Annotated in this window: 47 protein-coding genes and 6 pseudogenes (1 of these 53 running past the window's edge); 35 read left to right on the top strand and 18 right to left on the bottom strand. The window is 68.5% G+C overall.

Features of this window, described 5'->3' with window-relative positions; translation table 11 throughout:
• The 3 genes from ACGFNI_RS33360 to ACGFNI_RS33350 all read right to left on the bottom strand — a co-directional run.
• On the bottom strand, positions 1-2,306 hold the 5' portion of the coding sequence (locus tag ACGFNI_RS33360) for a hypothetical protein (RefSeq protein ID WP_393689117.1). It extends 199 nt beyond the left edge of the window; 2,306 of the gene's 2,505 nt are visible here — the first part of the coding sequence; the start codon lies at positions 2,304-2,306; its stop codon lies beyond the left edge, outside the window.
• A gap of 1,320 nt (positions 2,307-3,626) precedes the next feature.
• Complete coding sequence (locus ACGFNI_RS33355; RefSeq protein ID WP_393689115.1) at positions 3,627-4,469, bottom strand: hypothetical protein; 843 nt, start codon at positions 4,467-4,469, stop codon at positions 3,627-3,629.
• Between the two features lies 1 nt (position 4,470).
• Positions 4,471-5,379, bottom strand: coding sequence for a sigma-70 family RNA polymerase sigma factor (locus tag ACGFNI_RS33350; RefSeq protein ID WP_393689113.1), 909 nt, complete (start codon positions 5,377-5,379; stop codon positions 4,471-4,473).
• A gap of 820 nt (positions 5,380-6,199) precedes the next feature.
• Between ACGFNI_RS33350 and ACGFNI_RS33345 the strand changes: the two genes are divergently transcribed.
• The 18 genes and pseudogenes from ACGFNI_RS33345 (at position 6,200) to ACGFNI_RS33260 (ending at position 24,174) form a co-directional block, all read left to right on the top strand.
• Entirely contained in the window at positions 6,200-6,670 is a 471-nt protein-coding gene (locus ACGFNI_RS33345; RefSeq protein WP_393689111.1) for a hypothetical protein, read from the top strand.
• A 39-nt stretch (positions 6,671-6,709) separates the two neighbouring features.
• Positions 6,710-9,703, top strand: a complete 2,994-nt coding sequence (locus tag ACGFNI_RS33340; protein WP_393689109.1) for a hypothetical protein — start codon at positions 6,710-6,712, stop codon at positions 9,701-9,703.
• Between the two features lie 306 nt (positions 9,704-10,009).
• A complete protein-coding gene (locus tag ACGFNI_RS33335) occupies positions 10,010-10,210 on the top strand; it encodes a hypothetical protein (RefSeq protein WP_393689107.1) in 201 nt (66 codons plus the stop codon).
• 342 nt (positions 10,211-10,552) lie between these two features.
• Positions 10,553-10,798, top strand: coding sequence for a hypothetical protein (locus tag ACGFNI_RS33330; RefSeq protein ID WP_393689106.1), 246 nt, complete (start codon positions 10,553-10,555; stop codon positions 10,796-10,798).
• Entirely contained in the window at positions 10,791-11,822 is a 1,032-nt protein-coding gene (locus ACGFNI_RS33325) for a hypothetical protein (RefSeq protein WP_393689105.1), read from the top strand. The genes ACGFNI_RS33330 and ACGFNI_RS33325 overlap by 8 nt, the downstream gene beginning before the upstream one ends.
• An 86-nt stretch (positions 11,823-11,908) precedes the next feature.
• A complete protein-coding gene (locus tag ACGFNI_RS33320) occupies positions 11,909-12,355 on the top strand; it encodes a hypothetical protein (protein WP_393689103.1) in 447 nt (148 codons plus the stop codon).
• Positions 12,356-12,359: 4 nt separating this feature from the next.
• The gene (locus ACGFNI_RS33315) at positions 12,360-13,175 is read left to right on the top strand and encodes a hypothetical protein (protein ID WP_393689101.1); all 816 of its coding nucleotides are present in this window, start codon (positions 12,360-12,362) and stop codon (positions 13,173-13,175) included.
• A 615-nt stretch (positions 13,176-13,790) separates the two neighbouring features.
• Positions 13,791-13,898 (top strand): annotated as a pseudogene (locus ACGFNI_RS33310) (ATP/GTP-binding protein); the annotation flags it as partial.
• Between the two features lie 214 nt (positions 13,899-14,112).
• Entirely contained in the window at positions 14,113-14,793 is a 681-nt protein-coding gene (locus ACGFNI_RS33305) for a GGDEF domain-containing protein (protein ID WP_393689099.1), read from the top strand.
• Entirely contained in the window at positions 14,790-15,245 is a 456-nt protein-coding gene (locus ACGFNI_RS33300) for a hypothetical protein (protein WP_393689097.1), read from the top strand. Before ACGFNI_RS33305 ends, ACGFNI_RS33300 begins: the two co-directional genes overlap by 4 nt.
• Complete coding sequence (locus ACGFNI_RS33295; protein WP_393689095.1) at positions 15,242-15,472, top strand: WhiB family transcriptional regulator; 231 nt, start codon at positions 15,242-15,244, stop codon at positions 15,470-15,472. Before ACGFNI_RS33300 ends, ACGFNI_RS33295 begins: the two co-directional genes overlap by 4 nt.
• 189 nt (positions 15,473-15,661) lie before the next feature.
• A complete protein-coding gene (locus ACGFNI_RS33290; RefSeq protein WP_393689159.1) occupies positions 15,662-16,492 on the top strand; it encodes a helix-turn-helix domain-containing protein in 831 nt (276 codons plus the stop codon).
• 170 nt (positions 16,493-16,662) lie between these two features.
• Positions 16,663-17,526, top strand: coding sequence for an ABC transporter ATP-binding protein (locus tag ACGFNI_RS33285; protein WP_393689093.1), 864 nt, complete (start codon positions 16,663-16,665; stop codon positions 17,524-17,526).
• Between the two features lie 86 nt (positions 17,527-17,612).
• Positions 17,613-18,680 (top strand): iron-siderophore ABC transporter substrate-binding protein, encoded by a 1,068-nt coding sequence (locus tag ACGFNI_RS33280; protein ID WP_393689091.1) that lies wholly within the window; start codon positions 17,613-17,615, stop codon positions 18,678-18,680.
• The gene (locus ACGFNI_RS33275; RefSeq protein ID WP_393689158.1) at positions 18,680-20,779 is read left to right on the top strand and encodes an iron ABC transporter permease; all 2,100 of its coding nucleotides are present in this window, start codon (positions 18,680-18,682) and stop codon (positions 20,777-20,779) included. Before ACGFNI_RS33280 ends, ACGFNI_RS33275 begins: the two co-directional genes overlap by 1 nt.
• Positions 20,780-20,874: 95 nt before the next feature.
• On the top strand, positions 20,875-21,945 hold the full coding sequence (locus ACGFNI_RS33270) for a peptidase C39 family protein (RefSeq protein WP_393689089.1): 1,071 nt from the start codon (positions 20,875-20,877) through the stop codon (positions 21,943-21,945).
• Between the two features lie 274 nt (positions 21,946-22,219).
• Positions 22,220-23,452 (top strand): GNAT family N-acetyltransferase, encoded by a 1,233-nt coding sequence (locus tag ACGFNI_RS33265; RefSeq protein ID WP_393689087.1) that lies wholly within the window; start codon positions 22,220-22,222, stop codon positions 23,450-23,452.
• Positions 23,453-23,460: 8 nt separating this feature from the next.
• Positions 23,461-24,174 (top strand): hypothetical protein, encoded by a 714-nt coding sequence (locus ACGFNI_RS33260; RefSeq protein ID WP_393689085.1) that lies wholly within the window; start codon positions 23,461-23,463, stop codon positions 24,172-24,174.
• 52 nt (positions 24,175-24,226) lie between these two features.
• On the opposite strand, the gene ACGFNI_RS33255 is transcribed toward ACGFNI_RS33260, so the two are convergent.
• Together ACGFNI_RS33255 and ACGFNI_RS33250 are read right to left on the bottom strand one after the other, a co-directional pair.
• Positions 24,227-25,210: a phosphotransferase family protein gene (locus tag ACGFNI_RS33255; RefSeq protein ID WP_393689083.1), complete on the bottom strand. Its 984-nt coding sequence runs from the start codon at positions 25,208-25,210 to the stop codon at positions 24,227-24,229.
• A 124-nt stretch (positions 25,211-25,334) separates the two neighbouring features.
• On the bottom strand, positions 25,335-25,952 hold the full coding sequence (locus ACGFNI_RS33250) for a TetR-like C-terminal domain-containing protein (RefSeq protein WP_393689081.1): 618 nt from the start codon (positions 25,950-25,952) through the stop codon (positions 25,335-25,337).
• A gap of 68 nt (positions 25,953-26,020) precedes the next feature.
• On the opposite strand from ACGFNI_RS33250, the gene ACGFNI_RS33245 reads away from it, so the two are divergent.
• Positions 26,021-27,355 carry an alpha/beta hydrolase gene (locus tag ACGFNI_RS33245; protein ID WP_393689079.1) on the top strand — a complete coding sequence of 445 codons (1,335 nt, stop codon included), beginning with the start codon at positions 26,021-26,023 and terminating at the stop codon, positions 27,353-27,355.
• A gap of 717 nt (positions 27,356-28,072) precedes the next feature.
• On the opposite strand, the gene ACGFNI_RS33240 is transcribed toward ACGFNI_RS33245, so the two are convergent.
• The 4 genes and pseudogenes from ACGFNI_RS33240 to ACGFNI_RS33225 form a co-directional block, all read right to left on the bottom strand.
• Positions 28,073-28,711 (bottom strand): hypothetical protein, encoded by a 639-nt coding sequence (locus ACGFNI_RS33240; RefSeq protein ID WP_393689078.1) that lies wholly within the window; start codon positions 28,709-28,711, stop codon positions 28,073-28,075.
• Complete coding sequence (locus ACGFNI_RS33235; RefSeq protein ID WP_393689076.1) at positions 28,711-29,598, bottom strand: ParA family protein; 888 nt, start codon at positions 29,596-29,598, stop codon at positions 28,711-28,713. The genes ACGFNI_RS33240 and ACGFNI_RS33235 overlap by 1 nt, the downstream gene beginning before the upstream one ends.
• A 3,623-nt stretch (positions 29,599-33,221) precedes the next feature.
• Positions 33,222-33,450 (bottom strand): annotated as a pseudogene (locus ACGFNI_RS33230) (hypothetical protein).
• Between the two features lie 12 nt (positions 33,451-33,462).
• The gene (locus ACGFNI_RS33225) at positions 33,463-33,594 is read right to left on the bottom strand and encodes a LysM peptidoglycan-binding domain-containing protein (protein ID WP_393689074.1); all 132 of its coding nucleotides are present in this window, start codon (positions 33,592-33,594) and stop codon (positions 33,463-33,465) included.
• A 990-nt stretch (positions 33,595-34,584) separates the two neighbouring features.
• On the opposite strand from ACGFNI_RS33225, the pseudogene ACGFNI_RS33220 reads away from it, so the two are divergent.
• Both ACGFNI_RS33220 and ACGFNI_RS33215 read left to right on the top strand, forming a co-directional pair.
• A pseudogene (locus ACGFNI_RS33220) lies at positions 34,585-35,085 on the top strand (DUF4158 domain-containing protein); the annotation flags it as partial.
• Positions 35,086-35,224: 139 nt separating this feature from the next.
• Positions 35,225-35,838 (top strand): annotated as a pseudogene (locus ACGFNI_RS33215) (Tn3 family transposase); the annotation flags it as partial.
• 66 nt (positions 35,839-35,904) lie between these two features.
• Here ACGFNI_RS33215 and ACGFNI_RS33210 read toward each other — a convergent pair.
• On the bottom strand, positions 35,905-36,456 hold the full coding sequence (locus tag ACGFNI_RS33210; protein ID WP_393689072.1) for a TetR/AcrR family transcriptional regulator: 552 nt from the start codon (positions 36,454-36,456) through the stop codon (positions 35,905-35,907).
• A 177-nt stretch (positions 36,457-36,633) separates the two neighbouring features.
• Here ACGFNI_RS33210 and ACGFNI_RS33205 point away from each other — a divergent pair, with 177 nt between their 5' ends.
• Positions 36,634-37,815 (top strand): 4-hydroxybenzoate 3-monooxygenase, encoded by a 1,182-nt coding sequence (locus ACGFNI_RS33205; protein ID WP_393689070.1) that lies wholly within the window; start codon positions 36,634-36,636, stop codon positions 37,813-37,815.
• 161 nt (positions 37,816-37,976) lie between these two features.
• Here the strand turns inward: ACGFNI_RS33205 and ACGFNI_RS33200 are convergent, their stop codons facing one another.
• Together ACGFNI_RS33200 and ACGFNI_RS33195 are read right to left on the bottom strand one after the other, a co-directional pair.
• Positions 37,977-38,939 (bottom strand): tyrosine-type recombinase/integrase, encoded by a 963-nt coding sequence (locus ACGFNI_RS33200; RefSeq protein ID WP_393689068.1) that lies wholly within the window; start codon positions 38,937-38,939, stop codon positions 37,977-37,979.
• Positions 38,940-39,144: 205 nt separating this feature from the next.
• Positions 39,145-39,288 carry a hypothetical protein gene (locus ACGFNI_RS33195; protein WP_393689066.1) on the bottom strand — a complete coding sequence of 48 codons (144 nt, stop codon included), beginning with the start codon at positions 39,286-39,288 and terminating at the stop codon, positions 39,145-39,147.
• Positions 39,289-39,419: 131 nt separating this feature from the next.
• Between ACGFNI_RS33195 and ACGFNI_RS33190 the strand changes: the two genes are divergently transcribed.
• The 4 genes from ACGFNI_RS33190 (at position 39,420) to ACGFNI_RS33175 (ending at position 44,447) form a co-directional block, all read left to right on the top strand.
• A complete protein-coding gene (locus tag ACGFNI_RS33190) occupies positions 39,420-40,823 on the top strand; it encodes a VanZ family protein (protein ID WP_393689064.1) in 1,404 nt (467 codons plus the stop codon).
• Between the two features lie 46 nt (positions 40,824-40,869).
• On the top strand, positions 40,870-42,258 hold the full coding sequence (locus tag ACGFNI_RS33185; RefSeq protein WP_393689062.1) for an IS5 family transposase: 1,389 nt from the start codon (positions 40,870-40,872) through the stop codon (positions 42,256-42,258).
• A 609-nt stretch (positions 42,259-42,867) separates the two neighbouring features.
• Positions 42,868-43,650 (top strand): aminotransferase class IV family protein, encoded by a 783-nt coding sequence (locus ACGFNI_RS33180; RefSeq protein WP_393689061.1) that lies wholly within the window; start codon positions 42,868-42,870, stop codon positions 43,648-43,650.
• A 392-nt stretch (positions 43,651-44,042) separates the two neighbouring features.
• On the top strand, positions 44,043-44,447 hold the full coding sequence (locus ACGFNI_RS33175) for a formylglycine-generating enzyme family protein (RefSeq protein WP_393689156.1): 405 nt from the start codon (positions 44,043-44,045) through the stop codon (positions 44,445-44,447).
• A gap of 214 nt (positions 44,448-44,661) precedes the next feature.
• Here the strand turns inward: ACGFNI_RS33175 and ACGFNI_RS33170 are convergent.
• Positions 44,662-44,883, bottom strand: a pseudogene (locus tag ACGFNI_RS33170) (transposase); the annotation flags it as partial.
• Positions 44,884-45,201: 318 nt separating this feature from the next.
• Here ACGFNI_RS33170 and ACGFNI_RS33165 point away from each other — a divergent pair.
• Positions 45,202-46,230, top strand: coding sequence for an alpha-hydroxy acid oxidase (locus ACGFNI_RS33165; protein WP_393689059.1), 1,029 nt, complete (start codon positions 45,202-45,204; stop codon positions 46,228-46,230).
• A gap of 215 nt (positions 46,231-46,445) precedes the next feature.
• On the opposite strand, the gene ACGFNI_RS33160 is transcribed toward ACGFNI_RS33165, so the two are convergent.
• A complete protein-coding gene (locus ACGFNI_RS33160; RefSeq protein WP_393689057.1) occupies positions 46,446-46,979 on the bottom strand; it encodes a GNAT family N-acetyltransferase in 534 nt (177 codons plus the stop codon).
• Between the two features lie 205 nt (positions 46,980-47,184).
• On the opposite strand from ACGFNI_RS33160, the pseudogene ACGFNI_RS33155 reads away from it, so the two are divergent.
• Together ACGFNI_RS33155 and ACGFNI_RS33150 are read left to right on the top strand one after the other, a co-directional pair.
• Positions 47,185-47,561 (top strand): annotated as a pseudogene (locus ACGFNI_RS33155) (transposase); the annotation flags it as partial.
• 307 nt (positions 47,562-47,868) lie between these two features.
• Entirely contained in the window at positions 47,869-48,702 is an 834-nt protein-coding gene (locus ACGFNI_RS33150) for an NAD-dependent epimerase/dehydratase family protein (protein ID WP_393689056.1), read from the top strand.
• A 3-nt stretch (positions 48,703-48,705) separates the two neighbouring features.
• Here ACGFNI_RS33150 and ACGFNI_RS33145 read toward each other — a convergent pair whose 3' ends face one another.
• A complete protein-coding gene (locus ACGFNI_RS33145; RefSeq protein WP_393689054.1) occupies positions 48,706-49,908 on the bottom strand; it encodes a hypothetical protein in 1,203 nt (400 codons plus the stop codon).
• Between the two features lie 594 nt (positions 49,909-50,502).
• On the opposite strand from ACGFNI_RS33145, the gene ACGFNI_RS33140 reads away from it, so the two are divergent.
• Entirely contained in the window at positions 50,503-50,718 is a 216-nt protein-coding gene (locus ACGFNI_RS33140) for a hypothetical protein (RefSeq protein ID WP_393689052.1), read from the top strand.
• 156 nt (positions 50,719-50,874) lie between these two features.
• Here ACGFNI_RS33140 and ACGFNI_RS33135 read toward each other — a convergent pair whose 3' ends face one another.
• Positions 50,875-51,123, bottom strand: coding sequence for a hypothetical protein (locus ACGFNI_RS33135; RefSeq protein WP_393689050.1), 249 nt, complete (start codon positions 51,121-51,123; stop codon positions 50,875-50,877).
• Between the two features lie 443 nt (positions 51,124-51,566).
• On the opposite strand from ACGFNI_RS33135, the gene ACGFNI_RS33130 reads away from it, so the two are divergent.
• The 5 genes from ACGFNI_RS33130 to ACGFNI_RS33110 all read left to right on the top strand — a co-directional run bounded on the left by ACGFNI_RS33130 (position 51,567) and on the right by ACGFNI_RS33110 (position 56,128).
• Positions 51,567-52,616 (top strand): bifunctional DNA primase/polymerase, encoded by a 1,050-nt coding sequence (locus ACGFNI_RS33130; RefSeq protein WP_393689048.1) that lies wholly within the window; start codon positions 51,567-51,569, stop codon positions 52,614-52,616.
• Positions 52,613-54,127, top strand: coding sequence for a phage/plasmid primase, P4 family (locus ACGFNI_RS33125; protein WP_393689046.1), 1,515 nt, complete (start codon positions 52,613-52,615; stop codon positions 54,125-54,127). Before ACGFNI_RS33130 ends, ACGFNI_RS33125 begins: the two co-directional genes overlap by 4 nt.
• Positions 54,124-54,528 (top strand): DUF6009 family protein, encoded by a 405-nt coding sequence (locus tag ACGFNI_RS33120; protein WP_393689044.1) that lies wholly within the window; start codon positions 54,124-54,126, stop codon positions 54,526-54,528. The genes ACGFNI_RS33125 and ACGFNI_RS33120 overlap by 4 nt, the downstream gene beginning before the upstream one ends.
• 532 nt (positions 54,529-55,060) lie before the next feature.
• Complete coding sequence (locus tag ACGFNI_RS33115) at positions 55,061-55,471, top strand: hypothetical protein (RefSeq protein WP_393689042.1); 411 nt, start codon at positions 55,061-55,063, stop codon at positions 55,469-55,471.
• A 105-nt stretch (positions 55,472-55,576) separates the two neighbouring features.
• Positions 55,577-56,128 (top strand): hypothetical protein, encoded by a 552-nt coding sequence (locus ACGFNI_RS33110; RefSeq protein ID WP_393689040.1) that lies wholly within the window; start codon positions 55,577-55,579, stop codon positions 56,126-56,128.
• A 411-nt stretch (positions 56,129-56,539) separates the two neighbouring features.
• Here the strand turns inward: ACGFNI_RS33110 and ACGFNI_RS33105 are convergent, their stop codons facing one another.
• Both ACGFNI_RS33105 and ACGFNI_RS33100 read right to left on the bottom strand, forming a co-directional pair.
• Positions 56,540-56,935 (bottom strand): winged helix-turn-helix domain-containing protein, encoded by a 396-nt coding sequence (locus ACGFNI_RS33105; protein WP_393689038.1) that lies wholly within the window; start codon positions 56,933-56,935, stop codon positions 56,540-56,542.
• Between the two features lie 3 nt (positions 56,936-56,938).
• Positions 56,939-57,022 carry a hypothetical protein gene (locus tag ACGFNI_RS33100; RefSeq protein WP_393689154.1) on the bottom strand — a complete coding sequence of 28 codons (84 nt, stop codon included), beginning with the start codon at positions 57,020-57,022 and terminating at the stop codon, positions 56,939-56,941.
• Positions 57,023-57,671: the final 649 nt, after the last annotated feature.

Below are 57,671 nucleotides of genomic sequence, written 5' to 3'. Positions count from 1 at the left end.
ATCGGGCCGTCGGGGTTGCGGCGGTGCAGGCGTCGCCCCTTCTCGGTGGCGGAGGCATGCTTCGCCTCGGTCTCGGACTCCGGACTGCGGGCCAGCTTCGCCAGCGCGCTGCTGCGGTACTCAGCGGCGGCCTGCTCGGCGGCCTGGAGCCGGGCGAACGCCACCGCAGACGCGGTGGCCGCCGCATCGACGTGCAGCTCGTCCGGGTCCATCAGCTCCATGAACCGCTGGCAGGCCATGGCCATCTCGTCCTCCAGGTCGGCGCGGACGTGCGTGGTGACGGCGGCGATGTCGGCCCGGTCGGTGAGGTCGGCCGCCCACGAGGCCGCCACCAGCGCGGTCTGCGTAACGAGGTCCTCGGTACGACGCTGGTAGCCGCACGCCTCGCACAGGCCTCCCGACCGCTGCGCGCCGCAGTCCGCGCACGGCTGGGCCCGGCGAGCGGCTTCGGCCGCCTCGGCGGCAGCGCGCTCCCGCTCGGCCTGGGCGCCCGCCTCGGCGCGGGCAGCTGCCCGGCGGGCCTGCTCGGCCTCGGCCTGCTGGCGGCGGCACATCAGGTCTTCAGCCTCCCTCGCGGCTTGCCGGCGCAGCCGGTCCTCGAGGACTTCCCGCCGCTCGGTCTCACCGACGCCGGGCAGCTCCGCGTCGACCTCAGCCGCCAGCCGGGCCCGCTGTGCGCGCCGGATGTGGATCACGTTGCCGCAGGTCGGGCAGTCGCCGCCGGTGTCGACCTGGATCCCGTCATCGCACCGCTGATCGGAGCAGGCGCGTCGCTGGACCAGGGCGCGGCCTAGCAGCCAGCCCGCCGTGTCCCGTACGAGGGCCTCGCCGCCAACCTCCTTCAGGCGGGCCTTGAGACGGTCGGCGAGCAGCCGCGGTGCGGACTCCGGTCCGGCCAGGCCGCCCAGCAACGCCAGCTCTTTCCCGGCGGCGCGGCCGACGAGCTGCTGCTGACCGCCACTGAGCTGCGCCCACAGACCGGAGACCGGCGCCAGAGCGACCCGCAGTCGAAGATCTCGGGGCAAGGCCACCCCGCGCTGCTGCTGCGTCTTCTCACCCACTACGGCCTTCGGTCGGGCACCGGCAGCAACACCAGCTCCTCGCCCTTCGAACTCATCGGCCGGGGGTTCCATCGGCATTTCCCCGCGTAGCGGGCCGTCCTCGGGCATCTGCTTCGTCGAGCCGACAGCGGTGGCGTCTTCAGCGGCGGCCTGGTCCTCGCGTGTACATGCACGTACCGGCATCACACCGGTCCCGGTACGGCCTTGGCCGGAAAAGCAACCACTCCCCGCACCTTCATCAACCCCCGTGGCTACAGGTGAGTGGTAAGCGTGAAGTCCTGCACAGTCACCACCCGCATCCGACGCCGATCCACCCAAGCTGACCTGCGGCTTTACCGGAATTTCGGGATCTTGGTCCCGCCCTGCAGAGTTCCGACCCCGTCGCTGCCTCGGGACCAGCCCTCCCGGACGGCCCTCGGCACGCTGCACACGACGCATCTCCCGGTATGCCTCCACCACGGCCGGCACCAGCAACTGCTCACGACCGCCCGCCATCTGACGCACCTCCACCACCCCCGCCGTCTCCAGCCGGGACAGCACCGTCGCCGCGGCCACCGTGGTGCAACTCAGCAGCCGCGCCAACGTCGCCACCGCCCGCCCGTAGCGGTCCACCGCGCCACCGCACAGCCGCACTACACCCGTCGAACGCGCTTCCAACACGAGCAGGAGCAGCGCGAGCCGGTCCGTCGCCGCGCCCTGCCCGGTCCGCCGCCCCAGGAGCCCTGGAAGCGTCCGCGTACCGTCCGCGTGGCTCCAGCCCGGAGCGCACACCGCCTCCAACAACCGCAGCAACACTGCGAATTCGGGCTTCGCCAACCGGAGCGGGTGAGTACGAGGGTGGTGGTGTCGGGCTTCCCACAACGGCAGCAGCAGCCAGTCAATACCGACAACGACCTTGGTCCCCGGCACCACCGCATCCCGGGTACGAGCCACCGCCTCCCCGACCAAGTGCGGACGCACCACGCGGCTCACGATGGACGAGTTGACACCCAGCCAGCGGCCCAATTCCCGCGCTTTCAGGTGGGTGGTCAACTCGGAGGACCGCGCCTTCGCGGCAAGTACGACAGCCGCCATCCGCACCGGATCCGGAGCGCCGACCAGGCCCGGCTGCTCCAACAGCGCGCGAACCGAGTCCCGCAGCCGGACCCGCATCACGTCGGTGTGAGTGAACGGATCTCCGCCCTCCCACACCGGGACCAGCTCGGCCTCGGCAGGTCTCTTCGCGACCGCCGCGCGTCCGCTCACAGCTGCCCCCCGATGGAGGCGGCCAGTACGGGCTCGACGGGACGGCGGACAGCGGCATCAGGAGAGGGCACGTATAGAGAGGGGATGGCCGCGTGGGCAGATGTGACAGGCGCCGGAAAAATCTCCATGCGGCACCCTGACGCGGATGCCCTGTGGACAGATTCTGCGAAGGCGAGCGCTCCCGTGGGACGGGCAAGGATCTTGATGGAGGCGCCCGTCAGACGGGACGGGGCGTCGGCCAGAGACTGCTGCCCCATCGGCGCGGGGACCGCTTCCGGGGCCGGGACCGCATCGACGGAGTGGCAGGTGGCGGCGGCGAAAACCGACCGGCACGACGGCAAAAACCGCTCATTCCGCAGCATTGCGGCATGGGTGAGCTGACAGAGGGCAGCCTGGTGCTGCATGATGGGGACGCGTCCTTTCGCGGGTACGCAAAAGCCCCGCCTTGGTGGGGCGCTCGTGGAGAGCAATTCGCTCAAGTCGAGCCGGTCGCCAAACCGGATCGACTCGAGCCTTAGCCCGGTCGCCAAACCGGGCCGTTGCAGAAGGCCGCGCACGGTGCGCCAACACCAGCGGCCAGCGGCAGAGGAAGCCCCCGAAGGGGGCAGGACCTCCCGCAGGTAGGGCTACGTCATCTGATCCTCATCGTCCGCAGGGGCATGACCCGCGCCGGTAGCGTGCGGGTGGTCTGTGGGGGCACGGAGCCTCTGCTGCTCGGCCGGGAACTCGTACGGGCTCTTCAACGCCTCGCCATCGGCGGGCACGGCGAGATCCAGCTCCCGCGTCGCGTTGACATGCTGGCTGCGGTCGACGTGACCTCGGCGAGGGTGCCCTCACCGACGGTGGTCACTGGGTGCCGTGGGTAGTGGTGACAGGGTCTCCGCTCTGCGGCGCCGGTGTGATCTTCACGGCGCCGACTGGAGTCCCACTGTCTGTAAGCCCGGATGTCCGGGTACTCTGAGCCATGTCGCTGGCCTTTCCTTTGTTGTGGTTGGCGATGGCCGGGTTTGCCCCCGGCAACGGCCCCGCCTTGATCCCGGTTACCAGCCGGGGGAGCGGGGCCGCTCCATTTTGAGTTTGAGTGGCCGTCAGTACCTGATTGGTCATCTGGCGTACCGCGCAGCCTACCCGGTTCACTCCTGCCCCCTCCACCCTCTGCTGTGTCGTGTCGAAATCTGATGACCCGATTGCACGGCGGTCATCAGAGGCCGGATCGCTGCGGGGCCACTTCGAGGCGCCGCTCACTCTTGTGGCGCGGAGCGATCATGTCGGAGTAGTGCCGGTCGAACGTGTGGCGAATGTGCCGAGCCTGGCTCCTGCTTAGCTATCGGCCGGACGAACGAGCAGGTCGAGGCGCACATACGCGGCGGTCGCGTCATCGGACTGCTTAAACCGCGGCCACCGTTCGCCAACCGGGTCGGCGTGCTCAGCATCACGGGTACGGCTGATGAGAGCAGCTGGCCCTTCTGTGCGCAGGAGATCGAGTAGCTGTCTCCAGGTCAGAGCACCGAAGCTATCAACGAGTCGGCTCGCGCCGTCCGTCATCAACGCGGCCTGCCGGACCTCGGCAATGCCCACGGACCCCGTGATCGCCTCATCGGCGGCGGACGGATCGGTCGATGCAACCCAATAGCCACCAGGGCGATTACGCAGACGCCGTTGGACTGAAACGAGCGCGGAAACTCGAGCTGCATGGTCAGGAGTGCCTGTCGGGCCCTGGAGGGCGGCGTGCATTTCCTCGCCGGCGACCTCTTCAACTCGTTTGTCGGCGATGGTCTGGACACCTTCGTCGCCGAGGTCCAGCAGCAGCACGTTGTCGGACAGCACCAGGTAGTCGAGGGCATCTCCCCTCTCCCGAATCATCACGACCGTTGAGGCCGGGACGGCCTCCTGCTCCAAGGCACAGGTGTCCCGATGTAGGTCGTTGACCTGGGCGATGGCAGTGCGTAGTGCTTCGATCAGAGGGTTGGCGTTGTCGCCAATCAAGTTGATCAGATGCGTGCCGAGCTGCCGTACGAACCAAGGAGTGCCGTGGACGCAGCCCATCGGTAGATCCTTTGGGGCGGACAGCCCGTCGAGCACCACGACACCAGTAGGGCTGACGAAGACCGTGTCTTCGTTGGCAGCGCCCACCCCTTGAGCCGATGCTGTAGCTACCTGCATGTTAGGCCCCTCCCGGGCGGTAGAAGGGTGTGATGCGCTCGCTTTCGGTGATCTCAAGGGTCTCTGGGTCGAACCGACTGGAGATAAGGGTCGAGAACCGCTTGGCTTTGAGTTCGCGATGCACGTTTGCCAGTTCGCTGTTGAGCCAGTGGACGACGCCACCAGAGCCGCGTGCATGGATCCCTGCGACGTAAAGGAAGGTCCCCTGGCCATCTGGCCGCGGCAGCCGACCGAAATAAGCGATGTCCGCGTTCTCACCTCGGTCCATGGGCGAGCGATAGACATCCCCGGTGTTCCGGTCGACGAGGTGCCAGCCCTCGTCGTCCCTTCCGAACTGCAGATGGGGGTCGCCCTCAAGGATCTGCTCGATCAAAGGCGACAGCCGCGGGCCGCAGATCACGACCAGGTTGGTCCGGTTGAGGCGGACGTTGCCTCCAAGGGGGATCCGCTCGAAAGACACATCCAAGCCGACCTCTTCGGCTAGCTCACGCAGCCGCTCGTAGGTCTGGACATCCTCGGTCGCGATCACAGGCCCTTTGACGGGCTTGTCCCGGCCATCCTGCAGCTTGCCGTCTTCGAGCTTCTCCGCGAGGGCCACAACAACCTTGCCTGAGCCGAGAAACAGACGCTCGGGCGGCGCCCCCTTGGCGAGCTGGCTGACCCGCCCCTTGCTGATACCGAGCTCGCTCGCCAGTTGGGTGTTGCTGATCTGGCCCACGCGCAATGTCTCGTTCATCGCTTCGTTACGAACAACCTGGAACTCACTGCCGTAGTCCTGGGCCCGGCCGGCGAGGGCATGCGCAACCTTTGCCCGTTCCAGGGGATCGGGCAACTCCTTGAGACGAGACAAGGTGGCGTCGAAAGTCTCATTGAGTGGCTCCTCCAGCGGGAGCTGACCTTCTTGCTCCATGTCGTGCCTCCCTTCCGGGGTCCTGTTTACCTCATTAAACCTTACGCGTTCAAGGCGGTTTGACGCCGGGAGGGGTACGCCCTATGATTTCGATCAGCGGCGATTTAGCGCGCTAAATCTAGCCGTTGCGTCAGATATATCTTCACGTACATCCTCGACCACCGTCCCTGCCCCTCCCCGCCCACCTGCGCGGTGATCCGCATGGCGCTCGGCGTCGCGTCGACCGCTCGATTCGCGGACGCCGACGAAGCACCGGACGCCGGAGAGGCTTTGCCGTTCGCGGCCTGACCGCTGCCGGCCGGGTCCACCCCGGACCCGGCTCCCCCACCCGGAACTGCCCCCGTGGCGGCGCCGGATGAGGGAGCCGGACCCAATCCGCTCCCGCACGAAAGCACCACCGCAGTAGGTCGTCTGCCCTCACGGGTGGCCGGGGTCGATAGCTCCACCAAATCCTCCGGGTTCCTCGACAGATCTGCACGCAGCGCAGATGCGCTGTCCGTCCATCAGGACGCCGAATTCCGTGCGCCTGACGGGCGGAGAGAGCACCGCGACGCACTCCCTCTGCCGACTCCGTACACAAGGAGCGCCGTATGCCTGTCCCGACCCTTGAGCCCACCGCCCGGTACCGGAAAAGCCGGACCCGTACCAAGAAGGTCAGCGCCCGGGAGGCGCTCACCACGCCGGCACCGCCCGCGAGGATGAGGCGATCCGCTGCTCGGGCAGCAACCGCCGCGTCAGCGTCGACGTGAAGTACGAAGCCTGGCTGCGGCACTTGGCAGAGGGGGCAGCTGAAACCGGGGGCCGCCGCTCGAACCGCGTCGTGCGCAAACCAAAGGTCGCCGTAGCGCCGGCCGTCACCCAGATCCTGGCGCCGCTCCTGGACGCGCGGGCCGCGCGCAAGCTGTACGAGGCCCACACCAAGGGCTGCGTAGCCTGCGCCCCGTCCAGCCGCACCCGCCGCTGCTGCACCGACGGCGGCCGAATCGCACACCTCGTCGCGCACAAGCAGCGCACCGAGCCCGCCCGCCGCGCAGCCCTAACCGTCCGCGAAGACCTGGCGGAGCAGCGCGAGCGGGGCCTGTCGATCCTGCGCGAGGCGTTGATCCGGGCCCGGACCGGCGCACCCACCGCCTATTACGAGACCTGGGACCAGCATCCCGCCCGCACGGTCACCGACGTCCTGACGCTCCTCGCCGCCGCGGCCGCCTTCGCGCGTCACTACGGCCCCGCCGGCACGCCGCCCCCCTCGGAATTCACCGCCGCGACCGCGCGCCTCGAACTGCCCAGCTGACCACCACCGCCCGCCCGCAGCGGCCGAGAGGAGCCCGGCGTGGCCGCCCGTACCGTCACCCGCAAGAGCAGCCGGAAGCCGGCGAAGAAGCCGGCCGCGAAGAAGCCTGCGAAGAAGGCGGCGGCCACCGCCCCCAAATCCGCCGCCTCCGCCCGCCGTTCCCCGGCGAAGACGCCGGCCCCCGCCCCGGCCTCGACTCCTGCTGTGCCGCAGCCGCGGGACCAGGCCGACGTCCGGATCACGGATGCCCGCGACCGTGCCGCGGACGTCCTGGACGGTGCGCACGAGGCAGCCGCGGCGCTGCTGTCCGGGGGCATCGAGCACCGTGCGGATGCCCGCGACCGCGCAGCCGACCTCCTGGACCAGGCTCGGGATACCGCCGCCGGCACCAAGGCCGTGGCCGCCGGACACGCCGCCGACGCACGCGACCGGGCCGCCGACCGCGCCGACCTCGCCCTCGAAGACGCCCACCAGCACCTGGTCGGCGCCCAGGCACACGCCGCCGAGCTGACCGATCGCGCTGGCGAGGAAGCCCGGCAGGTCCTGGAGACCGCACGCCAGCAGGCCACCGAACTGACCGCGCAGGCCGTCGCCGAAGCCCAGCAGGTTCGGTCCGCCGGACGGGCGCAGGCGCGGCAGGTGATGGCGGAGGTCATTGCCGAGGCCGAGGAGCGGCTGAGCGCTGCGGGAGAGCAGGCGACCCGGGTCCGTGACGAGGCCGGCCAGGAGGCCAAGGACATCAAGGCCACCGGCCGGGCGGTGGCCGCACGTCACCGTGCACGGGCCCTGCGAGCCGCCGCGGCCATCGAGCGCCGCGCCCAGGAGCAGGCCCAGCAGATGATGGATCACGCCGGGCACCAGGCGGCGGAACTCCTTGCGCGCGCCGAACAGGAGGCCGCAAGCCTGAGGGCCGCAGCCGAGGAGGAGTTGGGCCCCGCCCGAGCCGAGGCGCAGCAGCACCTCGCGTCCGCAGTCGCGGACGCGGAGCAGACCCGCACTACAGCGCAGGAGAACGCCGGACGGCTGCGGGAGGAAGCCGAGAAGGAGTCGGCCGCACTGCGCGCGGCGGCCAGCCGGGAGCAGGAGAGCGTACGTGCCACGGCCGTATCCGAGACCGAGCGGCAGTTGCGCGAGGCGTGGGAAGAGGCGGAGCGGGTACGGGAGGACGCGGGCCGGGAGCAGGAGAGGGTCCGTCAGCTGGCGGCGCGGGCACGGCGCCTGGCCGAGGAGGACGTCGAGCGGCTGCGGACGACCGCGACTGAGGACGCCGAACGCCTCACCCGCAACGTCCGCAAAGAGGCCGACCGCATCCTCGCTGACGCCCGAGACAAGAAGGACGCGGACCTCGCGGAGGCCGAGGCGACGCTGGGCCGGGCCCGGATCCGGGAAGGGGACGCGGCCGTCACCCTGAAGGCTGCCGACGACGCCGTGGCGGAGGCCGCGGCGCTGATGAAGCGCGCGACCTCGCGCACCGAGCAGGCCCTGGAGCGCAAGCGCCTCAAGGACGAGGCGCGCGCGAACCGGCGGAGCGCGAAGGAGGCACGGAAGGAGGAAGCGCGCGGCCGGCGCGCCGAACGCCGCGAGGGGAAGCCCACTGCGGGCGCCCGGGTGAAGAAGTTCGTGAAGGTGAACGCGGAGCGCTTGATGGTGATCGGGCCGATCACGGCGCCGATGGCGGTCGCGTGGACCGGGCAGGCCGGGTTCGCTCACGACATCCTCGGCTGGGTCGTGCCGTTCACGATCCTGTTCGCCGCGGCCTGGGAGCTCAGCACCGCGTTCGTGGGATGGATGTATCACCAGGCCCGCCAAGGCGGCGACCGCGGAACCCTCTACCGGATCTCCACCTGGGCCTTCGCCATGGTCGCCGCGGTCATGAACTTCTGGCACGCCTCGGCCGAGCCGGTGGACGGCAGCAGGGTATGGGACGTGAAGGCCCATGAGTGGACGGAGCAGCTCACCTACTGGCACTTCATGCCGAAGGCTGTGGCCTTCGGCGCGATGAGCATCGTGGGGATGCTGTTGTGGGAGCTGTACGCGACGCTGATCCACCGCCGCAAGCTCCGTAAGGATGGCAAGGTCGCCAAGGCCCGGCCTTCGATCGGGCTGATCCGCTGGCTCCGGTATCCGCGGCATGCGTGGACCGCTTGGTCGCTGGCGATCACCAACCCGGAGCTGACGACGCTGGACCTGGCGTGGTCCGCGGCCGGTCCGGTCCTCGCGGACCGGGACGCGGTCCGGTCCGGACGGACCTTGCATCGTCTGGTCGTGCCGAGTCTTCGGACCGCGGACCGCGGTCCGGCCGCCATCCCGACGTTCTTCACGCTCACCCGCGTGGACCGTCCCGGACCGCACAAGGGGACGGCTCCGGTCCAGCAGGAGCTGCACGCGGTCCGGTCCGGACCGGCAACCGCGGCCCTTGCAGCCGGTCCGGGCCGCTGGGGTCCGGACCGGGACCGCGCGGACCGGAGCGGTCCGCACCCCGCTGATCCGGTCCGTGGGGCGGTCCGGCCCGCGCTGGGGCCGGACTGCGCTCGCGGTCCGGCCCGGGAGTTGGGGTCCGGTCCGGACCAGCAGGCGGGCGCTGACCTGGACAGGTCCGCCGGTCCGGACCGCACCGGACCGGCATGGCCCGCCCGTCAGACCTCTTCCACGGACCGGGGCGTGACGGTCCGGACCGCTCCCCCGGCGCACAGATCCCCCGCCCCGGACCGGGCCGCCGAACCGTCCTTCACCGCAGGGCACGGTCCGGACCGGACCGCCGGACCGGTCGGACCGGGCGGGCCGCTCACGCCGGACCGGACCGTGGACCGCGATCTGGACCGGCTTTCCGGGAGCGGACCGGATGACGGACCGGACCGGACCGTCATCACGCTCACGGACCGGGAGCGCGCGGCCCTGGACCGCCTCCGGTCCCAGGACCGACCGCTCAACCGCGCCAACATCGCCGGCGCGGTCCGGTCCGGCGGCGGGTCCATCGCTACGGACCGCGCCGGCCAGATCGCCGTCGCCCTCAAGCAGCACGCGGCCCGCTGACCGGTCGCTGCTCTTCCCGTTCTGACGCCGCGTCGTCGCCCCCGCTCCGCACACACAGACGGGGACGGCGAAGGCCGCCAGGCCGACAGTCCACCGGGCTGACCACCCCGCACCGCCGAAACGACCAGAGGTCCCGGCCCTGTCAGGCCGGGACCTCCTTCTGCCTCCGGGCGGCCGCTTGCTGCCAGGCGACCCGGCCGCCCGGACCCATCCCGAATCGAGACAGGAGCCCAGCATGGCACTGCACCGAGACATCCCCACCGTCCCCGAGCCCGGCAAGCCCCAGGTGAGCGGCGGTGCCCGCTGATGGCGTTCTTCGGTCTCATCGGCAACGACCGCGACATGGCAGAAACCACCTACAGCGGCCGCGAATCCGCCTCTGACAAGGCAGCCCGCAAACGCCGCGAGGGACACCGCCGCAACGCCACCGCCACCTACCGCGAGGGCCAGGCGTGGGAAGACGCCGAGCGCGCCCGCCAGGACCGCGGAGGGTGGTGGCGCTCATGACCACCCCGCAGACCCTGCTGGAGCGCCGCGCAGCACGCACCCTCAAGGCTGTCGCCACCGTCCCCTCGCCCGCCGAGGGTGTCGCCGCCTGCGCAGGTCTGTAGGACCTGTTCGACGCGGCGGGCAGTGGCCGGGCGCCGATCGAGGTCCGCATCGAGGCCGCGGCCACCTGCAACGGGTGCCCGCTGGCCGCCCGCTGCGGATTCCGCGCTCCGATGCCCGCCGTCACCACCCGCGCCCGCGCCCACGCGCGCTACCGCAAACGCACCTGACCCCTCGTCACGCGGGTCCGCACCACCCACGGTGCGGACCCGCTGCCGCCTGCCACTGCCAGGAGAGTCCGTGTTCGCCTGCCTGCTGATCCGTCGTCCCCGCCGCCTGCGTCACCTGCGTCGCCTCGCCGCCGCTACCGCACCGGCCACGCTCACCCGCCTGCCGGCACACCCCACCACCGCCCGCCGGGACACCCCGTCGCCCTTCCCCCGCCCCGGTGGTGCCTCGCCGGGCCGCGAGGAACTGGCCACGCGTGCCTGGCTCCACGACCGGCTCCTTGGCCCGGCCGGCACGGTGGAGGCCTGCGGTGACTGAGACCTTCCTGACGGACGTCCCGCCACAAGCCGGAGCTGGCGCGGAGGCTGCTCCGGCGCGCGGCGTTGACGACTTTCTGGCGCACCTGGACGCCACCCTGGCCGAGGCGACCGCTCCCTCGCTCCCGGCCCCGGAGCTGGCGGTTGAGCGGGACCTGGAACTTGATGCCGCGACGGCCACGCCGGATACGGACCTGGAAGCGCCGGCAGCTGACGCTGTCCCAGCTGCCCCTGCCACTGCGTCTGTTGTGCCGGAACGGGACTGGTGGAGTCCGCTGTACCGGGCTGACACCGCGGACCTGGACACCTTCACGGGCAACGCCCCGGCGCCCGGCACGGTGGCCGTGCCGCCGAAGCCCGGCCATCCCCCGGGCGACCACGACGACCACGACGACCAGGACGACCAGGACGACCAGGACGGCGTCGACAAGGCCGACGGCGAGGGGCCGGCGGAGGCAAAGCAGTTGTGGTTCTGGAAGATACGGGGCCAGGACCACGACGAGGCCGAAGAAGCCGATGAGGCTGACGAATCCGACGAGGACGGGGCTGAAAAGGCTGACGAGGCCGAGGACCCCGACGAAGACGAGACCGGCGGGGCGGATACCGAGGCACTGGCGAAGGCATCCAAGAAGAGCGTGAAGAAGGGCTCCTCGAAGAAGGTTTCCCCGAAGAAAGCCAAGAGCGCGGTCTTCAACCACCCTCGTGGCCGTCAGGTGCTGTTCGCCGGTACCGCTTACGCCATGGGCCGGAGCCTGGGCCTGGACGACTGGGCCGTGGGCCTGATGGAGCACGCTCCCCAGTACGCCATCCCCGTTACCGGGTGCGCGCTGGGCGTCGGCATCCTCGGCCTGACCGTCCGGACGAAGTTCGGCGGGATTCTCTTCGTCAGCTCCCTGGCCGCGGTCACCGTCCTGGAGATGGTCGACCAGGCCCTCGTCGTCGGCGGGGGCCTGGCCCTGGGGCTGCAGATCGCCTACCGCATCGTCCGCCACTGGACCGGTCACCACGGCGACAAGTGGCCCTGAAGGGCGTCGTGTGGGCCGCCCATGTACCTGCTGCCACGGCCACCGTGGCGTTCCTCCTCCACGGCACTCACTGAAAGGCACGACAGATGTTCACGCTCGCAGCACCCGCAGCCGGGGCCGGGTTCAAACTGTTCGGCGCCGTCGGCTTCAGCGGCGCGGCGTTCGTCATGACCTTGATCCTGGTCTTCGGGATCCGCGGCAAGGGGAAGATCAAGTTCAAGCACGACTCCGCCGTGGCCGTCGGGTTTGTGACGGGGCAGCTCTACGCCATGGCGGGTCAGTTCTGGGCCTTCGCCAGTGACATGTCGGACGGCCTGTCCCAGGCCATCCGGGAAGGGTTCGGAACCGGCATGCAGATGGGCATGGGCGCGGTCGCCCTGGCCCTGTGCGCGACGATGTACGGCACGAAGCTGAAGAACTTCCCGGGCGTCATGCCGGGTTTGGTCTCGCCTCCCGTCTTCACAGCTGCGGGCGGCGTCTTCGCGATGCTGACCACCCTGTTGTCCCACTTCCTGACCACGGCTGTGGGATGACGGCATGGCTGTGAACCTTCTCAAGCCGGACCCCTTCGACGGTGACGGCCCCGTAGCGGACGTGGTGGACCTGGTCCCTGCCGACGATGGCCTGCCGGGCGAAGAGGAGGGCGAGGCGGAGGGCCCGTCGCGCCTTCGGGCGTGGTGGGCCACGGTCCTCGAGGAAGGGGAGCGGAGGCCGGACACCCTGCGGGCGCGGTCCGTGAGGTGGCCGGCGCTGGGCCCGTACCTCGTCGACCGGGGTGGCCTGGCCGCTGTGAAAGTGGGGGCCGTCGTCATCTTCCGTGGGTGCTGGACGCTGATCCGCAGTGCCTGGGCCCTTGCCTTCGCCGGCGTCGCAAAGGCCAGGGGCAGAGGTTTGGAGAGGAAGGCCGCCGCGGCCCCGGCCTCCGGCAGGAAGGACGAGTCGGAAGACGACGCCGGCGACGAGACAGACGAGACGCCGGCGAAGGACGGACCGAAGAAGGCCCTGGCAAAGAAGGACGCGGCGCAGAAGGGGAAAAAGAAGGCACCCGCGCCGCAGAAGAAAGTCACCGCGGACGTGGTCCTGGGCGCAGTCGTGCTCGGTATCGGGGGCCTGTACTTCGTCCAGAAGAACGTGATCCCAGGGATCACCGCCGGCGTCGCCGGCGTGCAGACCTACGTGGGAGACCACCCCCTGGACGTGCTCCGGGGGGACCGGCACCGCAGTGATCGTTTTCGTGGTGACTGCCTGGATCACCGGCGGAATCGTCGGCATCCGGGAAGTTCACGAAAGCGACGATCACGACGGGGGAGAGGCGGTCGGCGAAGCCGAAACGCACTCCCCCGCAGGACGTGAAGAAGGCCGGGGGAGCGGCGAAGCGGAAGGCGTTCAGGGCGGTGGGGAAGGGGCGGTCCACTCCCCCGAAGACGAAGCTGTGGAAGCCCGGATCCGCACGTACGAATGGGTCCGTGAACAGATAGGGGAGCACCGCGGCGTGCACCTCCGAGAGCTCCTGCTGGACCTTCACCAAAGGCCCGGGGGAAAGGCGCTCGGCATGCCCCAGCTGAGGTCCGGTCTCACCGCTCACGGCATCCCTATCCGGGGTGGCGTCAAGGCCCCCGCATCGGACCACAACGGGGCCACCCGTAACCGGCCCGGAGTGCACCGCGATGACCTTCCCCGGGGGTGGACCCCCCTCCCCACCCCCGGGTCCAACCTGATCCGCCTCCTACCGACCTACCAAGCCTCTGACCAGCGATAACTACCACTGACCTACCGCCCCCGACCGCGCCGGTAGGGGGCCTACCGGTCCGCCACCGAGCGCTCCGGGCCCTGTCTGCCGCACCGCCGGCCCACCCGTCTGCCGGCCCCGCGCCGACCTCAAAACCGAGAGCGCCGGCCACCGCGAGATGCAGCACGACGGCCCCCTCCGACGGAGAAAAGGCCGGCGAAGCCGACCGCCGCAGCCACCGGTACGCCGACCTTGGGCTGGACGGCGGCGACGGCTTGGGCGACCTGCTGCTCGTACGCAGGGTGTTCGGACCGGAGATCCTGCCGCTGTGGCGGTGGAAGACCGGTGGGACGCGTACGTCCTCGACGCGCTGCGCGGCGTCGAACTCGACAACCCCGACCCGGCTACGGCCGCCTGACGGCTTTCCACGCTGCCCCGGCCCGGCACCCTGCTGAGGCCGGGGCAGCTGCAGCTCTGCCCCGGGGCAGGCGTCCAGGCGTGGAATCCGTCGCCTGCCCCGGGCCCACCCAACCCGCACAGACGAGAGGGAGATCCCCCAGTATGGACTCCGTCCTGCACCTTCCGGCCCTGACCGGGCAGCACGCCCTCATCACTCTCGCGGTCCCGCTCATCGGCTGGACGCTCCACGCGCTCGTGCTGCACCGGCGTCTCGCCGCGGAGCGCACCGACCCGCTGACCGGAGCTCAGCGGCGCCGCGCTTTCGAGCACCGCGCGCAGCGACTGGTCAGCCGGCACCGGAAGGACTCGCTCGTCTGCCTGATAGACCTCGATCACTTCAAGGACTTAAACGACGCACACGGTCACGCCACCGGCGACATGGCGCTCGCTGCGACCGGGGAACGCCTGGCCCGGTGGGCCGGGCCCCATGGGGTCGTAGGCCGCCTGGGCGGCGACGAGTTCGCCGTGGCCACCCGCGTGGACAACAGGAGCAACGAGGACGCGATCGAAGAACGTCTGGACCAGCTCATGGACGCGCTGCGCGTACCGGTCCTCACCGACGCCGGCCCCATAGCGGTCGCCGCGTCGGTCGGCATAGCTCTCCCGGACGAGCTGGGCACCAGCGCTCTGTCGGTCCTGCCCCGTGGCGCAGACGCCTCCATGTACGAGAACAAGCACACCGGGCACTGGGGATGGGCCGATCCTGAGGACCTGGAGACGGCGACCGTCAACGGGCGCCGTGCCGGACGCCCCGGGACGCACACCCTGGCGCGTGCCGCGTGAGCGCCGCCGAGCTCGAGGGCAGCGATTGGATCCGCGGCATCACGGTCTGTCAGCCCTGGGCCACTTGCATCCTCGGTGGCAAGGACATCGAGAACCGCCCCTGGTCCTGGCGCGGGTGGTTTCTGCTGCACGCCGGACAGGCCCGCACCGACCCCGCCCTGCTGCGCGACCCGCTGGTCGCTACGGCGATCCGCGGCCGTGAGCTGCACCGTGGCGCGGTCATCGGAGTCGCCCGCCTGACCGGCTGCCACCAAGACACCGCCGGCACCCCGTCGTGTTCGCTGTGGGCGCGGCCCGGCGACCATCACCTGGTCCTCGCAGACGTCCAGGAACTCGCGCTTCCCATCCCGTGGCGCCGCGGCCAGCTCGGACCGTGGCGCCCGCCGCAGGACCTCGTCGACCAGGTCCTCCTCCAACTCCCCCGCTTGCACGCATCGGAGGCACTCTCATGACCGGCTCCCACACCGCCGCCAACGCGCCGCTCCTCGCCGACGACCGCGTCCCCTTCCCCCGCACCGACGCTTCCCTGCGCTGCCAGACCGACCCGAAGTCCTTCGTCCTCGAGGACATCACCGGGCGGCACGAGCAGGAGAAGGCGCTCGCCAAGGCGAAGCGCGCGTGCTCCGCCTGCCCGATCGTCAACGGGTGCCTGAAGTGGGCGCTCGCCAACCCGGCCTGACCCAGACCGGGGTGTGGGCAGTCACCACTGCCCGCGACCGGAAGCAGTTGCGTACGCAGCTCATCCCGCTGTGCGCCGGGGCGCTCGTCGGGCCGATTCTCGCTCACTCGGCGGCCCGCCAGTGGTGGTGCCCGCCCCGGTAGCCTCGTCCGTATGGTCCGATCGTCCCGTGTTGAGGCGAGCCCCGGCATGTGGCGGCGGGAGGCGGGCACGGTGCTACGCCGGGCCGCGGCGCTCCCGAAGCACGCGGTAGCCCCTTACGCCATAGTCGCTGAGCTCCATGTTCCCCGCGTCCCCACGGAGTGGGCGCCGCACTCCCATCCGCTGCACGAGCTCGTGTGGGTGCGCGGGGGCACGCTGACGTCCCGGGTGAAGGACTGTGTCTTCACCGTGTCCCAGGGGCACGGGCTGTGGATGCCTGCAGGAACGGTGCATGGTGGCCGGGCCACGGCGGGCGCGGAGTTCCGCGACGCCTTCTTCGTGCCCGACAGCACGCCGTTTGCGTTCGCGGAGCCGAAGACGATCGCCATGACGCCGTTGTTGGAGTCGCTGCTGGCCTATCTGACACGCACGGACCTCGATGAGGCGGCCAGGGCGCGGGCGGAGTCGGTCGTTTTTGACGTGCTCCGTCCCTCGGAGCGCCAGTTCGCGTTGCAGTTGCCTGGTGACCCACGGATTGACGCGATTGCTGAGGCCCTGCTCGACGATCCCGCCGACGGCCGCTCGCTGGAGGAGTGGGCCCGATGGCTGGGGGTCAGTGATCGCACGGTCACCCGCGCTTTCCGCCACGCGACGGGCCTGTCCTTCGCGCAGTGGCGGCAGGTGCTGCGCACGCATCGGGCGCTCCTGCTCCTCTCCGAGGGGTTCGATGTGATGACGGTCTCCGAGACGCTCGGCTATGCGCAGCCCAGTTCCTTCATCGCCGCCTTCCGGCGGGTCATGGGAACCACGCCCGGCGCGTTCTTCGACGCGGCCGACGGAGCCCCCGGGGGCGTCCGGAATCCCGTATTGCCTGTCTAGAACTCCTGATTGTCGACTTCGCAAGTGGAATATAGTCTTCATCGAGTTAGGTAACCCTTAGTTGCTCTCGGTGGGCGAATCCTCCCTACGTGAGGGAGTCCACGGCCCGGCCGGTGAGAGCCGGACGGAGGGTGCCGCAGTCCTGCCCCTCCGACCACCCGGACCCATCGATGTTCACAAGTCCCTTCCGGCGCGCCGACCGTCCCGAGGCCGGTCCCGCAGCACCGGTGGCCGTCCTCAACGGGCACGAGTTGGTGCTGCGCTACGGCGGCACACCGGTCGTCCACGGCGTCTCGATCGCCCTGGAACCCGGCCGCGCGACCGTCTTGGTGGGGCCGAACGGCAGCGGGAAGTCCACCTTGCTGCGCGCGCTCTCCCGGCTGCACCGGGTGGACGGCGGCCGGGTGACTCTCGGTGCCCCCGAGGGACAGCCCGAGCGCGACGCGGCTCTGCTCAGCGCACGCCGGTTCGCCCGCGAGGTCACGCTCTTCTCCCAGTCCAGACCCGCCCCGCAAGGGCTGACGGTCACCGAGGTCGTGGCATTCGGACGCCACCCCTACCGGCGTGGCTTCGCCGGACTGACCGCCGAGGACCGGAGCGCCGTCGATCGTGCAATGGGCGTGACCGGAGTGCGCGGCATGGCCGTCCGGCCGGTCGGGGAACTGTCCGGCGGGGAGATGCAGCGGGTCTGGCTCGCGGCCTGTCTGGCCCAGGAAACCGGCGTCGTGCTCCTGGACGAACCGACCAACCACCTGGACCTGCGCTACCAGATCGAGACGCTCGACCTGGTGCGCGATCTCGTCGAGGAGCACGGCATCGCGGTCGGGATCGTGCTCCACGACCTCGACCAGGCGTCCCGCGTCGCGGACACGCTGGTCCTGATGCGCTCGGGCCACGTGCACGCGGCGGGCGCACCCGCCGACGTACTCACCGCCGAGAACATCTCAGAGGTCTACCAGATCCGTGTCGAGGTCGGCGTCGACCCCCGCACGGGCCGTCTGCGTATCGACCCACTCGGGCGCCACCCCGCCTGAAGCGACACCGCATCACCTCCAACTCCTCGCAGGAAGACGCCTTGCGAAAACAACGCGTCGTGAGAAAGCAAGAAAGAGGACCCTCCATGAACCGTGCCCGTTGTCTGACGGCATCATCCTCCGCGGGACTCGTCCTCCTCGTCGCGACGGCCTGCGGCACGACCGACGTCGACAAGGCAGAGGCCGGAAGCACTACCAGCGCATCGCCCGCGTCGAAGGACTGCGCCAAGGACACCACGACCACCTCGACGAAGCCGGTCTCCTTCAAGGACGGCGTCGGCCGGCAGGTGAAGCTCGACAAGCCCGCCCGCCGGATCGCCGTTGTGGAGTGGCAGCAGGTCGAGGACGCGCTGACCCTGTGCGTGACCCCCACAGCCGTGGCCGACCCGAAGGGGTACCGCACCTGGGTCAGCGCGGAGAAGTTGCCCGGCGGGGTGACGGACATCGGCACCCGTGAGGAACCCGACCTCGACACCCTCTACGCGGCCAAGCCCGACCTCATCGTCGTCGAGGCGTTCAAGCCCGACGACGAGATGATCAAGAAGCTGGAGAAGAGGGGCGTCCCGGTCATGGCCACCCGGGGCGCGAACCCGGCCGACCCGATCGGGAACATGCGCGAGGTGTTCAGCATGATCGGTAAGGCGACGGGACGCACCGAGCGGTCCGACCAGGTGCTGGGCGAGTTCGACCAGCACCTCGCGACGGCGAAGAGGCAGGTCACCGAAGCCGATCTGCCCACAAAGGACTTCCTGTTCTTCGACGGCTGGCTCCAGAGCGGCAACCTCACCGTCCGCCCCTACGGCAAGGGCGCGCTGTTCACCGAGATAGGCGAGGAACTCGGCATGAGACCCGCGTGGACCGACAAGGTCAACAAGGCCCACGGGGACGGTGGCGTCGATCCCGCCTACGGCCTCGCGCAGACCGACGCCGAGGGGCTCACCGCGGTGGGCGACGCCAACCTCTTCTACGCCAACGACTCGGGCGCGGGCGGGTACGTCGCGGCGCTGAAGAAGAACCCGATCTGGAAGACCCTTCCGGCTGTGAAGGAAGGCCGCGCGCACTCCTTCCCGGCGCGGGTGTGGGGCGCCGGCGGCCCGCGCTCCTGTGAGCAGGCGATCGACGCATACGTCGACGTACTCGAGAAGAAGAAGTGATCACTGCCCGCACAGCGGCTCCCAGCGGGATGTCGCTGCCACGCGAGAAGCCCGGCGGCGGCCCCGCCGGGGTGGCCGTTCTGGTGCTCCTCCTCCTCATGACCGCCCTGGTGGGCGTGTGGCACCTGACGCAGGGAACCTCGAGCGTCAGCGTCGGTGACCTCGTGCGCCACCTCGCGGGGGAACGCGACACCACCGGTGGAGCGCCGGTCGGTGAGATCCTCACCGGCTCGCGTGTGCCGCGTCTGCTCGCGGGCGTGGCGGTGGGCTTCGCCCTCGGCTGCGCCGGCACGCTGCTCCAGTCCGTCACGCACAACACGCTCGCCTCCCCCGACACCCTCGCGGTCACGGCCGGGGCCTACTTCACGCTCACGCTCGTCGCGGCGTTCGGAATCGCCGTCCCGCTGTGGGCCTCTGGCGCCGTCGCCTTCGCCGGTGGCCTGGTCGCGGCGGCACTCGTGCTGCTCCTCGCGGGCCGGGCCGCGGGCACCGCCGGCACCCGTCTCATCCTCGCCGGGTCGGCTACGGCGATGGCCCTGGACGCAGGGACCGGAATGCTCCTCATCCTGTTCGGCAAGAACACGACCGGCCTCTTCGCCTGGGGCAGTGGTTCGCTCGCGCAGCTGAACATCGACGCGTCGGTACGCGCCCTGCCCCTCCTGGGCGTGGTGCTGTGCGTCGCCCTGGCGCTGTCCCGGCGGCTGGACGTGATGAACCTCGGTGACGACACCGCGTCCACCCTCGGTGTGCCGATCCGCAGCACCCGCGTGACCGCCGTGTTCTGCGCGGTCGTCCTGACCAGCACAGCGGTGACGCTCGCGGGCCCGATCTCCTTCGTCGGCCTTGGCGCACCCGTCCTGGCCCGCCTGATCGCGGTCCGGGTCGGGGCCCTGCGCCGGCACCTCTTCCTGGTGCCCGCGACCGGGCTGCTCGGCGCGTTGCTCATCCTGCTCGCGGACGCCTCACTGCGCGCCTTGCAGGGCGCGGACGAAGCCGCCTCCATTCCCACCGGCGTGCCGACCGCGCTGCTCGGCTCCGTCGTGATCGTGGTCCTCGCCCTCCGGCTCCGTGACACCGGCCGGCTTCGGGAACCCCCGCACGCACGGATCGCCGCACGGTCGCGCCGCGCGTTCATCCTCGTGGTGTGTGGGGCGGTGGTGCTCCTGGCCGGCGCGGTCCTCGTGGCGGTCCTGGCGGGCAGCCTCTGGCTGCGCACGGGCGACCTCGTGCTCTGGGCCCAGGACGGCGCCCCCGGCCTGGTCGGCCAAGCGCTCGACGACCGGGTGCCGCGGGTGATCGCGGCGGTCCTGGCCGGTGCGGCGCTCGGACTGGCCGGATGCGTCGTGCAGAGCGCGGTGCGCAACCCGCTCGCGGAGCCGGGGGTGCTCGGCATCACGGCGGGCGCCGGACTGGGGGCCGCGAGTGTCGTCACGTCAGGAGTGCCCGGCGGACGGCCCGTGCTCATCGCCGTCGCGGTCGCGGCGGGGCTCGCCACGTTCGCGGTGATCGCCCTGCTGTCCTGGCGGGGCGGATTCCTGCCCGACCGGTTCGTCCTGATCGGCATCGGCTGCGGGTACGGCCTCAGCGCCGTCACCACCTTCCTCCTGCTGCGTGCCGACCCGTACAACACGCCACGGATCTTCACCTGGCTCTCCGGTACGACCTACGGCCGCGCGCTGCCCGACGTCGTACCGGTCGCGGTGGCCCTGGCGCTCGCGCTTCCCGCGCTGCTCGCCATGCGCGGTCGGCTCGACCTGCTCGCCGTGGACGAGGACACCCCGCGCATCGTCGGAGTCAAGGTGGAACGCACCCGCTTCACCGCACTGGCGATCGCCGCGGTGCTCGCGGCGCTCAGCGTGATCGCGGTCGGCGTCGTCGGCTTCGTGGGACTCGTCGCCCCCCACCTGGCACGGTCACTGGTGGGGGCCCGGCACGGGCGATCGATCCCGGTCGCGATGCTGCTCGGCGGGGTGCTGGTGTGCGCGGCCGACGTACTCGGCCGCACGCTCGTCGCACCGGCCCAGATACCGGTGGGCCTCATGATCGCCCTGGTCGGAGCCCCGTACTTCGTCTGGATTCTCCGGAAGTCCCGCGCATGACACCGGAGGAGCCCGCCCCACCAGCCCCGGTCAGACCACCGACCCGGCCGCGAAGAACCTCCCCCGCTTCCGTTCGACCCGCCAGGAGCACCGGAATGTCGTCCCCGCACAATACGCCCGTACAGAGTGTCGTCGTCCCGTTCAGGCCCGGTACCTCACCGGAACTGGAGCGGCGGCTCGGACACCACGAGGTGCCCAGGCGCTGGCGCGCGGTGGACCGCTCCGCTCATGCTCCTCACATCGTGGCCGTACCGGGTGACGACGAAGGGAACTGGGCCGCTGCCGCGCTCGTGACGGCGCGCCCGGACACGACGTATCTGAAGATCGTCGATGCCGTGGGCGATATTCCGGCGGTCGTCGCGGCCGTCGTCGCCCACGCACGCGACCGGGGACTGGCACAGGTCAAGTGGGAGGGCTGGACGGCGAGTCCCGAGGACGCGGCCGCCGCCGGTTTCACCGCGTTGCGTCCCTCGCTCGCGCCGCCGCGGGACGCGGGCGGTCCGACCACCGGTTACGTGCGCTGGCTGAGCGGGGAGACGCCGGCCGAGCCCCCGTACTACGGGCAGACCACGCACTTCACGTGCGGTGCCGTCACCGCTCTGGTCGCGCAGGCGCACGCGGGAGTGCTGCCGCGGGAGTCGTTGGACCGTCAGGCGGAACTGAGACTGTGGCGCGAGGCCACCAACTTCCCCGCATGCGAACCGGTCGGGCTGGGCGTAGCCGTCCGCCGGACATGGCCGTCGTCCCCCGTCACGGTCCACCTCGACGCGGACGGGCCCGTCCTGCTCGACCACTGTCAGGGGGACGAGCACGAGTGGCGGGCCCTGCTCCAGCGCGTCTCCCGTACGGACGCCGGACAGGTGGGCGTCCCGATTGACGCGGGGCGCCTCTCCATGACCTCGCTCCGGCGCGCGATCGACGGGGGACAGCACGCGCTGCTCCTGCTCTCGCTCGCCGGGATGCAAGGGTTCGACGTGCCGCACTGGGTGCTCTGCCACGGCGCCGTACCCGACGCCATCGTGATCGAGGACCCATGGGCCAACGCGGCGACCGGGGACACCTGGGTCGACGCCCATCTGCTGCCCGTCCCGGACGCGTCGCTCGACGCGATGTCGATCGTCTCGGCAGACCGCTTCCGCGGTGCCGTGATCATCGGTCGCCCGTAGCCGAGCGGCCTGTGGCCTTGTGCTGAGGGCCGCCTCCGTGGGGTGAGGCGATCACGCTGGCAGCGGCCCTGAACTCCTGTCCGTGGCCCAGGAAGTGAAGAGCCGTCCAAGGGCCTGTCGTTCGGATCCTGTCGGGCTCGCGGGGCCTGGCACCGCTGCCGGCTCGGCCGCGAGCCGGGCGCAAGCCGCTTGCTACGGGCACGGGGCAACGTTGCATTGTGGGTCCAGGAACCACGAGTTGTGGTTCCGGTGTTTCGAGGAGGCAGTTGCGGCAATGGAGATTCGTTCCACGACGGGTGAGGACCTTGACGTCTTCGTCACCACAGTCCATGCCGCGTTCGGGCTCTTCCCGGAAACCCCTGTCGAGGGTGGCGGGCTCTGGTGGTCGGCGCTCGAATCGGACCGCTGCCTGCTCGCCCTGGCGGCGGACGGGCGGCCCGTGGGCACCGCCGCCGCGTACTCCTTCGAGCTCACCCTGCCCGGTGACACCCTCGTCCCGGCCGCCGGGGTGACATCCGTCGGCGTTCTGCCCTCGCACCGGCGTCAAGGTGTGCTCAGCGAGATAATGCGGCATCAGCTCGCCGAGTTGCGGGCCCGCGGGGAGTTCCTCTCCGTGCTGCTGGCTTCCGAGGCCCCGATCTACGGCAGGTTCGGCTACGGACCGGCGACCTTTACGACGCAGCTGACGGTGCCACGCCACAAGGCCGCCCTCGCCGTTCCCCGGGCGCGCGAAGCGGCCGACGCGCCGGCGACCGGCCCGGCCAACGGCTCGGTCGAGGTGCTGCGTCGTGCCGAGTGCGGCGAGATCCTGGAAGCGGTCTACGACCGGTACCGCCGCGCCCAGCCCGGCGCTCTGTCCCGGCCGCACCGCTGGTGGGCCTTGCGAGCGGGGCAGGCCCCGATCTCGTCGGCGCCGCGCTATGTTGCCGTTCACCGGGACGCCGACGGCGTCCCGGACGGGTATGCCAGCTACGCGGTCGGCGAGCCCCAGACCTTGACGGTCGACGAGATCATCACCACCGACGACGCCATCTTCACAGCCCTGGCCCGGTTCGTGCTTGAACACGACCTGGTCACTCAGGTCGTGTTCAAGCACGTCCCGCCTGAGCACCCGCTGCGCTGGCAGTTCGCGGACTTCCGCGCCGGCGAGGTGAGCGGCGGCACCGACTGGCTCTGGGTACGGCTCCTGGACGTCCCGCGTGCGCTGACGGCGCGCGGCTGGTTCGTGGACGGCGAACTCGTCCTCGACGTCGAGGATCCGTTCCTCGGCGAGCACGGCCGCTACCTGCTGACAGTCCGGGACGGCAAGGCCGATTGCGTCCCGACGCGTCGGGAGCCCGACCTGTCCCTGGACGTGAGCGACCTGGGCTCGGTCTACCTCGGCGGAACCGCACCGAGCACGCTCGTACGCGCCGGACATGCCCGGGCCCACCGCCCGGGAGCGGCGGCCCTCGCCGACGCGCTCTTCCGCGGCGAGCGCTCCCCTCACTGCCTGCACTGGTTCTGACCGAGCACTTGCCGACCGCGGCCTCCAGCGGCCTGCTGTGCCCGGCGCACATCCGCCGGCAAGCCCCGTCAGGAGACGATGGTGAGGCGACGGCGCAGCAGCGCGCGGCATTCGCGTTCGGTCATTCCGCCCCGCCCCCGCCCCGCGCCGCCACCGGCGCAGCCATCGCGGCGCCCGCACTTACCAGGTCCGCTTCGGCAGCTCGCTCCGCCGTCGGCAGCGGTACGCCAGGCGGCCCCGGCTTCAAGGCCATCAACGCCGCCAAGCGAGCCGACACGGCCATCAGTGTCTCGGGCATCGCGCGGCAGGCCGGAGTGGACCGCGCTTTCCTCTACCGCCACAAGGACCTGCTCGCCCAGGTCCACGCCGCCGGCGCTGAACCGCCCGGCGACAACACCGGCGCCTCCGTCAGCCGGGCCTCGCACCAGACAGACCTGGCGAATGCCCTGGACCGCGGCAACCGGCTCGCCGCCCGTGTCAGGCACCTGGAGACCAAGCTCTCCGAACTCCTTGGCGAGCAGGCATGGCGGCAGTCCGGGCTCGGGGCTCCCGACGGCATCGAAGAACTCGAGAGCCGGATCACAGCACTGAAACAACAGGTAACCGACCTGACCGGCCAGCTTGAGGAACGCGACGAGGAACTGCAGGCCGCGCGAGCGGCCAACCGCCAGCTGACCAGCCGACTCAACACCGCACGACCGCAGAAACGTGACTGCCCATGAGGCCAACACCGGCAGCACAGAAATCCCGCCGGACGACGCTGACCGCAAGTCTTCAGCCGTACTGGCTGAAGAGCGCTTGGAGATACTCCTCCAACCGCTGGGTGAGAACGGCCGATGTCAGATCTTCCCTGCCGAGTTCCCGCCAGGGCTCGCCGACCTTCTCCGCGTCCGGCGCAAAAGCCAGCGCGTCCAGCACACGCCAGTACAGATGGCTAGCCGGGGCGTCGCTGAGCGTTCCACCGGCCGCGATGTAGTGATCTGCCAGTCGCATGCCAGCGCCCACTCCGTGCAGCAGAGCAAGCGCGGTGGAGCAGTGAGCCACGTCCAGGTCAGCGGGGCCCCAGGACGTTTCCACCCAGTCCACGACGCCCGTGATCGCCAGGCCGGCTCCTTCTCCCGTGAAGAGCACGTTCCCGGGGTGGCAGTCACGGTGCAGGAAACAAGGCCGGAAGGCCGGGGGCGGGCAGCGGATCACCTCTACAGCCCGCTGCCACACGTCCGGCTGCTTCGAGTGCTCGGGAAGCCGGACCCGCTCCAGACTGGTCCAAGCTTCATAGGTGCGAGGCCGGGCGCCTTCAGGAACGCGCAACCTGTGTATCGCCACCATCTGACGTGCAAGGAGTTCTGTCTGTCGCTCGATGTCCTTCCCGTCCAGCCTGAGGCTCCCTGGTAGCAACGACATCAGCAGCGACGGATGGTCACAGTGCTCGGCTGCAGCATCAACACGATGAAGGCGGGCGGCCGGCACATCCGTCTCCGCGAGCAGACGAAGAATGTCCGCTTCACGCGTGAGCAGCCCTAGCGAGGCCTTCACGAAGAACCGCTTGACGAACGACCGAAGCACGAGAGAGTACGGCTCCCCCTCCCCCGCAACATCGAGGCGGCGCATCTGTGACGTCCAGCCCCCGCGCAGCCTTGTCGCCGCACAGAGCCGGTCCCCGGGGCGAAGACTCCGCTCCACCCACGCCCGGGTGTTGGACCAGCCGAGGTCATCGATACCTGCGTCAACAACCGCCGTGCTCTCGCTCTCAGCCATGACAACAGCCTAATGATCACGAAGCAGCGACTAGCGGCGAACCTTCAACAGGAGCCGCTTGGACCAAACGAGGCAGCTCGGAGGCGATAGCCATCAGCTGAACGGAGGCTGATCTCGGTCTGTGTCAGGGGGCGGGTTCGTCTTGCCGAAGGCTGCGGAACGCTGCGGGCGTCGTCCAGCCGCGCAGTGTGGCGTGGATCGTCGATCGGAATGCGGCCTGTGCTGTGGGCGTGTCGAGGGCACCGGCGAGTTCGAGTGTCACAAGCCCGTGCAGGGTGACCCAGAGTGAGAGGGCGATCGATGTTGCCTGGCCGTCGAGGACGGGCTCTGCCACGGCGCGGTCGATTGCCGCGATGAGCGGCCGGATGGGGTCACTGGTACCGACCGTCCCCGATGGCTTGAAGGACTGCACTCCGCCGAACAGCACCGAGTACAGGTGGCTGTGTTCGAGTCCCCATCGTCGGTATGCGGTGGCCAGGGCGTAGATGTCGGTGAGGGGGTCCTGGGAGGTCGGTACTGCTGTCAGGGCCTGGAACAGGCTGGTGACGGCTCTGTCGCGTACCGCTCCGATCAGTCCGTCCTTGCCTCCGAGCAGGGAGTACACGGCCGCTGTTGACGTCCCTGCGGCTGTGGCCACGGCGCGGACTGTGACCGACTCCTGCGGGCGGGTGGCGAGCAGTTCGGTCGTGCACTCCACGAGTCGCTCTTTGACGGTCGCGTCGTTTGTTCTCGGCCTTCCCATGACGAGGAAGTCTACCCTCTTTGATAACGTCGTTTTGAAACAGCGTTTCGAAACTTCGGAGGTCAGCCTTGCCCCCGTTCGCCATACGCCTTGTCCGCTTCACCGGACGCCCACTGCTGGCCCTGGCCGCCATTGCTACGCTGGTCATCGTCTTCCTCGCCCTGATCGTCCTCACGGACGGCGCAGGCTCGGGGACCGGCGCATGGCTGACGGCCCTTGGAGCCGGGACTGCCGCCGCACTGTGGCGGGGTCGCCGCCGTACCCGGGCGGCGCGGCTCGTGCCGTTCCTGCCGGTGGTTGTCGCGGCAGCGTTGACGGCGTCGGTCTGCGTCCCGACCGTGCCCACGGCCCGGCGATACCCGCCCGCCCTGCCCTTCGTGGCCACGCAGCACTGGAGCCTGGCCACAGGCAGCCGGGTCGCGGTGTACCACTACCCGCCCGCGAACCCCGGCACCCGGCATCCCATCCCGTTCGTGTACCTCAACGGCGGACCGGTCCGCGGCGTCTCGCTGCTCGACCACCGGTTCCTGCGACTCCTGGCGCGCCAGGGCTATGACGTCTACGCCTACGAGCAAGCAGGCGGCGGACGAAGTGACTTGCTTCCCATGGACCAGTACACGATCTCCAGATCAGTCCATGACCTCGCCGCCTTCATCGACCACCTGGACAAGGGCCGAGTCGACATACTCGGCTTCTCGTCAGGCGCGGTCGTGCTCACGCAAGCCCTGGCTGACCCGGGCATCGCCGCACACCTGCACCGGGCGGTCATCGCCGAACCCGGCCCGATGGACGGCCCCACCGCGCACATCACCGGGCACAAGGGCCGACCATCCGCGCGCGGCCTCGCGCCGGCCATGACCGGACCACGATCGACGCGCATCCCCCGGTACGCCACCGCGTTCGGCCTCATGCGACTCGGACTCCTCACCCCCGACACCGGGCTGACCGGACAGGCCGAAGGCGACAACGCGTTCACCGCCGCCGACCTCGGCAGCGACACCGCATCCGCCTACTGTGCGCGCGACGCGCACCGCATCCCGACCGAGGACACCGCACAGAACTTCTCCTTCAGCCCCGCCGCCAGCCTCCGCGTCCAGCAGACGATCAAGGACTCACCCTCCATCGCCCCGCAACTGAGGCGCTCCCAGACCCCGGCGATGCTGATGATCGCCGAGTGCTCCTCCCAGGTCCGTCAATGGGCGACCGCCATCCTCGCCAATGATCCCGCCATCCAGCGCACGCAGTACATGCCCGGAGTCGGCCACCACATGTGGAACGGTCTGGACGACAACAACGACCGAGCCGCCGCCGTCATCACCGCGTTCCTGCAGGACAAGCCCGCACCCGTGCCGAACTGCCCGACCCGCGACGAGATCCCCGCCTTCCTGCGCGACCACAAGTGAAGACCCCGCAGCCGTCTCCGGTATCGGCGGAAAGCCTCCCCCGGGCGTTGCCGAGGCAGTTCGGGCGCGGGGTTGCCGCGCACACAACGCCTGGGCGCTCATCGTGTCGTCGCGGTGCTCATTGCCCGTGCCCGGATGGTCGAGGTGACGGCTGATCCGCACCGCGGTGCAGGCACATCTGATCTGGCATGGCGTAGATCTTCCGGTCGCTGAGCTGCAACTGTTCTGGACTTGGCAACCTGGCGTCCGGTCATCGGCGGCCTGGGAGGAAGAGGCTGTCTGACGCGGAGCCGTCGCCAAGGGGTGGAACGGCAGTTCCCGACGGTGTGGCCCGCACGACGATCTGAACGTCCGTCGGCAGAAAGTCTCAATCGACGCCGGCCGGGGCTGCGGAAGCGGCAGACGCGGGGCAATCGGCCAATTCCTGGCGGCCAGCGGGCTGCACAGCGGCTCGTAGACCTCCTGGATTCGCCCTGGAAGCGCTGTGTGGCTTTCTGACGGCCTTTCCCGTTCCGCTCGGCCCGATAACTCCAGGGCCGCCCTGATAGGCCCGTGACGGAATTTCCGCAGGTCAGAGCCATGATCGATTCGGGCAAATAGGTTAAATACCCCGACGTCTGCGCTGACTCCGGATGCCTATGCCACTGTCTGACTGGGCACTGGGGGAACAGAGTGGGCCCTCCGCGGATCGCGTTCGGGCCCACTGACGATGCTCCGTCAGTCCTTCTTGCAGGGCTTCTCGGGGAGGCAGTAATTCAGCGCAACCGCGATGTACACGGACACGCTCGGCAGACCTGACATCTCCACGACCTGCTTCATCACCGACAGGTCCTCAGGCCGCGGGGACCACTGCCGCTGCTCCGGTCCCGTGCCCTTCGGAGGGCCGGCAACGCCCTGCGGAGCGAACAGGGAGGTCTGCACCTTCGGCCCCTGCACGGAGTGCTTGACCATCTCCTCCAGCACGCCGACGCTCTTGTCGACCATCAGCATCACGACCTCAGTGACCGTCAGGTTCGTGTCCTTGCGGTACTTCTCAAGGCGTCGGGCCACGCCGTAGGAGACACGGAACCCGACACCTTTCCGCTGAGGCTCGCGCCCGTCTGCCGTGATCGTCTGCTCGGTCTGATAGCTCGGCACAGGCTGGGCAGGTGCTGCGGCAACGGGGGCCGGCACAGCCGCAGGGGCGGGAGCGGGCACCGTGGTGGCGGGCACCGGTGCCTGGCTGCCCCAGGCACCGAAGACCCCTCCCCCGCCACTGGAGCCGGATCCGGAGAAGGCATCCTCGAGCGACTCGTCGCCCTGCTCCTCGTCGCCCTGCTCCTCGACGATCTGCTCGTTGTCCTTGCTCTTCGCCATCAGACAGTGCTCCTCAGCATCTGCGCACGTTCCAGTACTTCAACAGTCAGGTCATCGTGGTCCTCAGCCAGGGCCTCCGCCGCTTCGGGGATGGTCTTGTCCCCCCGCAGCCGCCGCTGGTTGAGCTCAAACACCGGGCAGCCGTACTGATCTTCACGCGCCAGCTTGGCCGTCGTCTCCGACTGACCGATGACGGTGGAGAAGGTATGCGCGACCTTCCCGAGGATCTTCTGAGATCGCTTCGCGACGTCCTTGTGGACGTTCGTAGCGTTTCGCTGGGAAGCGAAGTGCACGACGCCGAGCAAGGTCAGCAGCTCATTGATCTGAGTCTTCACCATCCCGAATGACTGCGCGAAGTCCCGCAGGCCGTCTTCGAGTGATGCTGCGTCGCTCTTGACCGGCGTGATGACCCACCGCGCGGCGGCCAGGCACATGATGAGCAGGTTCGGGTTCTCCGGCGGACTGTCAATGAAGATGGCGTCGTACTTGGGCAGCAGCGGCTGCAGGCACTGAGCCAGACGCAAGAACGCGGCGAGCGGTCCCTGGCTCGTGGCGAGCGTGAGAAAGATGTCGTTGAGTTCGCGGACGTGGGTTCCGCCTGGCACGACGTCCAGGTTCTCACGGACACCAACGACGGGAACCAGTGCGGATCCCCTCCGCATCGACTCCGCGAAGGCCGCGCCCTTGTCCTGGATTCCGTAACCCAGTTCACGGCGCAAGTTGCCCTGGCCGTTGACGTCGATCGCGAGTGTCCGCAGTCCCTCTCGGGCCGTCTTCGCCGCCATGTTGCCGGTCAGCGTGGTCTTGCCGACACCGCCCTTGCCATTGCCCAGCATGAAGACGTTGCCGAAAAGCCCGTGGTCAATGCCCATGCCGGCTGCGGACATTGCGAAGGGCCCTGGGGGGGCTGGAGAGCTCATGCGTACCTCGGCGACGTTGGGCCCCAATCGTGTCTCAGGGCCGTGGACAACAGCGGTCCACATTGTGCCATGCGATCACTGAGGCGTCTGTAGCCACACTCCAGGAGGCCTGTGTGCCACGAGGAGTGAGGCCGGGTCAGTCGATGAACCTGGAAACGGACGGGCAGTCAAAACATGCGCCCGAAGTGCTAAGTCGCACGCATCGGAGCATGCCGAAAGAGCAGCAAAAGTGCGAGTAAGTCAGCGTGCAAACTCAACTGGAAACCAGCTTTGCCTCGCACGTGAAGGCGAACCTGGGATCGAAACCGATAGCCCGCTTTGAGAAACACATGAATGATCGCGAGGTCAATAGACCTGCACCCTGCCTGTCATCAACTCTGAAGACAAGCGCCTAAGGCAAGAAGCTGAAACGCTGTCCATACAATACCGTGCACAGATGCGCCGCCCTCCTGTTGCTAACCACTATCTCCATCTGGACTTTCAGCTACACCAAGAACTTGATGCGTTGAATGCATGCAAGGCAGCAGGACAACGAATAGATTGACTCACCGCCAACGCCCTGAAATAACTTCAATGAAGTCATATCAGCGCGCGATCCATCGCGCGCGCCATGAAGTGAACTCCCAACATTGCACCTGACGCTACTTTCGCGTTGCCAAGAAAGCTGACTCATCAACATGTCAACTGCATAGAAAGCAAGTCACCACAAAATCTCCCCACCAGGGTTCTGAGCTGACTTTGCAAGAAGCCTCTCCTGCGGTTGATCACCAAGCTCCATTCATCGCTAGCATCGGCACACATCTGCTCGCTCGCCTACGCGGCTGCATGCTGACACGCATGAAGGCAACTAGACATGCTCGCAGCGTCTCCCGAGAAGGAGCTACTGAGGCATTCAGCATCCATACTTGGATACTCTTTGCTGTCCGAGATTGCCAGGTGTGGAGTTTGCCGAGCAGTCGCACCACACCTCCACGATCATGCATGGACGCTGATTCTGAACCTTGCCGACGAATCAGATGTTGAGCTTGCGTCGGCGGTTGCATGAACCCTGACTTATCAGGTATCACCTGAGCGTTCAAACATGTTGCCACGCGGGAAGACACTCACGCGTGCCGCATTGTTTGATGTCAAACTTGCCTACGCGTTTGATGCGCTGTTTGAGAGCATGTTTGAAGGCTTGTTTGATATTTGCGAGAGTCCCCAAGGGACACCAGGCGAAGGGGGGAGAGGCTGGTCATCGTCAACCGCTAGACCTCCCGCACTGGACGGCATCGACGTGTGGGTGGCGGCAGGAAGAGAGGCAGAGCGCCGGGCCGAAGGAGCGTCCCGGCTACGGGGAGCGCGCTCCGACTGAGTACTGGACGGCGGGGCCGGCATGTCAGCAGAAGCGACACTTGACCGTGGTCCAGTGAACGGCAGCACTGGCTTGGCAAGCCATCTTCGAGCTCGCACCAGGGGCCAGGCAAAGATGGACGTGAGTGCAGGCACAGCAGGGCTGAGGTAGCTGATAGCCACTGGTGATGGCTAGCAGATCCGTCACCTCGCCGTTCAAAGTGCTCCGCCACCGGGTCCGCGCTCACCTGCAACTGGCTTGCCGTCGAGGTCGCACAGCTGGTGGAGATCGGGCTCCTCAGTAACATCACTGCGCCCAGCGACATGCAAATGCTCACGAACTCTCTGACGGCCGCCCTGCGCCCTTGCGTGCGGGCAACAGGCTCCAACCGCCATTCCTCTCGTGCGCCTAAGGGATAGTTGTCCCTCACGCTGGGAGTCAGCCAGCAGACCAGAGTCAGGGAGAGAGCGGCACCTCCCGACCTTCGAGACAGGGATTCTCGCGATGCTCCTCCGCAGCCCCCTGATGCATGCGACCTCTGAGAATGACTGCGTGACTGGCGTGCGCAGGCCGGCGGTACCGCACTGTTTTGCATCACGCGAGGAAGCTCCCTACTCCGGATCCGCTCTGTATGACGGGTGCCTTGCCCTCGATGAATGACCTGAGTGATGTCGATAAGCCCGTCGCGGGAATGGGATATGCCAGCTCCGTAGTGGGGTAGCCGTGCCCTTCCTCCTCGAGGAGGAAGCCAAGTCAGGCCGGGGGAGTCGCTGGCGCCCGGCTGCATCCCGTTCACTGAAGTGCGGGCTGAAGTGCGGGCTGAGATGCCACTCGACGCTATCTGGCGATCCAGTAGGTAGCCCTGACAGCTCTCCTCCTGGCCAGTCGGCTGGCGTTCACTTTTCCGGTGGTCAACCCTTCCATGACCGCCCTGAATGGCATGGCAATCCATTTCGCGGAAGCATTCCCCCGTACCGTTCCGCGCATCATGATGGGGGACGTGGCCCTGTGAGTCCGCGTCTCCCGGGTGGCGACGCTCATGCGACAACCGCGCGTGGACGGCCCACTATCGGCCGTGGATTCGGTGATGGTGCCAGCGCCGGATGAGCCGCCCCGAATACCCCAGTGCCTGCTGTGCACATCTTGGAAGACCGGAGCCGGGGTGGCGTCGTCGCGCGTGCTGTCGCTCGTCAGCCACCTGGATTTGGGAGTTCGGTGATCACGGATAGCGGCTGGCTCAGCGTCGCCCGATTCGGGTCTCGTGCCTTGTGGTGCTTTCGGTCTACGCGGCCGTTGGGGATGCGCCTTCAGTGACGGCTGGCCGCGCTTCCCGGCGGCCTCGTTGGAGTAGGTCAGCAAGAGCTCTTCTCCGGCTGGCGGCCAGCACGCGCCACCGAATCAACCAAATCGCTCAAATCACACAAAAGCGACCGACAGAAAGGCCCCTCTCGCGGCCTCCCAGGCGAGTGCCGGTGTGATGGGGCATCCGGCACTCCAGAAGGCTCTGAGGGTGGATTCTGCGGCCTTCGGGGTGCGGGGGGGGGGAGGTTACTCCAGCGCCTCGAGGGGGGTGTCAGCGAGCTGTGATCCGACCGCCCGGCCACACGACCTCCCCCAGTCGCAGTTCTCCGATCGCGGCCTCGCTGTGCCCCTTCCGGCCGGGGCCTCGCGAATCGCTTGGAGATTCCGGACTCCTGAGGATCCATCTGGAATGCGGCGCAGGGATGTGCGCCCGTGGCGCCGACCGACGGTGTGGGCGTGGTGCTCGGCAGCGCGTCCAGGTCGCCCTCCTCTGTAAACCGGCTTCCCGTCCTCCCGTGCCATGGTGATGGCGAAGCACTCGCCGCCATGTATCGCGCAACAACCGCAGCGGGAACTGGAGTGCTTCGGTTCATCCAGGCCGGCAGGGAGGGGCAGTGAGACCTCGGCAGTTGCCCATGGCTGCTCTGGCAAAGCCGCACACAGCGGTAAGGGCAGCCAGGGAGGGGAGCGGCCAGCGGGTGCTTTCGAGTGCGTCGAGGCGCCGCTCGTCCCGCTTTTGCCGTTCGGTCTCCCCTCGCTCGATGGCGTCGAGACGGGCGTCGTGGTCGTCGACGCGGCGCCCTTGCTCGGCGAGGTGCTGCTCGGTCTGGTCGTGCCGCTGGACCAGGAGCGCAAGGGCGCCATCTATCCGGGCGTGCCCGACCTCGTTCGTTCGCCGGATGCGTTCGAGTTCTGGCGCGGCGGCGGCCGGATCGCTCGGCGGGGGGGCTGGTCGTCACTGGGCCCTACTGCCCCCGGCATCCGGTGCGGTACGCAGCCACTCGGACAAGAGAGCCTGCACGCCTGGCAGAGCCATGACGTGAGAGAGGCCACCGGCAACGGCCAGCGACCCACGGCAGTGAGGCCGGGATGCCGGAGGCGTCGACGATGGCGGGCAGCATGACGGTCAGGGCGACGGCGGTCTGCACGATAGTGCAGACCGTGCGACGAGCGGCGTCGGACATGGGGAAGCCTCCTTACTTCACGATCTTGATGGTCTGGCCGGCGCTGATCCGGTTCGGGTTCTTGATGCCGTTCGCGCCGGCGAGCTTGGTGACGGTTGTGCCGTTGCGGACCGCGATGCCGGAGAGGGTGTCGCCGGATCGCACCGTGTACGTGAGGGTCGGCTTGGGGGAACGGCGGCTCGGCGCGGCGCCGCCAGCCGCCCACTTGCGCAGCGCGGCCCGGTCGGGGAAGTTCCCGACGTTGGTGTCGAGGGGCCGGTCGGTGTGCTGGTGGAACGTCCACGTGGCTGTGATGCGCGGGGCGCCGGGGGTGACGTAGTCCGCGATCCACAGGACGTTGCCGGTGCTGTCTCTGTGGAGCCAGTAGTACTGGTTGCAGTACAGGTCGACGCGGCGTTAATCATGGTTGTCGCTTTTGGGTCATTCGTAAGGCTTCTGGTCGGAGTCTCAACTCCCCTGGAACAACCGGTCTCTCAGTACTGGCCAGGTAGGTCTAAAGATGGGCTATCGGCGCAGGATGGCGTGAACCTGCTACAACCTGTTATTCCGTACGCCGTCGCGGTGTTCACGGTTGATACGTTCTGGCCCGTCGTCGACCGCTACGGCTGCCTTACACAGCTCAAGCTGTAGAGCGGCGACACGGTGACCGGGCGAGGTGAACAACCCGGTCGCTTGCCCTGGGGGAGGGCACCGCCTTGTCCGGGCCGGCGCATGCGACCGGTCCCTCCTCCCTCTGCCGAATTCAGGAGGAGTGATTCACATGGCGATACGGACGGTGCAGAAGGTGGCCCACGTGGTGGCCGTTTCAGGTATGGCGCTGGCATCGATAGCGATAACGACTGGGGCGCATGCGACGGACACAACGTCTCAGGCGGCACTCAGCACTCGGGCCGCGTGCTGCCCCGGCGACGGGCACCTTTCGCGCAACCACACCTGTACCTCGCTGAGCAGCGGCGCACTGTCCCACCAGAAGTACACCCATGACAGAGCGTCCACCTGGTACCTGGGGGTTGAGGAACATCGGAACGAAAACTGGCGCTAAGCCCTCCGCACACCTGAGAGCGCTTTGACCTGGTCTTCTATGGGGGCGGAACCTTCGACAGTCGTGTTGATCATTGACTGTGGAGGTCCGGGGTGCCGGTCGAGTTTCTGACGGATGCACAAGCCGCTGCGTACGCGGCGTTTGACGGGGCGCCGTCCCGTACGGAGTTGGAGCGGTTCTTCTTCCTGGACGACACAGACCGGGAGTTGGTGGAGGCGAAGCGGCGGTCCCACAACCGGCTGGGCTTCGCCGTCCAGTTGACGACCGCGCGGTATCTCGGGGTGTTCCTGGACGACCCGACCGACGTGCCGGCCGAAGTCGTCGACTACCTCGCCGAGCAGCTGGGCATCGGGGACTCCTCGGTGCTGAAGGCGTACGGCGCGCAGCGGTGGAAGACCCGGTTCGAGCACGTGTGGGAGCTGCGCGAACTGCTGGAGTACACGGAGTTCGCCGAGGCGGAAGCCGAGTTGCGGGTGTGGGTGGACGCGCGGGCGTGGACGACCGGGGAGGGCCCGAAGGCTTTGTTCGACGCGGCGGGGGGGCTGCGTGAGCGGCGGGTGCTGCTGCCCGGCGTGACGACGCTCGCCCGGCTGGTGGCCTCGGTGCGGGAGGCGGCGAACCAGCGGCTGTGGGACAGCCTCTACGGGCTGCTGAGCACGGGCCAGCGGGCGGTGCTCGACTCCCTGCTGACCGTGCCGCCCGGTGCGCGGGTGTCGGAGCTGGACCGGCTGCGGCGCCTTCCAGGACGCGGCCCGCGGCCGTGTCGACCTCGCCCGGATCGAGCGCCAGTGGGAGGACATCCTGCGGATCATCGGCTCCATCCACACTGGCGCGGTCCGCGCGTACGACGTCATCCGGATGCTGTCGCGGGACGGGCGCCCGACCCCGCTGGGCGACGTGATCGCCCACTACGGGCGGATCGCCAAGTCCCTGCACATGGCGGATCGCCAAGTCCCTGCACATCCTGCGCCTGGCCGACGAGCCCGGCTACCGCCGCCAGATCAAGGCGCAGGCCAACCTCCAGGAGGGCCGCCACGCGCTCGCCCGGAAGATCTTCCACGGCCGCTCGGGGCAGCTCTACCAGCGCTACCAGGACGGAATGGAGGACCAGCTCGGCGCGCTCGGCCTGGTCCTCAACGCCGTCGTCCTTCAACACCCGCTACATGGATGCCGCGGTGAACCAGCTGCGCGCGGACGGCTTCGACGTCCGCGACGAGGATGTCGCCCGCCTCTCCCCGTTCGTGCGGCAGCACATCAACATGCTTGGGCGGTATTCGTTCCAGCTTCCCGAGTTGCCCGGCGGCCTGCGGCCCCTGCGCGACAAGAACGCCACCGACGAGGTGTGACGGCCGCGCCGACGGCACGTCCTTCGGGCCGAGTTCGTCATCCAGACGGGCGGGAGGTACCGGGCGTCAGCGCGGTACGCCGAGGCCGTCGAGGACGATGCCCACAGCCCGGTCGAGGGCTTCGCCTTCGCTGAGGTCCGTGGCGTATGCGAGGGCGCGCAGGAGGAGGGAGACGTCGTCGTAGGTGACTTCGGGGCGGGCGGCGCCGGCGGCTTGGGCGCGGTGGAGCGCGTCGTCGACCGCTGTCCGGAAGGCGTCGACCGCCTCGGCGACCGGCCCGGACAGGCCCTCTCCGTCGTCGTGGGATGGCAACAGGTCCAGCAGGGTCATTTTCACCGGCCCGGCTGCTGCGAGGGTCCTCATCAGGGAGGCGAAGGCTTTGCCTGAATCCTGGCTGCCGGTGAGCTGCAACGCCTCGGCGGTCAGCTTCTCCAGATAGCGCACTGCGGTGGCCTCAATCAGATCCTGCTTGGTGGCGAAGTTCCGGAAGACGGTAGCGATGCTGACCCCGGCCAGTTGGGCGACTTCGTCGGTGGAGGCGGCAGCCCCCTTCTCGGCGAACACATGTTCGGCGGCCAGCAGGACCTTCTCCCTGTTGGCGGCTCCGTCGCGGCGCATACCGGACCCCTTTTGTAAACGTAGTGACTACTACGTATGATGCGTAGTGAAGACTTCGCTTAAGGGTATGTCGCTGCTGCCCCGTGCGCCAAACGCCCGGAGCGTGCCGTCACCGCAGCGCGGCAGCGAGCGCAAGAGGCGGCTTGCCCAGAACCACAGCGCTAAGGAGCACCATCCATGTCCGTGATGGACGAAAACACCACTGTTGTGATCGTCGGCTCGGGTGTCGCCGGCCTCACTCTCGGCAACTTCCTCCTGCGCAGCGGGATCGACTGCGTCGTACTGGAGCGGCAAGGCCGCGAGTACGTCGAGCAGCGCCAGCGTGCAGGGGTCATCGACTCCCGGGCGGCGCGCATGTTCCGTGAGTGGGGTCTGGCGGACCGGGTTGTCGGCGGCGTTCCCTTCGAGCCGGTGCTGAACTTCCGCATTGACGGGGAGACCCGGCCCTTCAAGTACGTGACCGACGACCTCGGTGATGGGCGCTTCTGCCCCCAGCAGGTGCTCGTGCGCAACCTCATCGACGTGTTCGTCGGCGACGGCGGCGACCTCCGCTTCGAAGCCGAGGACGTGCAACTGGAGGACATCACCGGCCCCCGACCGCGCGTGCGCTACCGCGACACCACGGGCATGACACGCACCATCACCTGCGACTTCATCGCTGGCTGCGACGGAGACCACGGCGTCAGCCGGGCGAGTATCCCCGAAGGGGAGCTGACGCGCCACTCCCACGAGTACGGGTACGCCTGGCTGACCGTGCTGGCCGAGGCCCCCGCCAACCACCAATCCATGATGGCGATCCATGACCGGGGATTCGCCGGCCAGTTCGCCCGCGGCCCGCAGGCGAGCCGCTTCTACCTCCAGTGCCCCCTGGACACCTCCGTCGAGGAGTGGACGGACGACCGCATCTGGGAAGAGATCGAGGCGCGCTTCGGTGAACCGGTCGCTGTGAAGGGACGGATCTCCAGCAAGACGCTGGTGCCCCTGCGCAGTGTCGTCCACGACCCGATGAGCCACGGCCGCCTGTACCTGCTCGGCGATGCCGCGCATATCGTGCCGCCCATGAGCGCTAAGGGCATGAATCTGGCGCTGCATGACGCCGACGTGTTCGCCGCGGCCGTATTGAAGCAGGTCAAGGAGCAGGACAGGAGCCTGCTGGAGGCGTACTCCGCCACTTGCTTGAAGCACGTGTGGAACTACCAGGCGTTCGCCGTGTGGTTCACCGACCTCATGCACGACGGGGGAGACGTCTCCTACCACGGTGAGTTCCGGCGCCGCCTGGCGCGCGCCGAGTTCGAGCGCCTCTACGACTCGCAGACCGCCAACCGGCTCTTCGGCGAGTTCCTCACCGGCCTGAACTGAGACCGCCGTCCTCGGTCGAGGGCAGGAACCTGTGGATCTGAGCAGTTGGAGCCTTCAGCCCCTGCCATCAGGGCCCGCGGGGGCGAGGGCCGAACTAGCCTCCCGCCCCCGCGGGCCCTGCTCTCTCGAACACTGCGCCGTGACGGCGCAGCGCCGCAGGTTCAACCACGGCTGCCGCCCGGGGCGAGCAGGCTGGTCAGTTCTGCGATCGCCTCCGGGGAGGGCTTGAAGTAGCGGCGGACGTTCTCCGGCTTCTTGTGCCGGGACTTCGCCATCAGCATCAGCAGGGAGGCGCCCTGCTCACCGAGGTGGGTCAGAGCAGAATGGCGGTACTCGTGCAGGTCCCAGCCGGTTCCCGGCCCGCGCACAGCGGTGTGCTCGTCCAGTAGGGCGCGGGCCTGGCCGTAAGAGAGGCGGGCCAGCCCGGTGTCCGGGCACACGTCACGCGCGCCGACGACCTTCCCCGGGCCGGGGCGGCGGTGGGTGACGAACACCGGCCCTCGGGTACGGCCGCGCAGGAGCCGGGCGGTGCCAGCGTCCCAGTAGACGGTCTCCAGTACAAAGTCCTCGCGCGCCTGGCCCCGACGCCGGACCTTGCTCCGGGCGCCCTTGGCCTTCACTGGACAGCGGCGCGCGGCGAGGTCCAGGTCCTCAACGTTCACGCCGAGGATCTCCTCCGCGCGGGCGGCGGTCTCGTACAGCATCCGCCACAGCGTCTTCTCCCGCAGATGGACCTCGCGCCGGGCCATGAACCGGTCCACGGCCATCTTCGAGCGGGCCGGGGTCTCGGAGTCGGGCACCGCCAGCCGCTTCGTCCAGGCCGGGACCGCCGGGCCGTCGTAACCGTACTCCGCGCACCAGCCCAGCCAGGACAGCACCGCCGCCCGGCGGGCGTTCCAGGTGTTGACCGCCGCAGTGCCCCACAGTAGCTCCAGGGCCTCGCCGATCTCGTCGTCCGCGACCGACCCCAGCAGGCGGGATTCCCCGATCCGCTCGGCGGTCTTGCCGACCCCGGTCGAATAACTGCGGACCGTGTTCGGGTTGCAAAGCGAGTCGAGGAAGGCGTCGGCCGCCGCGCGGACGGTCAACGCCTTCCCGACCGGCAGTTGCACGACGATGGGCACCACTTCTCCCTTGCCACGGATAACAGGGCCGCTTCATGTGCGGCCCGGAAAACGTCACCGCAGGTGACGAACCAAGATCCCGCAGATAATAGGGCGTTGTCTGCGGGACGAGTTCAGAGGGTTCCAGTAGCGGACGCTCCGTCAGCCGCTCACCAGGGCCGACGAAGGCTTAGCGCCAGTTTTCGTTCCGATGTTCCTCAACCCCCTACCTGAAGACCGGCGGATCGAAGATCTCCGGCAAGCTGAGTTCCACCAAGTCCGGTACGAACCACTGGGGTTCGAGTTTCTCCCAGTCCAGCGGTACGACGAAGCGGTCCAACCGGTCCGGCGTGACGTACCGCTCCAGCACCGTGGGTCTGCTGTCCGTCAGCGGCCAGCAGACGTACCAGACGCCGCTCGCCAGCTGATCACCGCCGCTCCTGGTCCGCTCGTACGCGCGGGCGGACCAGGAGCGCCCTCTCCAGGATTGGTTCTCCGCCCGTGTTCACTGCCGTTTTCCAGGGCAAGGCAAGCTTCATCGTCTTCGCCTCGGCCGCTGTCCTCATCCTTGCCGCCGTGGGGTACGTCCTCGGCCGACGCTACGTCGGGCGGCCGTGGGCCGTCACCGCGTTCGCGGGAGCCGTCACCGCCGAACTCGCCCTGACTCTCTTCCTGCCCAGCGGCGGACCGGCCGGGTCCGGCGGCACGGGCGTGTGCGTCATCAACCGGAACTTCGCCGAGCCCTTCGGCACCGAACAGGGCCTCTTAAACGTGCTGCTGTTCCTGCCCATCGGCTTCTTCGGAGTGATGGCCTTCCGCACCCTGCTCCCGGTTCTGGCGGGAAGCGTCCTGCTGACCATCGCCACCGAACTCCTGCAGACGCTCGTCCCCGGTATCAGCCGCGGATGCGACAGCAGCGACGTCGAGATGAACACCCTCGGCGGCGTGGCGGGCGCTCTGATCGCCTGGGCGATCCTGCACTTCGCCCGCCGCCGCATGAACGCGGTGAAGGCTCACGCGGGACGGACCGCGGTCGGGGCCGGCATCGGCCTGGGATGCGCCGCCGTGGTCTGGCTGGCGTGGGTCACGCCCACCGCTGTCGACGCCACCAGCCTGCAGTTCACCGGAAGCCGGGAAAAGGCGGCAGCAGCCAAGGCCATCCGCCAGGCATTCGGTGACCACTACTCGATCGCCAACGTTCAGCTGCAGAGCGGGACACAGGACGTCCCCGACAGCCTGCTCATCGCCCTCGACCACGGCTCCGCCCAGCTGTCCTGGCCCGACGCCACCCAGCTCAACGCCACCTTCGAAGACTCCAGCGTCACCACCCAGGACAGCTTCCCCCTCCCCGGCACGCACAAGAAGCCGGCCAACGACCACGACGCCCTCACCCTCGCCCGCCGCTACGCCCAGCAGCACTACCCCAGCGAGCTGCGCGACGCCGAACCTCAGGTCACGGCGGTGGGGGAGAAGACCGAACTCGGCTGGATCGTCAGCTGGCGCCGCCGGAGCGCGGCCGGGGTGCTCATGCCGATGCGCCTGGACGTCCAGGTCAACACGGCCGGTCGTATCTCCCAGATACTCGTCAACACGACCCCGGACCCCACCTCCCTGCCCGAGGCCACCGTAGGCAAGAAGGCTGCCCAGAAGACGGCACTCGAGCACGTGGAGCGACTGAAGGGCGCCAGCGGCATCCATGCCGCCGACAGCGAGCTCCTCGCCGTCCAACGTGACGGCCGCTGGCGGTCCCAGTGGATCACCACATTCGCCGCCGACGACCCGGCCCTGCAGTTCGAATCCGTCTACGTCGACGCCACCACCGGCAAGGCCGTCCAGCGAGCAAACCAGGCACAGGAGATCGAACCGCCCTCCGGCGAAGGCGAGACCGTCACGGAGACCAACTAGGACTTGTCCGGGCGATCTGTGACCGTCGCGTGCCGGGGTCGTTTATGTGGGCCTGGGGCGGGGTGATTTGACGGACGCGGAGTGGGAGCGGCTGGAGCCGTTTCTGCCGGTCAGCAATCGGCGTTGTGGCAGGTGGCGGGATCGCCGGCAGGTGATCGACGGGATCCTGCACCGGGTGCGGACCGGCGTTCAACGGCGGGATCTGCCCGAGAGGTTCGGGCCGTGGAAGACCGTGCATGAACGCCATCGGCTGGGGTCGGTGGACGTCACCTGGGAGCGTCTGCTGCAACGCGTGCGGGCCGCGGCTGATGCCGCGGGCGAGATCGACTGGGACATCTCGGTGGACTCCACGATCGCGCGTGCCCATCAGCACGCGGCCGGCGCCCGCACTGACCGCCGCCGGCCCCGCGTCAAAGAGGGCAGAAGCAGCGGAGCATCAGGACGAAACGCCAAGGCGGAGCCTGCACGCCCGCCTGGTGGAGGTGGCGCAGGAGATGAGGGCCTGGGCCGCTCACGCGGCGAGCTCACCAGCAAACTCCACTTGAGTGCGGACGGCCGCTGCCGCCCGCTGTCCCTGCTTGTTACCGGCGGACAGCGGGCGGACTGTACCCAGTTCCAGGCGGTGCTGGAGAAGATCCACGTGCCTCGGATCGGCCGGGAAGCCCTGCGGGAAAAAAACAGCCTTACGGCGGACAAGGCGTACAGCAACGGGCCGTGCCGCATACACCTGCGCCGCCGCTGCATCCGGCACACCGTCCCTGAGAAATCCGACAGCCAGGCTGCGCGTCTGCGCAAGGGCTCACGTGGCGGTCGGCCGCCCAACTTCACGCAGGAGTCCGCTGCGGCGACTGCGGCAGTCGCCGCAGCGCAGGAAGACCTGGAAGGCAAACGCCATGTGGCCGGACACCGGCTGCCGGTACATCCGCCCTGGCCACAGCCGATGCTACAACCCTCCACCAGGATCCACGGCACCAAGAACTGCTGGCCCGGCGCAGCCGCGGCAGGCAGTGAACCGGCGACGGTGGCCAGCTCACTAAGGGCTGTCTCCGGTTGTGATCAATGCGTTTACGGGAGGCTGCGGATCCAGATGGGGGGCCGTGTCTACTCTCCCGCTTCGCCCGACACCTGGAACTGTACTGACCTGGTACATACGAGGCACGGAGGCCCAGAAGTGACTACCACCTTTCGGCGTCGGGGCGCAGCAGCACTGCCTCAAGGCCACATGCCCTGGGACCGGAAGGAAGCATGCGCCGTTCCAAGCTGCACTACCAGGGAGCGACCGAAGCTGGGGGCAGCGACCGAGATGGCTTTAGTCGCTGCCCCCAGAGATTGGCCGTTTTTGCAGGTCAAGAAGCTAAGAAGAGTAGATCAGCGACTGAAGCGACTGAAGGTCAGTATCTATGACGCGCACGCGCGCGCAGGAATGTCGTCATAGTTCAAATTCTCGGTCGCTTCAGTCGCTGATGAGGCCCCATCATGGCGCTGACCTGCTCTTTTCCTCAGTACTGGGGGGCAGCGACTGAACCATGAGGGTCGCTGCCCCCCAGTACTGTCCTTCTGACGCCATGGCAGGTGAGAGATAGCTGAAGGGCGCAGGGACCGTGCGAGCAGTAATAACGCGCGGTGCCGCCCGCAGGAAGCCTCTGGGCTGCGGTACATCTGGATAGCGATCTCCCGCTGGTCGAGGGCGGTATGAATGTGTCGAGTTCGCTGGCGAAGACGTGGATGAGGTCGTGCATCGCCTATCCCTCAGCCCCTCGGAAGTCCAGGAGACAAGCGCGGGGGCCAGGTCATCCAGGACACGCCGGGTGTCCGGCCGATCCAGGAGTTCCCAGGCCGCGGTAGTGGAGATGTCCGGGCCCGCAACCGCGCTCAGGAGTCGGAAAGTGAGCGCCTGGGCGCCGGGCAGGTGACGGTAGGACAGCTCGAAGGAGGCACGGACCTCCAGCGGGCGGCCTAGAGGAAGGAACTCCTGCTGAACTTACGGCCGTCGGGCCCGGCATCCCGTCCCCCGCGCGGGGTGCCCGCTGACAGACTGATGCGCATGGCGCTCTTGAATGGACACCCGGCAGACCCCGACGCGCTGCGCACGCTCGCGCTCACCAACTACGGTCACTTCACCTCGATGCGTGTCGACGACCAGCATGTGCGCGGCTTGTCCCAGCACCTGGAGCGACTGGTGCGTGACTGCCGTACGGTCTTCGGTGCCGATCTTGACCCCGGCGTCGTGCGCCAGTACGTGCGCGACGCGGTAGGCGACAAGCCCGGCGCATTCGTCGTACGGGTCACCATCCTCGATCCCGGCCTGGATATCGGGCGCCCAGCTGCCGCGAATGATCCTCATGTGCTGGTGACCCACCGCCCTGCGGGCGCACTGCCTCTCCCCTCGTTGCGCGTGAAGACCGCCCGCTACCAGCGGGACTTTGCACAGGTGAAGCACACCGGCCTGTTCGGAGCACTCCACCTCCGGCGTGACGCGCAGCTGACCGGCTTCGACGACGCTTTGTTCGTGGGGCCGGACGGTCTGGTCTCCGAAGGCGGTACCTGGAACGTCGGCTTTGTCGACGCCAACGGCGGTGTGGTGTGGCCGAAGGCGGATGTCCTGCCCGGTGTCACCATGGCCCTGCTCCAGGAACTCCACACCCGCCACTCCGTCGCCCCGGTCCCTGCCGGCCACCTCCCGCAGATGCAGGCGGCGTTCGCGACGAACACCGCCATCGGCGTGCGGTCGATCAGCGCCATCGACGACACTCAGCTGACCACCGAGCATCCTGTCCTCGTCGAGCTGCGCGAATCTTTCCTCGCTCTGCGCGGCGAGCAGTTGTAGGACGGCCTGCGTGGACCGATCGGGGGTAGCTCGCTGGACCGGACGAGAGACCAAACCCCTGCGCCTGGCCATACGCAAGACCGTCCGCGGATTTGTCGCGGCGATCGGCGTCAGCGACCGCATGGTGTCCAAGTGGGAAAAGGGCGGGGAGAATCTCACTCCCCGCCCCGGCAACCAGACCGCACCCGACACCTTGCTCGCCCGCTCGGGCCCAGAGGTGCAGGAGCGGTTCGCGCAGCTGCTGACGGCCAGGGCAGCAGCGGGCGACGATGAGCGCACCGAAGCGCTCTTAACTCCCGTCGCACAACACCATCGGCACCCTGTGGACGGGAAGTTGATGATCGCCGTCGAGGAAGGGATCTACCTCGACGGGCCGGAGAACCCCCAGCCGGCTGCCGGCCTTCCTCATCGACATCTACCCGGTAACGAACGCCGACTGCCTTCGCTTCACCAGTGCCACGGGCTACCAGGCCCCCAGGCACTGGGGGCCGGATGGGCGCTGCCCCGACAGCATCTTCGACCACCCGGTGGTGTGGACGACGTGGCGCGACGCGAATGCCTACGCAGCCTGGGCGGGGAAGAGGCTGCCGACGAGCGAACAGTGGGAGAAGGCCGCCCGTGGGGCCAAGGGCGGCCCCTACCCCTGGGGCGCCGCGGCGACCGCCGCGAAGTGCAACGTCCAGAAGTCCGGCATAGGGCACACCATCCCCGTTCCATCACGGCTACTGGTCCCCGTAGTAGCAGGAGCCGAAGGGCTCAGCGACGGGGAGGGCGGTGCAGGGGCTTGGCCTCGTTGACTGCCGGTCGGGGCTGCGGCGGAGTGGGATGCGGCCGTGTCGCTCGGCCGCTTCGGGCCTTGGCGGCCTGTGCCCCGGGGCTGGGGGCGTGGCGTTGGCCGAGGCGTTGGATGCGCCAGGTCAGTGTGCGGGCGGGGTTGCGGGCGTCGTCGAGGATGCGCTGGCTGAGGGCGCGGTCGAGGACGGTGGTAGTTACCCACCCCGTGGACGCCTACAAGTTCTCGATCACGTACTCGCGCAGGTCGTCGCGAACCGCGTCGGCGTCCCACTTGGCGCGTTTGAGCAGGTGCTGCATCCCGTCCGGATTCGCCTCACCAGCCCACTCCATAATCGTCCAGCAGTTCTTGCGCGGCAGGTCCGCGAGCAGCCCGAGTACCAACCGTCGGATCCGGCGCCGGGGTTCGACCCGCATGAGCCGGCCCGCAATCCGGTCCATCAGGGCTTCGAACGCCTCCTGCCAGCGGGCAGGGTCTGCGCTGTGACCTGCGGCCACCACATGATCGTCTGTCTTCACACGCCGATGATCAACGGTTGCCGCACCCATGTCTGCACCGGTCCATACCAGCAAGATTACGATCCACAGCTGGAGTATGAGCCCGGTGAACGGGACTATCCAGGACGGCTCAGACGCCGTGATCACACCAGCCACAACAAGATCATCCCACTCGTAACCAGCAGTCCCATGGCAAGCCTTAGAGTGTTCAGTCGCTCGGCTGCTCCTGGAAGTTGGACTCGTCACCGTGGAGGGATCGACATGCGATGGATCGACACGTTGATACATGAGGCCGAGCAGCGTCTGCCCGGTCCGGTGCTGACCTACTTCCAGCAGGGTGCTGGACTCGGCTTGTCGGCAGCAGAGGCTGAGAACCACTGGAATGCCCTGCGGCTGCTGCCGCATGTCCTGCGGGACGTCAGTGCCATCTCCACGCGCACCTCGGTGCTGGGCACCGAGGTGGCGACCCCAGTCCTGGTTGCCCCTACGACGTTGCAGCGTCAAGCCCATGAGGGAGGCGAAACTGCCATGTTGCAAGGTGCGGCCGCCGCGGGCTCGCTGGTGTGCGTGTCCAGTAACGCCGGAGTGCCGTTCGAGGCCCTTGCGGGCCCCGCCCCGTGGTGGGTGCAGGCATATGTTCTGCGGGACAGGCAACTGACCGCGGACCTGCTGGAGCGGGCCCGAGAGGCTGGGGCAAAGGCCGTGGTCCTGACTGCGGATACGCCCGTGGTCGGCCAGAAATACAGCACAGGGCCCAACGTGTGGGAAACCGTCCCCCCAGAACATCTCCTGGCCAACGTCACCGGGCAAGGGCTGGAGGAGTCGCAGCTGGAGAAGGCAGCCGATCTCACGCCCGCCACCATCGATTGGCTGCGTACCACCACCGGGCTGCCGGTCGTGATCAAAGGCGTGCTGCGCGCGGACGACGCACGTGAGTGCGTGGCTGCCGGCGCCTCGGCGATCTGGGTCTCCAATCACGGTGGACGGCAGTTGGACGGCGCAGTCGCGACGGCGCGGGCTCTGCGGCCAGTCGCCGAGGCGTTGGCCGACACGAGTGCCGAGGTCTACGTCGATGGCGGTATCCGTAATGGACGACACGTGCTCACTGCCCTTGCCCTGGGAGCCACGGCGGTGTTCTTGGGACGGCCGACGCTGTGGGCGCTGGCCGTTGGCGGAGCCGCCGCAGTAGAGCGGGCGCTCGCCGACTTCACCTCGGAACTGGCTCATGCCATGGCCCTGGCGGGTGCACCGGATGTTTCCTCGCTGACCTGCGACCTCGTCTCTGACTGAGGGCAGTGCCGTGTGTCCTGGTAAGCCGGACGGCACCAGGTCAACTGCGGTGAACGATGCCGAAAATCACCTACGGGACAGCACTTAGCACTCCAGCCGTCGTTCGCGCTCTTGCTGGCTGCGGCTGTCCAGCGGGCGCCTGAGGTGGCCGATCCAGTGCGGCATTGATACAGGTGAGGGCCGGCGGGCCAGGACGGCACCACCGGAGCCATCGATCACATGGGGAGTGAGAGCAGCCGGACCTCTCCAGCAGGCCAATTCGCACCGTCGCGTAGTGGCGTCCACATCGTCCGCAGCGGCATGATCACGGGCCCCTCGGGTTGTTCGACGTGAACGTCCTGCTCAAGGGTTCGCCAGCCGAGTCGCTGGTAGAGCTGGACGAGGGGTGGCCGGCAGAAGAGAAGCCCGTGCTGCGGCCCCATCGTCCGTGCGTGGTCGAGGGCAGCGGATACGACCGACCGTGCCAGTCCGTGACCCCGCAGGTCGGGAGCGACAGCCACCCCGCCGACGCCCACCACCTGTGTGGCGACGCCGTCGATCGATATGGGGAGTTGCAGCAGACCGGCGTGCGCGACGAGCCGGTCCTTCTGTCTGATGCCGAAGTGATCTTTCTTGGGCAGCCACGTCAATCCGGCGTCTGCGACGCCGAAGGGATCGGTGCTGTCGTTAAGGATCTCGGTCAGCTCGGTCTTCGTATACTCCACGAGCCGCACCACAGTTGGTGATGCGGAGGAGTGGCGATCTGTCATCTCGCCATGATCCTGTTCGTGCCGACCAGCGGCCAACTGAGGCCCGAAGGGGAGTCGGCCGAGGCGCTCGCTCGCGCCAGTGGAGGGCGGTGCGCAGACAGGTGCGGCCACCGCTCATCATCAGCGTGTGAAGACAGAAGACCCTGCAGTGGCCGCAGGTCACAACGTAGTGCCTGCCCGCTGGCAGGTGATGTTCGAGGGCCTGATGGGCCGAAGCGCGGGTCGAACCGCGGCGTCGGACACGGCGGTTCGTGCTCGGGCTGCTGGCGGACCTGCCGCGGAAGAACTGCTGGACGATCGCTGAGCCCACCGGGGACGCCACGCCGGACGGGCTACAACACCTGCTCGGGCGGGCGGAGTGGGACGCCGACCTGGTCCGTGACGACCTGCGCAAGTTCGTGCTGGAGCACTTGGCCGACGACCAGGCCGTACTCGTGGTCGACGAGACCGGTGACCTGAAGAAGGGCACCCGCACGGTGGGTGTGCAGCGCCAGTACACCGGCACCGCCGGGCGGATCGAGAACGCCCCAGGTCGCCGTCTACATCCCCTACACCTCCCGGCACGGCCACGCCGGCATCGACACCCCCCCGCCCAGACACGTAACAAAGCCCTACTAGGAACTCCCACCGCTCATCAACGCGTGGTGCAGGAGCCGTGGCTCGGATTGGGCCCTAGCGGGCAGGATCGGTGCATGAAGATTCTTGTGCTGGGCGGGACTTGGTTCCTCGGGCGGGCTGTTGTGCAGGGGGCACTTGGGCGGGGGTGGTCGGTCTCGGCCTTTAACCGGGGAGTGTCCGGTGTCGCGCCGGAGGGGGTGCGGGAGATTCACGGGACCGCACGGTGCGGGGAGAACTGCGGAGGCTGGCGGAGCACGGGCCGTGGGATGCCGTGATCGATACCTCGGCTTCGGAGATGGCACCTCGTGACGTTCTTGCCGGGGCTGAGGAGCTGGAGTCCGTAGCGGGCCGCTACGTTTTCATCTCCACGGTCAACGCGTACCGGGGCTGGCCGGACGAGCCGTTGACGGAGTCCTCGCAGGTTCTCGACGGACCTGCCGACGCCGATGCCGACTATGGGCGGCTTCCCGCGAACTGGGATGGGCCGGATTGGTATTACGGCCGGCAGAAGGCAGGTGCTGAGCGGGCGTCGGCTCTGGCCTTTGGCGAAGCGCGGGCGTCGATTCTCCGTCCTGGGGTGATTCTGGGGCCGGGGGAGTACGTGGGGCGGCTTCCGTGGTGGCTGCGGCGGGCGGAGAAGGGCGGGGTGATTCTTGCTCCTGGGGATCCGCGGAAAGCGATTCAGCCGGTGGATGTCCGGGACGTTGCGGAATTCGCTCTCGATCGAGCCGCTTCTTCGGCCGGCGGAGCGTTCAATGTGACGGCGCCGATCGGGCACGCGACGATGAGCGATCTCCTCACGGCCTGCCTGGAGGCGACGGGGCAGGACAGTCGCCTCGTATGGGCACCTGACGATGTTCTGCTGGAGCATGGTGTGCGGCAGTGGACCGAGTTGCCGCTGTGGCGCACGCACGCCGGTGTGTGGAACATCGACTCCACGGGGGCGCAGGCGGCCGGGCTGCGATGCCGCCCTCTCGCGGAGACGGTCGCTGATACGTGGGAGTGGCTGGAGGCCGGCGGGATGCCGGTGGAACATCCCCGTTGGGCCGAGCACGGCATCTCGACGACGAAGGAGGCTGAGATCCTGGCGAGGGTCTGCGGTTGAGGCTCAGCTTTCAATGGCCAGTGGTGCTGAAGCCCCGAGCGGGTGCGCTGTCGCTGCCGCACCGAACTCTTCGATGCGTTCACCGAGCGTGCGCACTTCGGCCGCCCCGCTGAAGTCGGGGTGGCAGAGCCCGGATCGCACCGCAGCCATGCGTTCCAGAATCCCTGCGCCTCGCCATTCGGTCGGAATGGAGAAGACGGGCTCCAATGCAGCGTGAGTGCCTTCGAGTTCGCCGCGCAACAGGCGGGCGCGGGCGAGGTCGATGGAAGCCTGGGCCGAGATGAGCAACGGTCGCTGGGCGTCGGGTTTTGTGCCGACGAGGCGAAGGGCGCTTTCCGCTGCTTCCGCGGCGCCTTCCGCGTCGCGCAGCAGCAGGTAGGTCGTGGCGTTGCTCATCGCTACGCGTTCGCTGGGAAACCCGAACTCGCCGCCGATGTCGTCGTGCAGTTCGTCCCGTCCATCGGTGCGCTGCTCGTCAGAGTGGTGGATGGCGTGCTCCGCTGCCGGCTGGATTCCCAGGTGCCCGTATGCCCGTCCTTCGATGACGGACAGGCGAGTGCGGGCAGTGTCACCAAGACCGCCGAACTGCTGCGCAGTGCGCACGAGCCGTACGGATTCCGACGGACGGCCGTCCCAGAACACGAGGAAGGCGAGCGCTCCGTGGGCGTATGCCTGAAGGGGGCCGTGTTCGATGACCTGGCCGTATAGCGCCGCTGTTCGGGAAAGTGAAACGGCGGCGGGCAGGGAGCCCAGATCGAAACAGATGGCGGAGAGGAGGGAAGCCGACTGGCCTGCTACGAGATATCCGCGTGTGCGCTGGCGGGGTACTTGGGTCCTTTCCAGCAGGGTCTGGGCGGAGTTCAAGAGTTCCTTGGCGCGGCGGTACACCTCGATCGGCGATGTGCGGTTGTAGTCGCGGGCCAGGGTCATGACGTCGTCGTCCAGTTGGTCGAGCGTCATGTCCGGAACGCTGAGGGAGGCGGCGTCACCGGCGTGCGCGGCTGCATCCCGAGCAGTCATGGCAAGGTCACTTTCGTTGAGCGTCGGTTCTGGGCTTCCCGGCGTGGCCGATGGCAGCTCGGATGGCGGGCTCAAGAGCTGGCGCGCGGTGTACCCGAATACGTGCTCCAGGACCTGCGGTGCCGGCTGGTTCGGGATTCCCTTGACGCGCCCTGAGGTCCATCGGCGGAACGTCTGCTCTTCCACTGTCGCGGTGGAAGGCGGCTCCCCTGCGGCTGCCGACACCTCGCGCGGCCTTCTCGTAGTCAGTGCGGTGCCGCTGCCGCCGATGGCCCAAGGAAGGGCGGGCCCGACACCAGTGGCGGCCAACTGCCCCTCGCTGTCTGCCGCTCCTGGGGCGAGATGCAGGACTACGTCGAGCACGACAGGGTGGCCAGGGCCTGAAGGCGATCGTGCAGCTGGTCGACGCCTACGGGCCTGACCAGATCCTCTCCGCCGTCCGGCGTCTCTCCATGGAAGAGCAGGCGAGGGTCACCGCCTCCACCGACCACAAGGCCGAGGGGCGGGAGTAGTCCACCGTCCGCATCGGGAAGGGGTTCAACGCCCCTTCCGTCGTCGGCCACGGCCTGCAGCGGACCCTGAAGCCGAAGAGAGGCCCGGCTGGTCTACGCCGCGGTCACCCGCGCTCGCCACCAGCTTGATATCGAAGGTCTCGTTGGATCGATGACTACGAGAAGGCCATGGCCGGCGAGGGCCGTGACGGGACGGTGGCCGGGCGGCCAATGATCCACCAGCGCCTGACCGGGCAGCTGAAGTACAACTCCTCGCCCCTCGCAGTTCATGGTGGGCCACCTCCCATACAGCGAGCACCTGGTGCGGGACTACCTCACCCACATCCACGCCCTGCCCCGCCCGGTCCAGCCCATCGGTGTGCAGCATCCGAACTGGTCGGCCCTCGGCCACGCCGTCGACTACCGCATCCGCCTCAGTCTCGGCGGGCAACTGCCCCGCGGTCGAACCCTGCCAACGTCCTCGACGACATCGCCCAGCCGATGAGCCTCGCCGACACCCCCGCCCCCTTCCGCCCCCTGCCCGAGGACGCCCGGGTGTGCGGGCCGATCTTCACCGGCAGCGGCGACATTGGCGGAGCCGACGCCGACGACACTGTCGATGGCCCTCTCCTGGACTGCAAAGCCACCAAAGCCCCGCAGACTAGGCCGCGAAGAGGTCTACCAGTTCGCCGGATACCTGCTGCCGGACTACGACAACCGGTTCGGCATCGACCGCGTCGGTCTCTATCTCTCCTGCCAAGGCGGCCAGGTCACCGGGGACATCAAGAGGCTCCTCCCACGCCTCGGTGCCGGCTACCCACTCCCGCAACTGCGGGCACAGCCGCGCCAGCGTCTCCACAACCCCGCCGACCGGCACGGCCAGCGGCAGCGCGCCGGGAGTGTTCCCCATCCGGCCCTGTTCAGCGAGTCGTTGACCCTGCGCCCGATGGGCCCCCGCCAAGATTTGGTCGCTGGAGGTCTGAGACCAGCCCTCCAGCGACCAAAAGGAAAGAAGAAAACCGCAGGTCAAGCCCACTGCAGCGCACGAGAGCGACTGAAGCGACTCACGTCAGGTATTGGAATCACCTACTGCTGAGCCGACGTGAACCGCTCCCGCTCCCGGCCACTGAGCCCCCTGCCCAGACCGATCTTCTGACGGGCGGCTTCGCCACGCCTCCCACCTGGAGCCCCGCACACAGATAATTCGCTAGTCTGTGGTCGACCTTGTTCCGAACTTCAGTCGCTTCAGTCGCTAACCATCGCTCAGATAGCATCTGACCTGCTGCTTTACCCAGCGACCGAAGTCAACCACCAGCGCAGAAGGCCGTCATCGCTTCCCCACCTCGCCCGGACATGCTCACCGTCGCACAGTGGTGCGCGACGGCGGGCTGGCCCGTGCACCCTCTTTCCCCAGGACGGAAAACGCCAGCGGGCAACTGCCAGACGTGCAGCGCACAACGCCACCGCCACACCGACTGTCCATGCATCTCAGCCGGCCGGTGGTGCCACGGTTTCCACGCCGCAACGACCGACCCGGACCGCATCCACTCCTGGTGGTCGACTCGCCCCACACCCGGCGTCGCAGTGGCCTGCGGCCCCGCCGGCCTCATCGTCATCGACATCGACGCCCACGGAAGCCCCCTCCCCGCCAGGGATCGGCTCCTGCCCGGCATCCCCATCCACGACCACATCGACCTCACCGGTGTGGAGAACGGCTTCCACACCCTCGCCGTTCTCGCCGCCCTGCGCGGGGCCCCGGACCCGGCCGAAGACGACCAGACGCTGCGCGTACGCACCCCGTCCGGCGGCCTGCACATCTGGTACCAGTCCGGCGCCGACCGCACCTGGCTGTGCAGCAGCGGATCCAGCACCGGACGCGCCCTCGCCTGGCAGGTCGACGTCCGCAGCACCGGCGGATACATCGTCGCCCCCGGCACCACTACCTACGACGGCACCTACACCCCCGTCGGCACCTGCCGCACACCGGCACCCCTGCCGCAATGGCTCGCACACGAACTCACCCGCACCGGCCACCTCGACACCTCCTCTTCCGCCGAGGCACCAACCGTGCGGCGGACGCCACCGCGCGCCCAGATGGCCGTCGTAGCAGCCGGCGGCGGACGCGACGCCGCCGCCCGAACTCTGGAGACCGTGCTCGCAGATGTCGCAGCCTGTGCTGCCGCGACGGAAGGCACCGGGTTCTCCGACAAGCTCAACAAGGCCGCCTACACGGCCGGAGGGCTCATCGCCTCCGGCCACCTCACCGACTCCAGCGCTGAAGAGGCCCTGCTGGCCGCCGCCGAATACGCCCGCCCCGGCCAACGCGGCCACGTCATGTCCATCATCCGCAGCGGCCTCAGCGCCGGTGCCCTCAGCCCCCTCGTCCCGGGAGGCCGCAGGTGAACCCCGGCCCCTTCGACCCGGCCGCCCTCGCGCGACAGATCCTCGCCCAACCACCCACACCGCTCCCCGCCCAGGCCACCACCACGGCCGCAGCCCGCCCCGACCGGGCGCCCTTCCGCACTACGGACACCGGCATCCTGCCCGACTCCCTCACCGACCGCGGCATGGCCAAGTCCTTCGCCCACCTCTACGCAGCCGACTACCGCCACGTCAACGGCCTGGGCTGGTACAAGTGGGCCAACTACCGCTGGGAACCCGACGAGCACGACACCGTCGTATGGGCCGCGGGCGACCTCGCCGAAACCCTTGCCCACACCGACCCCACCGGCCTGCACACCGACAACGAACTACGCCGAGAACGCCGCCGCGCGATGTCCACCTCCGGCATCAAGTCCATGCTCCACCAGGCCCGCTCAGCCCACGGCATGCTCCTCGACGCCTCCCGCCTCGACGCAGACCCCTACGTCCTGTGCACCCCCGGCGGCATCGTCGACCTGCGCACCGGCGCCATCAACACCCCCAACCCGCACACCGACTTCCACTCCCGCTCCACCTCCACCGCCCCGCAGACGATGCCCACCCCCCGCTGGGACCGGTTCCTGAGCGACACCTTCGGCGCCGACGCCGAAGGACGGGAGATGATCCGCTTCCTCCACCTGCTGCTCGGGTACTCCATCACCGGCGACGTCGGCGCGCAGATCCTCGCCTTCCTCTACGGGCTGGGAAAGAACGGCAAGAGCGTCCTGCTCGACGTCATCGTCAAACTCCTCGGCGACTACGCCGACGCGGCCCCGCCCGGCTTCCTGATGGCCAAACAGTTCGAAGGCCACCCCACCGACCTCGCCGAACTTCACGGCCGGCGCGTCATCGTCTGCAGCGAACTCAAAGCAGGCGACCGCTTCGACGAATCCCGCGTCAAACTCCTGACCGGCGGCGACATCATCAAAGCCCGCCGCATGCGCCAGGACTTCTTCTCCTTCGTCCCCACCCACAAACTGTTCCTGCTCGGCAACCACCGCCCCGAAGTCGGCACCGGCGGCTTCGCGTTCTGGCGCCGCATGCGCCTGGTGCCCTTCGAACGCGTCATCCCCGACGCCCGCAAGGTCGACAACCTCGCCGACATCCTCGTCCGCGAGGAAGGCCCCGGCATCCTGACCTGGCTCATCGACGGCGCCCGCCGATACCTCGCCGGAGAAAAGGACCTCACCGGCCCCGAACGGGTACGCGTAGCAACAACCGCCTACGCCGAAACCGAGGACCACATGGGCCGCTTCCTCAGCGAATCCTGCAAGATCGACCAAGGACTGCGCGCCGAACAGAAGCACCTCTACCTCGCCTACACACGCTGGTGCGAAAGCGAGGGCGCCACACCCGTCTCCTCCCGAGCCTTCGCCGGCCGCGTCCGCGAAACCCTCGGCATGCGCTCGCCGAAGGAGATGGCCACCTCCAACTCCAAGAAGTACTACCCAGGCATCGGCCTGCTCGCCGACATCACCGAGGAGAACGCGTGAGCGCCCTGATCGACCCCGAGGACCTCACGCACGAAGCCGACCTCGTGTGGCTCGAGGACACCACCCCCCTCGACTACGTCCGCCAAACCCTCGACCGTGTCTCCAGCCGCCGCCGCCAACCCCCCTACCACCGCGACGGACGCCTCATCGGCTACGCCATCCTCAGCCAGAGCGCCAAAGCCTCCCGCGCCTCAGGCACCTATCTCCGCCGCGTCTTCTGGCTCGCCCCCCACGACCGCGACCAGCAGCCCGACGGCCTCTACGCCACCGGCGCCCCCTCCGAAGCCGTCGACCCCCGAACCGTCAGCCCCCGCGCCAAGGGCTACAAGACCGAGCGCTCCGAAGGCGGCCCTGCCTCCGATGCCATGCGTGAGATGGGAATAACTCTCCCCAAATCGTGAAAATTAGGATTGATGTCCGCCCCTCCTGACACACCCACTCGTGCCCCGCAAGGCTTCAGACGCTCCATCCCGTCATCAACAAAGTGCTGGTCAGGAGGCTTCTTCCGGTCCGGCAAGGGACTGAAGGGACTCAAGTCCGGGATTGGGTTGAGCCGCCTCGGCAGTACACGCACCCGACGCGTCACTGAGCTGCCGGGGGCCGCGAAGGACCGCAAGCCGTGCCATGACGCCACGCCGAAGCGAAAGGCCGCCGATACGGAAGCTGGACCAGCCCGGCGCGCGACCGCGCTACTACCCGGACCGGCGCCCGCCCAGCGCTACACAGCCGTCCTGAGACCACGGCGCCCGCCGATCGCCGCCAGGTGCCACGGTCCAACGCGAGGCCAACTGCCCCCGAACACACTGGGCCCGGGGGCAACCATGACATCCCCGGGGCCACCTCTCGGAGTCGCACCGTTCAACGACGACGCGACACTGGCTCCACGCGAGAACCGTTCCGCATCCCGTAGGCGTGGCATCTAGATCTATGCGGGTGAATGCGTCCACGCCCAGCGAGCCCACCCTCGAGGACCGCGAGGCCACCTCCTTCGCCGAGACCGCGAAGAACCTGTTCAAGACGCACAAGCCGAAGATCCTCGCCGTCGGCGCCGTGGGCCTGGCCGTCGTCGGTGTGGTCGCCAGTCTCGCCGAGGGGCAGGACGCCAAGGACTCCGAGCCGGTCCCTGACCCTGTGGCCGGGCGCCAGCCGCGCCGCCCCCCCGTCTTGCATGAAGTAGCCGAGCACTTGGTGAAGCTCGCCGTCGGTCGTCAGGCTAGCGAGGCAGCCAAGGCCGCTTACAAGGACGCCACTGGAGAAGACCTTCCCGCTGACCACACCTGGCGCAGAAGGTCTTCCCGCGGCGGCTCCTCGGAAGCTCGGACTCCCATGCAAGCCTCAGCCTGAGCACCTGGGCGAGCGCCATTCCTGAGCAGTGCCAGCGGATGCCCTGCAGGACGGTCGGATCGACGCTGACCTGCGGCTTCTATCGCCGCCAAGGGGAGCCGAGTGATGTTGGGCTGGCGAGGTCTGCTGCTGATCCGCCAAGATCTGCGCGTGACGGAGCACAAAGAAGATCTGAAAGAAGATCTGGTGGCCTTGTTGCGTGAGCTCGATGATCCCGAGTGGCTGGAGCGGCCCCGGGGCTACGACCGTGGTGAGATCGGCGCGCTGTTCAACGTCCTCGTGGCGCGGCTTGAGGACGACTTCGCCGCACCATGTGTCAGCGAACGGGACACGCAGGACGCCAGTGAGTACGGACGGATCACCGTGCCGGCTCATGCGACTGTGTGCGGAACCCGGGTTGTTGTCTGCGTGAGCAAGTTCGGCTCCCTGACGCTGGTCTGCGCCGACAACCCCGGCGCCTTCCTGGGCACCGGGGAAGCGCAAGCCGAGGGCAAGTTGGACGCTGCGGATCTGGACACGGTCAAGGGGACGTTGGCCAACCTCGGGTACGCGATCGTTTCCGAAGAGCTACTCGAGTGCGGCTACGCCGGGCCGAGCCAGCTGCCCTGGCATGTTCAGCGACCCACCTGGTGGCACCGCTTCTTCGGCAGCTTCTGACGATTGCGCGGTCAGGGACAAGCCGGTGCCTGCGAGACAGCCGTCGATCGTGTCCGGCCGGTACTGGAACTGCTTGAGCCGACGCTTGACCGCGCGAGTTACCTCGCCGAGGTTGGCTGCTGGGAGGTTGTCGATGTCACGCTCGACCAGCGACCAAATGCCCTCCTGCGGGTTCAGGTCCGGCGCATAGGTAGGCAGCTGGAACACGGTGGGTCAGGAGGTGCTCACGTCGATGAACTCCCGCAGCGGCTTGGTGAGGTGGAGGCGGACGTTGTCCCAGACCAGCACGCTCGGGCCGCCGAGCTGGATGCGGGCCCGGATGGGTAGGTCGCGGAAATCCCGCCAGCCGAAGCCCTCCGGCTCGCCCTTGCGGCCCCGGTACTCGCGGATGGAGTAGATCAGCCGGAACCTTTAGCCCACTCTGAGCAGGCCATACCTGCCATCGAGACCTGCCCGGAGCCTCGGCCGCGAACCCGGACGGCCGGGTCCTGAACGGTCCGGCCCCACGTTCTGGTGCGCGGCGGCGTCATCGACTGGCCGGCCTCGTCCTCGAAGACGATCCAGCCATTGCGGCCGCCGCGGTGCTCTTACCCGCGGCCAGGTCTCCTTCTTCCACAGCTCGACCGACGCGTCGTCGCACTCGATCGCCCGGAGTGTGGGCTGCTGCCACGACCACCCGTGCCGCTTCAGCAGCCGCCACGTGCCCTCGACTGTGTAGCGAGCTGGGCCGGGACCGAGCCTGGACCGTCCCGGAGATCCCTTCGACCGGATCCCGACCTCGCCCCGTTCGCGCCAGGCCCGGCGCAACCGTTAGACCGACCGCTCACTCACACGCAGGGCGGCAGCGACCTCCCGGTTCTTCTCCCCGCCCTCGAAGCGCTCCACGGCCTGCATCCGAATCCGCTCCCTAGCGGCCCTGCCGGCGTCGGTCAGCCCGCTGACCTGCGCATACCTGGCAGCACCACGGCTACCGAAGCCGACCGACCCGTATCAGGCGAACGCGCCCGACATCACTCGATCAAGTTCAGTTGCTCGTGACCGTGTTACGAGCCCTGAGTGCGAGCCTGAAGGGGTCGTGTAGTGTTCTCCGAGTTGCCACGGAGCCAACCGGCCCCACGGCAGCCATCCGCCGCTTCGCGGCACACCACTACTGCACGACTCCTCACCGGAAACAATTTCGGCATGCCGAAATTCGGACCGCGGCTCGATTATGAGTCACCGAGGAATTCCGCTAAAGTAGTGACCACGCCGAAAGGCGCAGCAAGATCCCCTTCCGACGGGGAATCGGAAACGAATTCGGACCGGCAACGGCGAGAATCGGATCTGATAGAGTCGGAAAGGCCGGAAAGCGAAAGCCGGAAGGCCAACCCCGCTCCAACAGGGGGCCGGAGACGGAAACGGATCTGGTAAGGTTGGGAACGCGAAAAGGCCGAAAGGCCGGATCGCGCCGGCGAAAATCAGGACCGCGAGGATCTGATAGAGTCGGAAACGCAAGACCGAAGGGAAGCGCCCGGAGAGCCTGGTGAAACAGGCACAAAGGAAG

The organism is Streptomyces sp. NPDC048644 (assembly GCF_043199105.1).
Taxonomy (GTDB): Bacteria; Actinomycetota; Actinomycetes; order Streptomycetales; family Streptomycetaceae; genus Streptomyces.
Note: the sequence above shows the minus strand (reverse complement) of the source record. Positions and strands in the feature narration are given on the sequence as shown.

Excerpts from the sequence above, each read along its gene's own strand:
- ACGFNI_RS33355 (WP_393689115.1), bottom strand. The coding sequence starts at position 4,469 with ATGCAGGTAGCTACAGCATCGGCTCAAGGGGTGGGCGCTGCCAACGAA.
- ACGFNI_RS33350 (WP_393689113.1), bottom strand. The coding sequence starts at position 5,379 with ATGGAGCAAGAAGGTCAGCTCCCGCTGGAGGAGCCACTCAATGAGACT.
- ACGFNI_RS33335 (WP_393689107.1), top strand. The coding sequence starts at position 10,010 with ATGGCGTTCTTCGGTCTCATCGGCAACGACCGCGACATGGCAGAAACC.
- ACGFNI_RS33320 (WP_393689103.1), top strand. The coding sequence starts at position 11,909 with ATGTTCACGCTCGCAGCACCCGCAGCCGGGGCCGGGTTCAAACTGTTC.
- ACGFNI_RS33315 (WP_393689101.1), top strand. The coding sequence starts at position 12,360 with ATGGCTGTGAACCTTCTCAAGCCGGACCCCTTCGACGGTGACGGCCCC.
- ACGFNI_RS33305 (WP_393689099.1), top strand. The coding sequence starts at position 14,113 with ATGGACTCCGTCCTGCACCTTCCGGCCCTGACCGGGCAGCACGCCCTC.
- ACGFNI_RS33295 (WP_393689095.1), top strand. The coding sequence starts at position 15,242 with ATGACCGGCTCCCACACCGCCGCCAACGCGCCGCTCCTCGCCGACGAC.
- ACGFNI_RS33290 (WP_393689159.1), top strand. The coding sequence starts at position 15,662 with ATGTGGCGGCGGGAGGCGGGCACGGTGCTACGCCGGGCCGCGGCGCTC.
- ACGFNI_RS33285 (WP_393689093.1), top strand. The coding sequence starts at position 16,663 with ATGTTCACAAGTCCCTTCCGGCGCGCCGACCGTCCCGAGGCCGGTCCC.
- ACGFNI_RS33280 (WP_393689091.1), top strand. The coding sequence starts at position 17,613 with ATGAACCGTGCCCGTTGTCTGACGGCATCATCCTCCGCGGGACTCGTC.
- ACGFNI_RS33270 (WP_393689089.1), top strand. The coding sequence starts at position 20,875 with ATGTCGTCCCCGCACAATACGCCCGTACAGAGTGTCGTCGTCCCGTTC.
- ACGFNI_RS33265 (WP_393689087.1), top strand. The coding sequence starts at position 22,220 with ATGGAGATTCGTTCCACGACGGGTGAGGACCTTGACGTCTTCGTCACC.
- ACGFNI_RS33255 (WP_393689083.1), bottom strand. The coding sequence starts at position 25,210 with ATGGCTGAGAGCGAGAGCACGGCGGTTGTTGACGCAGGTATCGATGAC.
- ACGFNI_RS33250 (WP_393689081.1), bottom strand. The coding sequence starts at position 25,952 with ATGGGAAGGCCGAGAACAAACGACGCGACCGTCAAAGAGCGACTCGTG.
- ACGFNI_RS33240 (WP_393689078.1), bottom strand. The coding sequence starts at position 28,711 with ATGGCGAAGAGCAAGGACAACGAGCAGATCGTCGAGGAGCAGGGCGAC.
- ACGFNI_RS33235 (WP_393689076.1), bottom strand. The coding sequence starts at position 29,598 with ATGTCCGCAGCCGGCATGGGCATTGACCACGGGCTTTTCGGCAACGTC.
- ACGFNI_RS33210 (WP_393689072.1), bottom strand. The coding sequence starts at position 36,456 with ATGCGCCGCGACGGAGCCGCCAACAGGGAGAAGGTCCTGCTGGCCGCC.
- ACGFNI_RS33205 (WP_393689070.1), top strand. The coding sequence starts at position 36,634 with ATGTCCGTGATGGACGAAAACACCACTGTTGTGATCGTCGGCTCGGGT.
- ACGFNI_RS33180 (WP_393689061.1), top strand. The coding sequence starts at position 42,868 with ATGGCGCTCTTGAATGGACACCCGGCAGACCCCGACGCGCTGCGCACG.
- ACGFNI_RS33165 (WP_393689059.1), top strand. The coding sequence starts at position 45,202 with ATGCGATGGATCGACACGTTGATACATGAGGCCGAGCAGCGTCTGCCC.
- ACGFNI_RS33160 (WP_393689057.1), bottom strand. The coding sequence starts at position 46,979 with ATGACAGATCGCCACTCCTCCGCATCACCAACTGTGGTGCGGCTCGTG.
- ACGFNI_RS33140 (WP_393689052.1), top strand. The coding sequence starts at position 50,503 with ATGGTGGGCCACCTCCCATACAGCGAGCACCTGGTGCGGGACTACCTC.
- ACGFNI_RS33135 (WP_393689050.1), bottom strand. The coding sequence starts at position 51,123 with ATGGGGAACACTCCCGGCGCGCTGCCGCTGGCCGTGCCGGTCGGCGGG.
- ACGFNI_RS33130 (WP_393689048.1), top strand. The coding sequence starts at position 51,567 with ATGCTCACCGTCGCACAGTGGTGCGCGACGGCGGGCTGGCCCGTGCAC.
- ACGFNI_RS33110 (WP_393689040.1), top strand. The coding sequence starts at position 55,577 with ATGTTGGGCTGGCGAGGTCTGCTGCTGATCCGCCAAGATCTGCGCGTG.
- ACGFNI_RS33100 (WP_393689154.1), bottom strand. The coding sequence starts at position 57,022 with ATGCAGGCCGTGGAGCGCTTCGAGGGCGGGGAGAAGAACCGGGAGGTC.